Raw genomic sequence first — 56394 nt, 5'->3', positions numbered from 1 at the left:
TGCCGCCCGTGGACTCAAAGCGCATCATCAAGCCTTACCCGTATCTGCTGGTGATCGTTGACGAGCTCGCAGACCTCATGATGGTTGCACCGCGGGACGTCGAAGACTCGATCGTCCGCATCACCCAGCTCGCACGTGCCGCCGGCATCCACTTGGTGCTGGCAACCCAGCGTCCATCCGTGGACGTTGTGACGGGCCTGATCAAGGCGAACGTGCCATCCCGTATGGCGTTCGCCACATCGTCGGTCACTGACTCCCGTGTTGTGTTGGACCAGCCGGGCGCTGAGAAGCTGATCGGACAAGGTGACGCGCTGTTCCTCCCGATGGGCGCTTCCAAGGCCATGCGTGTCCAGGGTGCCTGGGTGACCGAATCAGAGATCCATAAAGTTGTGGAGCACGTCAAGGGGCAGTTGCAGGCCGTTTACCGCGACGACGTCGCTGCAGAGGCGCCCAAGAAGCAGATCGATGACGACATCGGAGACGACCTCGAGGTCCTTCTTCAGGCAACGGAACTCGTGGTGACCACCCAGTTCGGTTCAACGTCCATGCTTCAGCGAAAGCTTCGCGTGGGCTTTGCCAAGGCCGGCCGGCTCATGGACCTCCTGGAATCCCGCGGGGTTGTGGGACCATCCGAGGGGTCCAAAGCCCGTGACGTCCTTGTCAAGCCTGATGACCTCGCCGCTGTTCTTGCCGCGATGAAGGGCCAGGAGTCACCTGCGGCGCCGGACGCCCACACGGCGGCACTGAGCGAGAACGCAAACTCGAACATCGCCGTCGGCGGTTATGCCGAGGACCTCGTTCAGGCGGACCTGGACAATAGGACGCAAGCGATCGAATATTACGACGGCGCCGACGCACCGAATGATGACGACGACAGCGGCGAGGACGCTTGGTCGCTCACGGGAAGGTAGCCCAGAGAGGGTAGCCTTGTGGGGTGACTACAGCCGAGGGTGATAACGCGACTTCCAGCAGCTCCGACGTCTGGAACCTGCCCAACATCCTCACCATGCTCCGCATCGCCTTGGTTCCGTTCTTTGTATGGTTCCTTGTGGCCGATGACGGCGAGTACGGTATCTGGCGCTGGGCGGCCGTTGTAGCCTTCGCCGTAGCGATCTATACGGACAAGCTCGACGGCGACATCGCCAGGGCCAGGGGCCTGATCACCAATTTCGGCAAGATCGCCGATCCCATTGCCGACAAACTGCTGATCGGTTCCGCGCTGGTTCTCCTATCCATCGTGGGAGAGTTGCCCTGGTGGGTGACCATCCTTATCCTCGTCCGTGAATGGGGGATTACCGCGCTCAGGTTCGTCGTCATCAAGTACGGCGTCATGCCCGCCTCACGGGGCGGCAAACTGAAAACGGTCATCCAAACGGTGGCCATCTTCCTCTACATCCTTCCTCTGAAGGCGATCGCTCCATGGCTGGGGGACCTCGCCTTCTGGGTCATGATGCTGGCTCTTGCCATCACGCTGTGGACCGGAGTGGAATATGTGGTCCAGGCGCTGAAGCTGCGTGCGGCAGGACGGCGTGCATGACGGACCACGAAGGTCCATCCGCGGCCGCACTTACCTCCACCGCTGCGGTCGCCATGGCAATCGGAAACAAACTCACCGTCGCTACGGCGGAGTCATTGACAGCAGGAATGGTTGCTTCAAGGCTGGCCAACACTCCGGGAGCATCCGGGATGCTTCAGGGCGGCGTGGTCGCCTACCAGAACTCGGTGAAGGCCGGCGTCCTGGGGGTTTCGCAGGAGCTGTTGGACGCAGTAGGTTCCGTTGACGGGCAAGTGGCTGAGGCAATGGCCGACGGCGCCCGGCGGGTCTGCGGGGCGGACCTCGGGATTTCCACCACGGGAGTTGCGGGACCTGAGCCACACGACGGCAAGGCAGTAGGAACGGTGTTCATCGGAATTGCCCGTGAATCCGGGGCAGAGTCGTTTGAATACAGCTTTTCGGGGGACAGGCATGCCATCAGGGAACAAGCTTGCGAAGCCGCCATGGCGCGTCTGCTTGCTGCGCTGAGTGACGTTGGTTACCGTTCGTAAAGTAGTCGGGAACAAAAACTGATTGCCAATAGTTGTGTCATTGTGTCGCTTCGGAAGAGCCGGGGCGCCTAGGATGTAAAAACCAACCCGGTCCGCCAGCCAGCGAACCGGATGAATGAGGGAGCAAGGCGATACAGATGGTAAAGCAGCCCGTATCCGTAAACGGCGTTGTCCGCTGGAAGGATGTGGGCTTGGCTGATCAGACACAGAGCGAGCAGAAGGAGCGCAAAATGGTTGTACTACGCCACGAGATCGGTGATGTACTGCGCGATGTCCGCCAGCGTCAGGGCCGTACCCTCCGCGAGGTTTCGCACAGCGCCCGCGTGTCACTCGGTTACTTGAGTGAAGTTGAACGCGGCCAAAAGGAGGCTTCTTCCGAGCTCCTGTCTTCTATCTGCACAGCCCTGGATGTTCCGTTGTCCCACATGCTTCGTGAAGTCAGCGATCGCGTGGCCGTCGCAGAAGGTGTTGCAGTTCCGGACACCGTTCCGCAGGAATTCTCCCAGCGTTATGGTCGCGATCTGGACCTCACGGACGATTTCCCGCAGGGCATGCTCTCCGGGGCCCGGTAGCCGTTCCACCATAGTCATGAGAATGGCCCCCAGCCTGAGGCTGGGGGCCTTTTCGTTGTGTGCGCAAGGTGCCTTGGAGGGGGCGCCGCTTAGACGGTGTCGGGTTTGTCCTCGAGGTCGGCTTCCGGTTCCTTCACGCTGAGGACGCCATCGCCGTAAATGGCATTGAGGCGCCCCATATAGTCAGCAAGAGTCTGGACGTCCTCAAGAGGCCATTCGCCCAGCCGTTCACGGAATACTTGCCTCCGCGCGTCCTGAACCTGGTGCATCTTCTCTTCGCCCTTGTCCGTCAACCGAATGGATTGGGCCCTGCCGTCCTGGGGATCCGCTTCCTTGTAGACAAGGCCGATGCCCTCCAGGAAGGCGATCTGACGGCTTACCGAAGGCTTGCCCACCCCAATGCAGGTGGCAAGGTCCGTAAGCCGGATGGGACCTTCCCTGCGGATGACGGTAAGGAGCCCGTAGGCGGCGGGTTCCATGTCCGGATGGACCTGGCGTGACAATTGGTGGGAGATCGAACGGGCGCGGCGCCAGAGCAGGCTCAGCTGGTGTTCCACCTGCTGGAGGGCGTCGTCCACGGCGTCGCCTGGCACGGCCGTGGCGGGCGTGCTCTGGAGAGGATTGCTCATGGCAACCATTCTAGAGTCCGGTGCCATGAGAGACTCTATCCGTGAGGGCAAGTGACTTTTGGCGATTGATGGACGACGAATTCGGGGCAGGCTACTCCCGTGTCCTGGCCAACTCCCTGGTACTCGCAGGCGTGGGCGGACGGACTGCGGTGGAGGCATTGGCTTCCGGCTACCAGCCCCGCGAGGTGTGGTTGGCCGTGTGCGAGGTTCAGGATGTTCCGGCCGAGCGAAGGCTGGGCAAGGACATCAGACCCGCCTCAAACTGACCACTTGTGTCTCGCTGGGGTAAAGGGCCCTGGAAGACACACCGTGCCCTTCATTCGAATATCTGTTCGGATGGGGATATGCTCCTGAAAGAGGAAAATTGATCCTGAACGACGCGTCCGGGGCATGCCGACAGTCCTGTTTATCCACATAGCAGGGGTTGGCTTGTAAAAATGTCAGGGCGCCGTAATAGCGTCTGACATGACAGGAAAGCGGCCTTTCAGGCCACTCCACAGCGAGAAAGCATCAGAGGTGTGAACCATGGCGGCAGCCCCGGATCGTGAGAAGGCGCTCGAAGCAGCGCTTGCCCAGATCGACAAGCAGTTCGGTAAAGGCTCTATCATGCGTCTGGGTGATGACACCCGGGCACCGATTGAGGTCATTCCCACCGGCTCCATTGCACTGGATGTCGCCCTTGGCATTGGTGGCCTGCCCCGTGGCCGCGTCGTGGAAATCTACGGTCCGGAATCCTCGGGTAAAACCACCGTGGCACTTCACGCCGTAGCCAATGCACAGCGCGCCGGCGGCATCGCGGCCTTCATCGACGCCGAACACGCGCTTGATCCGGACTACGCCGCCAAGCTTGGCGTGGATACGGACGCGCTCCTGGTCTCCCAGCCGGACACCGGCGAGCAAGCCCTCGAAATCATGGACATGCTGGTGGGCTCCGGTTCGCTGGACATCGTGGTCATCGACTCCGTGGCAGCCCTGGTACCCCGCGCTGAAATCGAAGGCGAAATGGGCGACTCCCACGTTGGCCTCCAAGCCAGGCTCATGAGCCAGGCATTGCGAAAGATCACCGGTCGCTTGAGCCAGACCAAGACCACTGCCATCTTCATCAACCAGCTGCGTGAAAAGATCGGCGTGTTCTTCGGATCCCCGGAAACCACCACGGGTGGTAAGGCGCTGAAGTTCTATGCGTCAGTGCGAATCGACGTTCGCCGCATTCAGACCCTGAAGGAAGGCGCGGACTCCGTCGGGAACCGCACCAAGGCAAAGATCGTCAAGAACAAGATGGCACCGCCCTTCAAGATCGCCGAGTTCGACATCATCTATGGTCAGGGCATCTCCCGCGAGGGCGGCATCATTGACATGGGTGTGGAGCACGGCATCATCAAGAAATCGGGTTCGTGGTTCACCTATGATGGCGATCAATTGGGCCAGGGCATGGAGAACTCGCGTCGCTTCCTGCGCGACAACCCTGAGCTCGCCCAGGAGCTGGAGCGCCTGATCAAGGAAAAGCTCGGCGTGGGCGTCGCCAAGGCTGAAGAAGATTCCCCGAAGCTGAAGGCCGTTGACGGCTAGAAGACGGCCGGATCCGGATTCTTCCGTATCGGCCGATCCTGAGCCTGATCCCGAATCCGTGGCGCGTGCCATCGTCTTGAGGCAGTTGACGATGGCGCCGCGGAGCCGGCTGCAGTTGTCCCGTAAGCTCGCGGAGCGGAATGTTCCCGAGGACGTGGCTGAGGCAGTCTTGGATCGCTTCGAAGAAGTTCAGCTGATCGATGATGCCGAGTTTGCCAGGATGTGGGTGCGTAGCCGCTCCCAAAGCAAAAAGCTTGCGAAGGGCGCCATCCGTCGCGAACTGGCAGACAAAGGCATCGAGCTGGATGCGGCTGAAGAAGCACTATCGCAGCTCAGCGACCAAGACGAGGAATTGGCTGCCCGGGAGCTGGTTCAGCGCAAGCTGCGGCCCAGTATGGATCTAAGCGATCGGGCAGAGCGGGAAAAGTACACCCGCCGGCTGGCCTCGATGCTTGCACGCAAAGGCTACGCCCCCTCCATGGCATTCAGGATCGTCGGTGAGGTGCTTGCGGAAGCCGGTACCCTTGAGTAGTGAGTTTGACCATTCCTTCCCCATCAGCTGCCACCTCTCCTTCTGTTGACCCCGGGACTGCTGCAGAGCCACGTGCCACTGCAGTACCGGGAAATACTGCAGAGCCTCGGACCTACCAGGTTCGGACGTTCGGCTGCCAGATGAACGTCCATGATTCAGAACGCATGGCGGGACTTCTCGAAGAAGCCGGGTACGTGCCAGCTGATGGTGAGGTGGCGGACGTCGTGGTGTTCAACACCTGTGCTGTCCGTGAAAATGCAGACAACAAACTCTATGGAAACCTTGGCCAGCTGCGGCAGGTCAAAGAGGCCAACCCCTCCATGCAGATTGCCGTTGGCGGTTGCCTGGCTCAGAAGGATCGCGAAACCATCGTCAAGAAGGCGCCGTGGGTGGACGCCGTGTTCGGTACACACAACGTGGGGGCGCTGCCGGCCCTGCTGAACCGTGCACGGCACAACAACGAGGCACAGCTGGAGATTCTCGAATCCCTGGACGTTTTTCCATCGACGCTCCCCACCAAGCGTGATTCTGTGTACGCGGGTTGGGTTTCGATTTCGGTGGGGTGCAACAACACGTGCACGTTCTGCATTGTTCCTTCACTGCGTGGCAAGGAGAAGGACCGGCGCCCGGGAGAAATTCTGGCGGAAATCCAAGCGCTAGTGGATGACGGAGCTGTTGAAGTTACGCTCCTGGGCCAGAACGTAAATTCCTATGGTGTGGAATTCGGTGACCGCCAGGCATTCTCCAAACTCCTGCGGGCATGCGGAGAAATTGAAGGGCTGGAGCGCGTTCGTTTCACCAGCCCGCATCCCGCGGCTTTCACCGACGACGTCATTGATGCCATGGCAGAGACACACAACGCCATGCCCCAGCTGCACATGCCTCTGCAGTCCGGCTCAGACAAGGTGCTCAAGGACATGCGCCGTTCCTACCGATCAAGCAAGTTCCTGGGAATTCTGGACAAGGTACGCGAACGAATCCCGCACGCCGCTATCACCACAGACATCATTGTTGGCTTCCCGGGCGAAACCGAAGAAGATTTCCAAGCCACCCTGGATGTAGTGGAGAAGTCGCGGTTTGCCTCCGCCTTCACGTTCCAGTACTCCAAGCGTCCCGGCACACCGGCTGCCGACCTTCCCGGGCAACTGCCCAAGTCTGTGGTGCAGGAGCGCTACGAACGCCTTACCGCGCTGCAGGATCGTATTGCTGCAGAAGAGAACGTCAAGCAGCTTGGACGCAAAGTAGAGGTACTGGTCACTGCGCAGTCAGGACGAAAAGCCGGCGAAACACATCGGTTGTCCGGTCGATCCAAGGACCAAAGGTTGGTTCACTTCTCCGTTCCGGACGGTGCTGAGACTCCGCGGCCCGGTGACTTCGTCACGGTGACCATTACCGAGGCCGCTGCGTTCCACCTCGTAGCGGATCCGGCAGCACCGGAGGACTACATTTTGCGCCGCTCGCGTGCAGGCGATGCTTGGGATCGCTCACAGGCTGATTCCTGTGGGGTTCCGGCTGCAGGAGCTGCATCGGGCAAGGCCGGGGTGTCCTTGGGTATGCCGTCGCTGCCTGTTCGCCGCGCTTAGGGGCGGACCACAGGATCACATGTCGCGCTCCAACCAGGAACTAACACAACCCGCCGAACTTACCCAGCCTGTCATTGCCGTAGTTGGTCCCACGGGCTCAGGTAAGTCGGATCTGGGAGTTAACCTGGCCCTGGCCTTGAACGGCGAAGTCATCAACGCCGACGCCTTGCAGTTCTACCGTGGCATGGATATCGGGACCGCCAAGATCACCAAGGATGAGCGCAGGGGAGTCCCGCACCACCTGCTGGACATCATGGACGTCACCCAGGAAGCCAGCGTTGCGGACTTCCAAAGTGAATGCCGCACAGCCATTGCTGACATCCACTCCCGCGGAAAGCGCGCCATTCTTGTGGGTGGTTCAGGCCTGTATGTTCGAGCCGCCGTGGACGTCCTGGAGTTCCCGGGCACTGATCCCGAACTCCGTAGACGCTTGGAAGAAGAGTGCGAAACGCAGGGGCTGGCGCCCCTGCGGGCTCGCCTTGAGGAGGTGGATCCCGTTTCGGCCGCCCGCCTTGGCGATGCCCGGCGCGTGATCCGTGCCTTGGAGGTACACGGCCTCACTGGCCGTCCCTTCAGTTCGTTCATGCCGCAGCGTGAGTATTTCCAGCCAGCCCTGCAGATCGGGCTGGACGTCGATCGGGAACAACTGAGGGAACGCCTGGCACTAAGGGTGCACCGGATGGTTGAGGATGGGCTCCTGCAGGAAGTTGAACGGCTGGATGCCATGGGGTTGCGGACAGGCAAGACAGCTTCGCGGGCCTTGGGTTATGCCCAGTTTCTGAAGGTTTTGGACGGGGAGATGGCAGCCGACGCTGCAGCAGAGGAAACCATTGTGGCAACACGGCAGTTTGCACGGCGGCAGCTGACGTGGTTCAGGGCAGATCCCCGGATCACGTGGCTCGACTGGAAGGATCCCGAGCTGACCGCCAAGGCCGTTGAAGCGGTTCTGACCGTCGGACAGTAGCCCACGCAATTTCTGACCGAACACGCGTGGCGGGTAGCCTTGGTCCATGGATCAAACCGCCGCAGTTCCCGCCCGTCAGCCCGCACATGCGGATGCTCCGGTGACACCCTCCAGTCTTGCTGGCCTGGCGTTCTCAAAGGGCCACGGAACGGGCAACGACTTTGTCCTGATTGCTGATCCCGGCGATGCCCATGAGATCACTGCGGAGCATGTGGTTCAGCTATGCGACCGCCACGTTGGCATCGGTGGCGACGGGCTCATCCGTGCGGTCCCTTCCCGCTTCCTTCCTGAAGGCCGCGTTGCCTTGGAACAGGATCCCGAAGCAGAGTGGTTCATGGACTACCGCAACGGTGACGGTTCGCTCTCGGAAATGTGCGGCAACGGAGTGCGTGTCTTCGTCCATTTCCTGATCGCCGAAGGGCTGGTGGACCTTGGCCCCGGGCAGACACTTGCTATCGGAACCCGCGGCGGCGTGAAGAAGGTTGTGCGGACGGCCAACGGCTATGCCGTGGATATGGGCCCGTGGGAGTTCATCTTCCCGGACGAAGCCAAGAGCAAAGCCATGGATGCGCTGGTCAGTGCCGATGGCTTGGAAGTAGCAAGGCCCGGCCTCTCAGTCAGCATGGGCAACCCTCACACGGTAGTTGCACTCGCCGAACTCAAGGAGCTCGCGGCTACACAACTGTTCAAAGTTCCTGTGGTGGATCCCAAACCGGCCAACGGGACCAACGTCGAGTTCGTTGTTCCCGCCGAGCCACTGGTTGAGGACGGCGTAGGTACCATCACCATGCGCGTTCATGAGCGCGGTGTGGGGGAGACCCAGTCCTGTGGCACCGGTGCGTGCGCCGCCGCCGTCGCCATTCGTCACTGGGCCGGCGACGCGGCCCCGAACGACTGGCACGTCAACGTACCGGGCGGCGTCGTATCCGTGAAGTTCTTCCCCGGCGCAGGCGGACGCGAGCATGTAGAACTCAGCGGCCCCGCCGTCATTGTGGCTACCGGGACGCTTTCCTGACCCTTATGATCCTGAACGTCTTGGACGTGCTTTCGCGTGAGACCGTGTACGAGCTGTCCAGCTCGGCGGCCAGCCACCGCTGGAGTGAATCCGAGCCCAGGTTCTTCTGAACAACCAACCAGGCGCTGCCTCCTGGCGCCAGCCGGGGCAGCCAGGTCAGCAGCAGCGAGTGAAGTTCGTCCTTGCCGATCCGGATGGGCGGGTTGGACCAGATGGTGTCGAATTCGACGGCGGGATCTACCTCGTGCGGGAGGCTGGCGGTGACATTACTGAGACCGAGCGCCGCAGCGTTCTCGTTAGTCAACGTGATGCAACGCTCATTGACGTCCACGGCGTAAACACGGGCATGCGGTGCCATGAGGCCCAAAGTAAGGGCAATCGGGCCCCAGCCGCAGCCGATGTCCAGCAAATTCCCCGTCGGTGACGGCGCGGGAACCTCGGCGAACAGTACTGCCGTACCTTTGTCCACGCCGTCCGGGCTGAAGATACCTGACGAGGTCTGCAGCCGGCGCGTGGCTCCAGCAAGTTCCACTGTCAGTGGCTTGCGCGTAAATGGTCCGGCCGGTTGGGCGCTGAAATAGTGAGCAGACTCCATAATTTGCCAGATTAGTTGGCTATCGTCTGCTTGGGAAACCGCCTCCTTCCTCAGCACGTTTGACAGCGGCTGCTAAAGTGGAATGCATGTTCTTGATCTTTGAGTAATCAGCCCTAACGCCTGAGCCATCGGGCGTTATTGGCACCGCCCGCGACGCAGGCCGGTTTTGGCATTTCGCCTATTCCGGCCATTCCGCCCGGCGGTCCCTCAGGCTAAGTCCGTTGGCTCCGCTTCATGGAGCCGGACACTCTGAAGATCCCGTCAGTTCATTTGCAGTGAACCGCCGCGTTGACCACGGCCCCTGCAGTACCACTGGCAAAGCATCCTCACCTCGGCCCAAGGACCTCCCGCGGATTCCATCACGCCACATTTACAGCAGCCGCCTCCTTGGTACGGGGCGGCCGTTCAGGACAGAGGAGGCCCTTTTGGCCGATGCCCGTCAGCCCAGCGCGAAGAGCGCCCCATCGAGCAGCAAACAGCACTATTCTGGAATTGCCAAACAGTCTAAGGAGACCATGACCACCCAGAAGCACTCCGGATCCGATTCCGACGCCCAGGACATGAGTCCTGAACAAATCCAGGCCGTGATCGACCGGATTCTTTCCAAGGATGTACCTGCGCAGGCATCCGAGGACAACGACGCCGGCGTGTTCGGCAAGGCGCAGGCAATTTCCACGCTGGACCAGGAACACAGCATCTACGACGGCGACCAGGAAGATTTGGCCGAACGCCGCGCCCTTCGCCGCACCGCGGGCATGTCCACCGAACTTGAGGACGTCACAGAGGTTGAATACCGGCAGCTGCGCCTCGAACGCGTAGTACTGGCTGGACTGTGGACCGAGGGGACTCTTGCCGATGCGGAGAACTCCCTCCGCGAGCTCGCTGCGCTGGCCGAGACTGCCGGATCAGAAGTACTGGACGGCCTGGTTCAGCGCCGGCAGAAGCCGGACCCCGGGACGTTCCTCGGGTCGGGTAAGGCCCAGGAGCTCAAGGACATCGTTGCCGCCACCGGCGCGGACACTGTGGTGGTGGACACCGAGCTGGCACCCTCGCAACGACGTGGCCTTGAAGACATCGTGAAGGTCAAGGTTGTTGACCGCACCACGCTGATCCTGGACATCTTTGCCCAGCACGCCAAGAGCCGCGAAGGCAAGGCCCAGGTTGAGCTGGCACAGCTCGAATACCTGCTCCCGAGGCTTCGTGGTTGGGGTGACTCCATGTCCCGCCAAGCTGGTGGCCAGGTGGGTGGAGCAGGTGCCGGAATGGGCTCACGTGGTCCAGGTGAAACCAAGATCGAGCTCGATCGGCGTCGGATCCGCACCCGCATGGCCAAGCTGCGTCGCGAGATCGCCGCTATGAAGCCTGCGCGCGAGACCAAGCGGGCCAACCGCCGTCGTAACGCAGTTCCTTCGGTGGCAATCGCCGGTTACACGAACGCCGGTAAGTCCTCGCTGCTCAACCGGCTCACTGACGCCGGCGTCCTGGTGGAGAACGCCCTGTTCGCCACTCTCGATCCCACGGTCCGTAAGGCTCAGACACCGGACGGCATCGGCTACACCCTTGCGGACACTGTGGGCTTCGTTCGTTCCTTGCCTACCCAACTGATTGAGGCTTTCCGCTCTACGTTGGAGGAAGTTGCGGATGCGGACCTGATTCTCCACGTTGTGGATGCATCGCACCCGGATCCTGAGGGCCAGATTGCAGCGGTCCGGTCCGTTTTCACTGAAGTGGATGCCCGCAAGGTTCCTGAAATCATCGTCCTCAACAAGGTTGATGTAGCGGATCCATTCGTGGTGGAGCGTCTCAAGCAGAAAGAACCCCGCCACGCGGTGGTGTCCACCCGTACGGGCCAGGGCATCGCGGAACTGCTGGAAGAGATCAGCCGGTCCATTCCGCGGCCCGGTGTGCGCCTTGAACTGCTCATTCCCTACGAGCGCGGGGAAATGATCAACAAGCTGCACAATTCCGACTCGGAAATCCTGAGCCTTGAACACGAGGAAAACGGGACCCGCGTAGTTGTCATGGTGCGCGAAGGTCTGGCCGCCGAGTTGGAGTCATTCGTCAGTAATGGTTGAGAAAGTGGCGGCGGACGTCGTCGAGTCGGTGGGGGAGAAGGTCACCCTCGAGTTGTTGGATCGGGCTGTTGCCGGCATGGGCGGACAAAGCCGTGCCGGCCAGCATGAAATGGCCAAGCATGTCACCCGGGCCATAGAAACCGGGGAACATCTGCTGGTCCAGGCGGGAACCGGAACCGGTAAGTCCTTGGCATACCTGATTCCGTTGATTGCCCATTCCATGGACAGCGACAAACCGACGCTGGTGTCCACCGCCACTTTGGCCCTCCAGACCCAGATCGTGGGACGGGACCTGCCACGCCTGCTGGAGAACATCAACCCTGCACTTGAGCGCCCCGTTAACGTGGCGTTGGTCAAGGGCAGGGCCAATTACGTGTGCCTGCAGAAACTCGAAGGCGGGTTCCCCAGCGAAGAGCCCTCCGAAGGCCAGCTGTTCTCCCTGGGGGAGGACACCAGCGTCCCCCACTTCGCCGCCTCCATGGGTGGACCGCAATCTCAACTCGGCAAAGAAGTGGTCCGCCTGCGGGAATGGGCGGAAAAGACCACTACCGGGGACCGCGACGAACTCATGCCCGGCGTCACTGACCGAGCTTGGCGGCAGGTATCCGTGACGTCCATGGAGTGCTTGGGCGCCCAAAAGTGCCCCATGGCAGAAGAGTGCTTCAGCGAGTTGGCCCGCTCCCGGGCAGCTGAGGCAGATGTGGTAGTCACCAACCATGCCATGCTGGCCGTCAGCGCCTTTGAGGGCTTGGCTGTTCTGCCTGAGTACGACGTCGTGGTGGTTGACGAGGCCCACGAGCTTCAGGACCGCGTTACGGGAGCCGTTTCAGGGCAGTTGTCCGTGGCTATGGTCCATGCGGCGGCCTCAAGCGCCCGCAAGCACACGGCCATCACCGTGGATGCCCTGAACGCCGCTGCCGACCGTCTGGACATGGCCATAGCCGGCGTGCCCAATGGCTTGTTGCCCAACGGCCTCAATGACGAACAGCTTGATTGCCTGGATCAACTGCGGGAGGCCACACGCGCCGCACTCTCGGATTCGAAAACGGATTCCTCAAACGCAGTGGACGGCGGACGGCAGCTGGCCCGTTCACGCCTGATGCTCATCCTGGAACTGTGCGAGCGGATGCTGGCCGCCAAGGAGAACCGCGAAGTGGTCTGGTTCTCCCGGAACAGCACGTTCGATCCCCAGCAAGGCTATTCGCCACCCGATGAGACTGCTCCTGCTTTGATCAACATCGCACCGCTGAGCGTGGCCGGACGGCTTCGTGAGGGCCTCTTCGCCGGACACACCGTGGTGCTGACCTCCGCAACACTGGCCATCGGCTCGGCCTTCGAGCCGGCGGCAGGTGGCCTGGGCCTCATCGGAGACGGTGCACCGAGCTGGACCGGTATCGACGTCGGATCACCCTTCGACTACCCCAGGCAGGGCGTCCTGTACGTGGCGAAGCACCTGCCCAAACCCGGCCGTGGTACCTCCCCTGAGGCGCTGGATGAGCTCGAAGACCTGATCCGTGCATCCGGAGGCGGAGCCCTGTGCCTGTTCTCCTCACGGCGCGCCGCAGAAGAGGCCGCCGATGCCATGCGGCTTCGACTGGACGTAGACATCCTCTGCCAGGGGGAATCCACCATGGCAGCCTTGGTGAAGCAATTCGCGGATGAGCCTGACACCTGCCTCTTCGGAACCATGTCCCTATGGCAGGGCGTAGATGTTCCGGGTGGCTCGTGCCGTTTGGTGGTGATTGACCGCATACCCTTCCCGCGCCCCGATGATCCCCTGATGACTGCCCGTTCCCGGGCAGTGGCTCAATCGGGTGGGAACGGCTTCATGGCAGTGTCAGCAACCCACGCCGCAATTCGGCTGGCACAAGGTGCAGGCCGTCTCATTCGTTCCACCGGAGACAAGGGCGTTGTTGCGGTGCTCGACTCCAGGCTTTCGACAGAACGCTACGGGGCCTTCCTGCGGGCCGCCCTGCCACCGTTCTGGGCTACGACGGACCGAGCAGTGGTTCGTGGCGTTTTGGAGCGTCTGGGGTCAAGCAAAGCCCCGTAACGAGCGCTGAAACGTACGAGCCCCAAAACGGGCGGGAAGGTTTGTAAAGCCCCTAGAGGGACCGCAGTACCGAAACGACCTTGCCCATGATGGTGGCTTGATCACCGAGGATGGGCTCGTACTGGGTGTTTTGCGGCAACAGCCACGTGTGACCGTCCCGCTGCCGGAATGTCTTCACGGTTGCTTCGTCATCCAGCAATGCAGCAACGATGTCGCCGTTGATGGCATCGTTCTGTCGCCGGACCACTACCCAGTCGCCGTCACAAATGGCGGCGTCAATCATCGAATCGCCGGCAACTTTGAGCATGAACAGTTCACCATGCCCCACGAGTTGCCGGGGGAGTGCAACGACGTCTTCCACCGTTTGGTCAGCCAGGATCGGACCGCCGGCTGCAATGCGGCCCACCAGCGGCACCATGGCGGTGTCACTGGAGCTGGCCAGCTCGGTAACGGCAAGGCCACCAGCGCTGCGAAGAGTGGCAGGGGCTTCCACTCCGGGAATGGAACCGCCATCCAGGGTCAAAGGCATCAGGACTTCCATGGCGCGGGGGCGCTTGGGATCCCTTCGGAGGTAGCCCAGCTTCTCCAGTTGGGACAATTGATGCGTGACACTGGACAAACTGGCCAGGCCCACGGTGTCGCCGATTTCACGCATGCTGGGCGGGTAGCCATTGTCATTAACCGACCGCTGGATGGTCTCCAGGATTTTTTTCTGCCGGACAGTCAGGCTTTTGGGACTCTTCTGAGGCTGTTGGCTCCGCAGGGGTGCCCCGCCGCCTGTGGCTTTCGCTGCCATGTTCGCCAACGCCTTTCCGTTCCGCCCGATGAATGCCGGGGCTGCGAGGGTCTGCAAAAAATGTCAGACCCTCCTGTTCCACTGAAACAGTGCTGTTTCTTCACTCAAACGTAGGGCAGGCACAGGCGTTTATCAAACATTTGTTCTAGCGAGTCTCGACACCGTTCGTTGATAAGTGCTAAAAATGTCATAGCAAGGTTCGAATATGTGTTCTATAAACCTGATGCTGTAGCCGGATGTTCGAACATAGCGTTCGAACATCTCCGGGGCCGGCGAGGGGAACACTAAGAATTGGCAGCCAAGCACCGGGTATCCCGGAGCGTGGCAATAGCTCAGAAGGGCTCAGCTCATGTCCGCAGTCACCACGTTCGCTGATTTTCGCACTACTCAGGCACCAGCTCGCCTGCGTCTGACCCGCCGGGGACGAATCGTCTTCTTTGGCATTCCCGCCATGTTGTTGGTAGCGGCGTTGCTGAGTCTTGCCGGTTTCATCAACTCCCCGGCCAAGGCGGCCGACTCACAATCGCAGCTGCGGCCGCCTGTGGCCGTCACGGTCACGGTCCAACCCGGCCAGTCCCTGTGGGGCATCGCCGGTGCGGCTGCTCCGGAGCGGGACCCTCGCGATGTAATCGCCGAGATCATCCAGCTCAACGACCTCCGAGGTGGCCGCATCCTGCCTGGCCAGCAGCTGTTCGTCCCTGCAAACTGAGTCCCTTTCAGGCCTGCCGGGACCTGGGGCGGGGCGTCACAGTTAGTCGGCAGTCGCTGCGGCCCCTTAAACTGGGATGGTGAGTGACCAGCTTGAGCGACTTGACCGACTTCCCCTCCGGACCAACCTGCGTGGACTGAGCCCCTATGGCGCACCGCAGCTTGATGTCCCCATTTTGCTCAATGTCAACGAGAACACCCATGGCGTCCCCGCGGATGTTCAAGCCGCCATCACCGAGGCCGTTGCCGCTGCAGCTACAGGGCTGAATCGCTACCCGGACCGCGAGTTCACCGAACTCCGTGAAGCTTTGGCCGAATACCTGGGTCACGGACTTTCGCCTGACAACATCTGGGCCGCCAACGGTTCCAATGAAGTCCTGCAGCAGATTCTCCAAGCTTTCGGTGGACCCGGACGCAAGGCCCTCGGCTTCCCTCCCACGTACTCCATGTACCCCCTTCTCGCCAGTGGTACTGACACTGAGTATGTCCGGGGAGTCCGCGCTGATGACTACGGGCTGGACGCCGAATCGGCGGCTTCCCAGGTCCGGGAAACGGGAGCCAACATTGTGTTCCTGTGCTCACCGAACAATCCGACTGGTACAGGGCTGAGCCTGGACGTCGTCGAGGCGGTCTACGAGGCGGGCGAAGCCAGCCAGGCCATCGTGATCGTGGATGAGGCTTATCACGAGTTTGCGCACGACAATACTCCGAGTGCTTTGACCCTGCTGCCCGGCCGTCAGCGGTTGATCGTCTCACGGACCATGAGCAAGGCGTTTGCCCTCGCCGGTGCCAGGCTCGGTTACATGGCTGCCGCACCTGAGGTCACAGACGCTATCCGGCTGGTTCGCCTGCCCTACCACCTCTCCGCTGTTACCCAGGCGACTGCCCTTGCTGCGCTGACCCACCGCGAAGCGCTCATGGCCGACGTCGAGGACATCAAGGTCCAACGCGACCGCATTGTTACTGAGCTGCTGCGTATGGGCCTCAAGCCCGCTGCTTCCGACTCCAATTACGTCTTCTTTGGCGGCCTTGAGGAACCACACGCAATCTGGCAGGGCCTGCTGGACGCCGGCGTGCTGATTCGCGACGTCGGCATTCCCGGGCATTTGCGTGTCACCGCTGGAACCGAGCCGGAAACAACAGCCTTCCTGGAGGCCTTGGAAGCCTTGCTGAACGGCACAGAGTCACACCGCGCCTAAACTTGTTAGTAGACCCAACCCACCCTCCCTGTATAAGGACGTCCCAATGAGCGAATCCGGCGCCAAGCTGACCGCTGCCCGCACTGCGCGCATGGAGCGCACCACCAGCGAATCTTCGGTGCTTGTGGAGATTAACCTGGACGGCTCTGGTGTATCGGACATCAGCACCTCGGTTCCGTTCTATGACCACATGCTCACGGCCCTGTGCAAGCACTCCTTGATAGACATGACCGTCAAGGCCACTGGCGACACCCACATTGACGCGCACCACACGGTGGAGGACGTCGCCATCACGTTCGGCGAAGTTCTCCGCACGGCCTTGGGCAACAAGGCGGGTATTCGTCGTTTCGGTGAAGCGACGGTTCCGTTGGACGAAGCCTTGGCGCACGCCGTCGTGGATGTCTCCGGGCGTCCCTATTTGGTACACGGGGGCGAGCCCGCCGGACAGGAGTACCACTTGATCGGTGGGCACTTCACGGGCTCGCTGACACGTCACGTCTTTGAAGCCATCACGCTGCATGCTGGAATTTGCCTGCACATGAATGTCTTGGCCGGGCGCGACCCCCACCACATCGTGGAGGCGCAGTTCAAGGCCTTTGCCCGCGCGCTGCGTGCAGCTGTTGAATCCGATCCCCGTGTTGAGGGCATCCCGTCCACCAAGGGGGCGCTATGAGTGGCCAGTTCTTGAAGGATGGGGCAGTGGTTGACGCTGCTGCATCCGTGAAGCCGGAGTCGCCCGAAGGCAAGCCTACGGTCACCGTTCTTGACTATGGATCGGGCAATGTTCGCTCCGCTGTTCGTGCCCTTGAACGCGCGGGTGCGCACGTGTTGCTCAGTTCCAAGCCTGAGGACGTCCTCAACGCTGACGGTCTGGTGGTGCCCGGTGTTGGTGCCTACGAGACCGTGATGAAGGAACTAAAGTCTGTTGATGCCATCCGCATGATCGGGCGCCGGGTTGCCGGAGGCCGTCCTGTGCTGGCTATCTGCGTAGGCTTGCAGGTCCTCTTCGAGGCCGGCGTTGAGCATGGCACAGAATCCGAGGGTATGGCCGAGTGGCCAGGCAAGGTTGAGCTCCTTCCCGCTCCCGTGGTTCCCCACATGGGTTGGAACACCGTGGACGTCCCGGAAGGTTCCAAGCTGTTCGAGGGCGTTGAAGAGGAACGTTTCTACTTTGTGCACTCTTATGGTGTTCAAGAGTGGAACTTCGACGTCGTCCAGCCCCGCATGGCTCCTCCCATGGTCACCTGGTCCGAGCATGGTGCACGCTTCATTGCCGCGGTGGAGAACGGCCCGCTCTGCGCTACGCAGTTCCACCCTGAGAAGTCGGGCGATGCCGGAGCCAGGCTCCTGCGGAACTGGGTGGACAGTCTCCGCAAGCCGGCTCCGGATGCCTCCGGAAGCGGTGCCGCCTAGATGTTGTGGTCGGTACTACTGATGGGCCTTGCCGGCCTGCTGGTGGGTGGGGGCATCTCCTTCCACCAGCAGAAGAAGCCGCGGTGGGTGTCCATCTCTTTCTACGTGCTGGCCGGGATGTCCCTGCTGGCCGCCTATCTCCTGACGCTGGGTAACTGAACCAGTCGCTCCATAAGCCGCGTTACTTCTCGAACTCCTAGGACACACATGACCTCCTCCGCCCAGTCCGTTCTGGAACTCCTGCCCGCCGTTGACATTGTTGACGGCCAAGCGGTCCGCCTCCTGCAGGGAGAAGCCGGCTCGGAAACCAGCTACGGAACACCGCTGGAAGCAGCACTGAACTGGCAGGATGCCGGTGCCGAATGGGTGCATATGGTGGACCTCGATGCCGCCTTCGGCCGTGGGGACAATGCGGCGCTGATCAGTGAAGTTGTCTCCCAGCTCAACGTGAAAGTAGAACTTTCGGGCGGATTGCGCGACGACGAGTCCCTGGAGCGTGCACTGGAACTGGGTGTTGCGCGCGTGAACCTTGGAACGGCAGCGTTGGAAAACCCTGAGTGGACGCGCAGTGCGATCAGCCGCTTTGGCGACAAGATCGCCGTCGGCCTCGATGTCCGCGGCACAACGCTCGCCGGACGCGGTTGGACCAAGGAAGGCGGCGACCTCTGGGAGGTTCTGGCACGCCTTGAGGATGCCGGCTGTGCCCGCTACGTTGTCACCGACGTCACCAAAGACGGAACGCTTCAGGGCCCTAACGTTGAACTTCTCCGCCAGATGGTGGAAAAGACCGGCAAGCCTGTGGTGGCCTCCGGCGGTATCTCAAGCCTGGAAGACCTCCGCGTTCTGCGTGAACTGGTACCGCTGGGCGTTGAGGGCGCGATTGTGGGCAAGGCACTCTACGCCGGTGCCTTTACGCTGCCCGAAGCGCTGGACGTTGCCGGCCGCCGCTGATGCCGCACAGCGCAGATCACCAGCACGGCGGACACGGCCACGCAGGGCGCCAGCTTCCGGGCCACATCGCGGCCGCATTGGCTGGCGCCGGGGGAGCCGCCGACTCTGCCGGCCAGCCATGGTCCGGTAGGAGTCTTAGCGGTGACGACGCCAAAATTCACAATTTTGAAGACGACGACGGCTCGGCGGATGCGGGCTACGTTGCCGCCATCGCAAAACTCATCAATGGGACGGGCAGTGAGGCTGACGTTGTAGCTTCACTGGCCACGGCACGGGTTTTCGTTCCCGTTATTGCTCAGTTGGCTGAGGAAGCAGAAGGCGTAGACGGCCTGCACGCTGACAAGCAAGCCGATATGGCGTTGGTCACACTCAAGGCTCCGGATGGTCGGACGGCCATGCCGGTCTTTACCTCCGCTGCTGCCCTTGAGGCGTGGCATTCGGAGGCGCGCCCAGTGGCCGTTTATGCCGCCCGTGCAGCGCTTTCTGCTGTGTCTGAGGGCGCGCAGCTTCTGGTTATCGACCCCGGCTCCGATTTCGCATTTGTGGTGCGCCGGCCTGCTATGTGGGCGCTGGCCCAGCAGAAAAACTGGACCCCGTCCTACCTTGATGATCAACTGGAGACAGCTCTCGCTTCAACGGTTTCAGAATTTCGTACGGTCCGTCGCCTTGAGACGCAGCCCGGTGGTGGCGTTGTGTCGTTGACGGCGGATGGCCGTCAGGTATCCGGGGGCGGTGCAGGGCCGGAACTGCGTGTGGTCCTCTTCCTCGAAGACGGACTCGACGCCGTGGCTGTGCAGACACTCGTTGCCCAGCTGAATGATGCTTGGGCGCGGATGGATTCCTTTGCCGAGGGCGTAGATTCCATGGAAGTAAAACTGCAGCGCGCAGCACAGGAGCCCGCGCGGCATTAATGGCAGTGCCGGTTTCCCGGGGCTGCCCTGGGGAACAAGAGGAATTAGCCAGTGAACTTTGCTCTCTACAAAGAGATGCTGTCCATCCGTCCTGTCCGGCGCTTGCTGGTAGTAGGCATGATTGCCCGCATCCCGCACTCGGCAGCGGGTGTCCTCCTCACCCTGCACATCGTGCTGACCCTCGGCCAAGGGTACGCCGCGGCCGGTGCGGCAGCCGCCGTCATGACCATTGGCATTGCGCTGGGCGCCCCGTGGCGTGGCCGCCGGGTGGACATGGTGGGCCTCAGAAAGGCGCTGATCCCCTCAGTCGTCTCGGAGACTGTCATTTGGTCGATCGTTCCCCACGTGTCGTATGAGTGGCTGCTGCCGCTGGTATTTATCGGCGGCCTTTTCACGCTGCCCATCTTCAGCGTCGTCCGGCAGTCACTGGGCGTCATGGTGGACGGCGAGCAGCGGCGTTCGGCGTTCGCCCTCGATTCCATTGCCACCGAGTTGGTCTTCATGATCGGGCCGGCTGTTGGCGCAATCGTTGCCACCAGCGGATTCTCGGCCGTTGGGCTGACAGCCGTGGGTATTTCCGTCTCCGTGGCAGGGCTGTTCCTGATGTGGTTCAACCCGCCCACCCGCAGCGAGGTCATCTGCACCCCGCAGGAATCCGCGGACCGGGCAGCAGCTGACCTTGCAGCTGCCGAGGCTGCCATGGTGGCGTCAGCACCTGCCCATGTCCAGGAAGCGGCGTCGGAAATGGCGTCGTCTACTTCCCGAACTGCGGCTCTGCGGAATCGCGTCGCCAGGAACTTCACCTGGTTCACGGTTTCTGTCGCGGCTCTTTTCACGGTGGCCGCCGGATCCGGCATGGTACTGAGCGGTTCCGACGTCAGCATTGTGGGGCTATTGGAGCGTGGCGGGCACCAGAACCAAATCGGCATCGTGTTCTTTTTCTGGTGCGCAGCGTCGGTAGTTGGCGGCCTCATCTACGGGTCAATGAAGCGCTCCATCTCGCCCATGCTCCTGCTGCTGGGCATGGCGGCACTTACCATTCCCATGGGCTTTGCCCAGGACACCTGGACACTGGCGTTCCTGTCACTGCTGCCGGGCCTGCTGTGCGCCCCGGTCCTGTCTGCTTCCTCGGAAAAAGTGGCTGACCTCGTTGAGGAGGAGCGCCGTGGTGAAGCCATGGGCTGGTATGGCTCTGCGCTGACAGCAGGAGTCGCGCTCGGCGCACCCCTGGCCGGAGTCTTCATTGACACCGTGGGTCCTTCGGGCGGCTTCGCGGCAGTTGGAATTGCCGGAGTGGTCCTCTGCGCTGCGGGACTCATTCTCACATCCATGCGCCGCCGTGCAGCGCGCGTCTAAAGAAACCTGAACAGACGACGACGGCGGGGGGCCACATGTGGTCCACCCGCCGTCGTTGATTCTTGCCTCAGTTGGAAGTTAGTTCACCGGGCCGGTGAACTTCTCACCCGGGCCTTTGCCCGGGGCATCCGGGATCAGTGAAGCTTCGCGGAAAGCCAGCTGCAGGGAGCGCAGGCCGTCGCGCAACGGTCCGGCGTGCTGTGAGCCAATCTCCGGGGCCGCTGCGGACACCAAGCCGGCGAGGGCGGTGATGAGCTTGCGGGCCTCGTCCAAATCCTTAAGGTCCTCGGCATTGGGGTCATCGGCCAGGCCAACCTTCACGGCGGCCGCGCTCATAAGGTGAACGGCTCCGGTGGTGATGACTTCCACGGCCGGAACTTCAGCGATGTCACGGATCTGTTGGGAGACCCCGGAGTCGGCGGCAGGTGCGGCGTCTTCGCTGTAGGAGTTGCGGGAATTGCTGTCTTCAGTGCTCATACTGGTAAGCTTGTCACAGACCGACTGGAAGTCGTTATTCACGGAATACATCAGCAGTAATGCTCCCCGCCGCGTGCAATGTGCACTTGGCGGGATGTTTCTGTAGAATTGACTTTCAGTTTGCAAGCGGAGTTCTCTCCCACCCGCGTCAGCCGTTCCCCTCGGGGACATGATCCCTTTTGGGACAAGAGGTTGCCGGGTACCTGGTCGGACATTTTTGGAGGCATGGCCTCCGGAAGTGCGTGCTTCCTACAAGGAAGTGCAGCCGATCTTCGAGGCCTTCGATTGCACCAGCAATTGGGGGCCTTCTCTATTTGCCGGTGACATCACCACAACCACAGGAGCTTTAACATTAGCGAGCCAAGAATCAATGAGCGTATCCGCGTCCCCGAGGTGCGGTTGGTCGGTCCTGCCGGCGAACAGGTAGGAATTGTCCGCATCGAGGACGCGCTGCGTCTTGCTGCCGAGTCCGATCTCGATCTCGTTGAAGTTGCCCCGCAGGCTAAGCCTCCTGTTTGCAAGTTGATGGACTTCGGTAAGTACAAGTACGAAGCAGCAGTGAAGGCCCGTGAAGCCCGCAAGAACCAGACCAACACGGTTCTGAAGGAAATTCGCTTCCGCCTGAAGATCGACAAGCACGACTACGAAACCAAGCGCGGACACGCACTTCGGTTCCTGGGTGCCGGCGACAAAGTCAAGGCCATGATCCAGTTCCGTGGCCGTGAGCAGCAGCGTCCCGAGATGGGTATCCGCCTTCTGCAGCGCTTCGCTGAAGACGTTGCCGAGGTTGGCATCATCGAGTCCAGCCCGCGCATCGATGGCCGCAACATGGTCATGGTAATCGGCCCGTTGAAGAACAAGGCTGAAGCCAAGGCTGAAGCCCGCCGCGCTACTCAGCGTGCCGAGGCCAAGGCGCAGAATGAAGCCAAGGCATCCGGACGAGTTGACACCACGGGCGAGCAGGCTCCGTTGACTCAGAGCCTCGCTGACCTTCTTCCCGAAGGCTTCAACGTCACCGACGAGGAGACCACGCAGGAAACTGCTGAAGCCCCCGAGGCTCAGGCGTCCGTTGCTGCTGAGGCATCGGTCGCTGACGAGGCTCCCGCTGCTGAGGAAGCTCCGGTTGTGGAAGAGGCTCCGGCTGCTGAGGAAGCTGCCGTCGCCGAAGAAGCTCCGGTTGTTGAAGAAGCCCCTGCTCCGGTTGCTGAAAAGGCACCCGTCGTTGAGGCTCCTGCAGCCAAGGCAGCGCCGGCTCCCGCCAAGGCGGCACCTGCCGCCAAGGCCGCGCCAGCGCAAGCTGCTCCCAGGCCAGCGGTTCCGGCAGCAGCTCCGAAGCCTGCCGTTCCCTCGGCTCCGAAGCCCGTCGCCAAGCCGGCAGCTCCGAAGCCGGCAGCTCGGCCAGCGGCCCCCAAAGCTGCACCTAAGCCTGCATCACGCAAGACCAACTAGTTCAACGCCGCGGAGGCCCCGCCTCCATCGGCAAGCAACCAGCACGCCGGCCCTCGTAGGCCGGCTGCGCGAAAGAATCGCGGACTTGTCCGTGGATACGTAAGGAGATCGGTTCCCATGCCGAAGATGAAGACCCACAGCGGTGCTAAGAAGCGCTTCAAGTTGACCGGTACCGGCAAGCTGAAGCGTCAGCAGGCCAACCGCCGTCACTACCTGGAGCACAAGTCCTCCAGGCTGACCCGTCGCCTCGCCGGTGACAAGCTCGTCTTCAAGGGCGATGCCAAGGTCATCAAGAAGATGCTCGGCGTCTAAGTTCCAAGTTCTTTGGTTACTGCCATCCGGCAGGGACCGACTACACCAAAAGCCTTCTCAGGCCGGCCGGGTTTCCGGCAGTAGCAGCTTGGGATAAAGATTTCTGAAGGAGTACGCACGTGGCACGTGTGAAGCGGGCGGTAAACGCCCACAAGAAGCGCCGGGTTGTCCTTGAACGCGCAAAGGGTTACCGCGGACAGCGTTCGCGCCTGTACCGCAAGGCCAAAGAGCAGCTGCTGCACTCGTTTGTGTACAGCTACGGTGACCGCCGCAAGAAGAAGGGTGACTTCCGTCGCCTCTGGATCCAGCGCATCAACGCTGCATCCCGCGCCAACGGCCTCACCTACAACCGTCTGATCCAGGGCCTGAAGGCCGCTGAGGTTGAGGTTGACCGCCGCATGCTGGCCGAGCTGGCCGTCTCCGACGCCAACGCTTTCGCCGCTCTGGTGAACATCGCCAAGGCTGCACTTCCGGCTGACACGTCAGCTCCGGCTGCCGCTGCTGCTCCCAAGGCTGCAAAGGTTGCTCCGGCTGCTGCCACCGCAACGGCTGTCAAGGCTACCGTTTCCGAGAAGCCGGCCATCGACGGCGCAGTTGCTGCTGACGGCGACGAAGCTCCGGAAGGCTACGCCATCAAGGGCAACGCAGAGTCCAAGAAGTACCACGTTCCGGGTTCCACCTGGTACAACACCACTGCTGCTGAGTACTGGTTCTCCACTGTTGAGGCTGCAAAGGCTGCCGGCTTTGAGCCTGCAGGTGGCGAAGCCCGCCAGCAGATCAAGAACTAGTCGCAACTGCCACTAAAGTTCTTTATATGAACGAAACCGGGCGCCCGCAAGACTTTCCGATGACCAACCCCCGAGCTGATCGGGTGAGGGACGTCGCCAAGCTTGCCGGGCGCCCGGCCCGTTTAAAGCGCGGACGCTTCCTTGCAGAGGGTCCGCAAGCGGTGCGTGAGGCGTTGACCCTGCACCGTGAGCGCACAGCGGCGGGAGGGTCCGACGTCGTGCATGAAGTTTTTGCCAGTGAAGCGTGCCTGGAGCGCCTTCCTGAGCTTGCTGACCTCGCCCAGGGGACATTGCTGCGGTTTGCCAGTGACGAAGTCCTGGCAGCCATGGCGGACACAGTGAACCCCCAGGGGATTGTGGCCGTGTGCAGTTTCGTGGACGTCAGCCTTGAATCGGTTCTCGACGCCGGTCCCCGCCTGATTGCCGTGATGTGCCAGGTTCGGGACCCCGGCAACGCAGGGACTGTGCTTCGCGCGGCAGATGCTGCCGGTGCCGATGCCGTGGTCCTCACCGGCTCGAGTGTGGACATCTACAACCCAAAAGCTGTCCGTTCCACAGCTGGCTCACTCTTCCACCTTCCGGTGGTGTTGGGTGCCGATGTTGAGGAGTTGGTGGCGCTCTGTCGCGATCGTGGCATAGGTGTCCTGGCTGCGGACGGTTATGGAACGGTCAACCTGGACACTCTGCAGGATGAGAATGCTGCGCGGAGGCTGGGAAACGAATCTGTGGCCTCGGCCTACGCCCTTGAGTCAGCTACGGCGTGGCTGTTCGGCAACGAAGCGCAAGGCTTGTCTGATGCTGAGCTTGCGCTGGCTGATCACCGGGTGGCGGTGCCGGTCTATGGGGCAGCTGAGAGCCTGAACCTGGGCACGGCAGCCACCGTGTGCCTCTACGCCAGTGCACGTTCCCAACAGGGCGCCAGAGTGGGGAATGTGTAAAAAGCACGTCCGCGGGTACGGTATTGCTTGCAAGATCAGACGATGACGACTCTTCTTCGCCAATTCCAAAATTTCCCGAACCCGAAGAGGTGAAGCTTTCGTGGCTGCAGGTGGCGGTACCAAAGCGATTGTGGCGGCCCTCGCCGCCAACTTGACCATAGCTGTCTTAAAGTTCGTTGCGTTCTTCCTGACCGCGTCGTCGTCCATGCTGGCCGAAGCGATCCACTCTGTGGCTGACTCCGGCAACCAGATTCTGCTGCTTGTGGGTGGTAAGCGTGCCAAGAAGGCCGCCAGCCCGGAGCATCCCTTTGGTTATGGGCGGGAGCGGTACATCTATGCGTTCATCGTCTCGATCGTGCTGTTCAGTGTTGGCGGCCTGTTTGCCTTGTACGAGGCGTGGGAGAAGTTCCAGCACCCGCATGGCATTGAAGGGATCTTCTGGTGGGTTCCGCTGGCCGTCCTGGTGGGTGCCATCATCGCTGAGTCGTTCTCGTTCCGCACCGCCATCATCGAGTCGAACCACACCCGCGGCAAGCAATCATGGGTCAAGTTTGTCCGGAACGCCAAGCAGCCTGAGCTGCCCGTAATTCTCCTGGAAGACTTTGGCGCCTTGCTGGGTCTGTTATTTGCACTCTTTGGTGTCAGCATGACCCTGGTGACGGGCAACGGTGTTTGGGACGCGTTCGGGACCGCCATGATCGGCCTGCTGTTGGTGGCTATCGCGGTGATCCTGGCCATGGAAACCAAATCATTGCTGCTGGGTGAGTCAGCCACCAGGGAAGATGTGCAGAAGATCACAGAGGCGCTGATGGCGGACGGAACGCGCATCATCCACCTCAAGACAATGCACCTGGGCCCCGAAGAGTTGCTGGTTGCCGCGAAAATCTCCATGGGAGCCTCGGAGACAGGCCAAGAGATCGCTAGAGGGATCGACGACGCGGAGCAGCGGATCCGCGAGGCTGTCCCCATTGCCCGGGTCATCTACCTTGAACCCGACATTGAGCGGGTCCAGGCACCACAGAATTAGTTCATTAGTGCTGGGGATGATCAGGTGGCCAGTGGCTTCTTCCGCTCCAGCAGGCCGCTGAGCAGTGCTACTCCGAGGCCCAGGATGGCCAGGACGGCGCCCACCAAGGCAGGAGCCACGTAGCCCCAACCCCAGGCAATCACGGTGCCGCCCAGGAAGGCGCCGAGCGCGTTGGCAATGTTGAGGGCTGAGTGGTTCAGCGAGGATGCCAGCGATGCGGCGCCGGGCGCAGCGTCCAGGAGCCGTGTTTGAAGGGCGGGAGTCAACATTGAGCCGACACCGCCCACCACGAACGCCATGATGAAAGCAGCCCACGCCCAGTGCGCTGCAATGGCGTAGACCACCAGGGCCACGGCGATTCCGGGCATGACCCAGTAGATGGTTCCCATCACGGACTTATCGGCGAGGCGTCCACCGAGAATGTTTCCAGCCACCATGCCCAGTCCGTAGAGGGCCACAACGGCAGGGATCAGGGTTTCCGGTATTCCCGCCACGGATGTCATGGTGTGGGCGATGTAGGTGTACACGGCAAAGAAGCCGCCGAATCCAATGATGCCGATCAGCAGCGCGAGCCAAACCTGGAGCCGTTTGAGGGCGCCCAGTTCGCGCCGAATGCTTGCCTCGGGGTGGGCTGCCTCGAAGGGCACGAACTTCCACACCATGGCAACAGTCAGCAACCCGATTGCTCCCACGATCACAAAGAGTAGGCGCCACCCGAACGTCTGGCCTACCCACGTGGCCACTGGTACCCCGATGACGTTGGAGACGGTGAGGCCCGCCATCACCATGGAGATCGCCCAGCCCCTCTTGGTGGGGGCCACGAGGCCGGCTGCAATAACGGCTGCCACTCCGAAAAATGCCCCGTGAGGCAGGCCGGAAGCGAAGCGGGAGAGCAGCATAAGACCGTAGTCGGGCGCGATGAAGGACGTCAGGTTCGCCAAGGACAAGAACAACATGAGGACCAGGGCCAGGTGTTTACGTGGAAGCTTCGCCCCGAAAGCGGCGAAGACCGGGGCACCTATGACGACACCCAAGGCATAGGCGGAGATAAGGTTCCCGGCTTCCGGGGTACTGATGCCCAGGCCCTCTTCAATCTCCTTCAGCAAGCCCATCATGGCGAACTCGGTTGTACCGATTGCGAACCCGCCCATGGCCAAGGCCAGAATGGCCAGGCCAAGGTGGTTCTTTGCCGCTTTGGCGGTGGCGGATGGGGACACGGTGGTAGTCATAAGCCTGCTTCTTGAAGGTGCCTTGAGGGCCGGGGGAATGCGGAGAAAATCCGATAACAAGCTTAGTCCCGGGCCAGCGACTTGACGCCGCTTTGTGACGATGCCCATTGCCCGGGCCGCCCTAGACTATTGGAGTGACTGCACTGATCAACGTCGTGGGCGCCGCCATTGTCGACTCCTTGGAAGCTCCCACCCGGCTTCTGGCCGCACGCCGAACAGCGCCACCCCAATTTGCCGGAATGTGGGAGTTTCCCGGCGGCAAGGTGGAAGCCGGAGAAACTGCGGAGGCGGCCCTGCATCGTGAACTCGCTGAAGAACTGGGAGTTCACGTGCAGCTGGGTTCGGAGCTTGACTCCGGCGAGTCCACTGGCTGGACGCTCAATAATCGCGCTGCCATGCGGGTGTGGTTTGTGGAACTGACAACGGGGGAGCCGCAACCCTTGGAAGATCACGATGAGCTGATGTGGGTGCCGTTGGATGACGAAGACCAGGTTCTCAGCCTTCCGTGGATCCCGGCAGACCTGCCCATAGTCCGGGCCTTGCTGCAGAGGGTTGCCGCTCCGGCGTGAACACGGCACTTAGAAGAGAGGCTGTTGTCCTGGCAGGGGAGCGGAGGCTGCTACGGGGGCCTCTGCGGAACCACCGGTAGCTCGCGCATTGCGGTGACTGAATCCGGACGTCCCTGTGAAGCCGTACTTCGCCTTGAAGAAAGTGATCCGACCGGTGAGCCAGGAACGGTATTCCTTGGAGGCATAAGCCCCTTGGCCATAGAGCCGCCGGTACTTACCCACCAGTTCGGGGTGTTGGGCAGCCAGCCAGTTCATGTACCACTCCCTGGTTCCCGGCTTGAGGTAGAGGGCGCCGGCCGTAACTCCTGTGGCCCCGGCCTTGGTCAGTTCGGAGAACAGGGAATCGAGGGCCTCATCTGAGTCCGTGAGCCACGGCAGGATGGGCATGGCCATGACGCCGCAACCCAGCCCGGCATCGCGAAGCCGGGCTATGAGCTTGAGCCTGGCCCTGGGTGAAGGCGTGCCCGGTTCTATGAGTTCTGCGAGGTCCTGGTTTGTCATGGCCAGCGAGATGCCCAGATCCACAGGCACCTGCGTAGCAGCGTGCTTGAGCAGGGGAATATCCCGGGCCAGCAATGTGCCCTTGGTCAGGATGGAGAAGGGGGTGCCGGAATCGGCCAAGGCCCGGATGATTCCAGGCATGAGGGCATAGCGGCCCTCTGCGCGCTGATAAGGATCGGTGTTGGTGCCGAGGGCCACCTGATGCCGCTTCCAGGAGGGCTTTGCCAGTTCTTTGCGAAGAACATCAGCGGCGTTGATCTTAACCACCACCTGCGAATCGAAGTCCCGTCCGGCGTCGAATTCCAGGTACGTGTGGCTTTTGCGGGCGAAACAGTACACGCAGGCATGGCTGCATCCGCGATACGGATTAACCGTCCACTCAAAGGGCATATTGGAACCGGAAGGCACCTTGTTGAGCACTGACTTTGCGGTGACCTCATGGAAGGTGACTCCGGAGAATTCGGGTGTGGAGATGGAACGCACAAGTCCGGCAAGTGGCAGCAAGGCGTCCAAAGCCGGGGCAGGGCCCGGAGCCTCGATTTCACTGACATCTGACGCCGATCCATGCGTTGGCGAAAGTGCTTGTGCGTCCCATCTCATGGACTCCATTCGAAGGTATGTTCGAACGAATGTCAAGGCCCGCTGATCCAAAGAGGCCAATGAAGCCCCCGGCGTTGCTAGGGTTGGGCCATGATTCTCCTGACTGGCTTTGAACCCTTTGGCGAGGACACCGTGAATCCATCATGGCTGGCGGTGCGGCAGGCAGTGGAGTTCCTCGCGGTGGACGGTCTCGCCGTCGAAGCGGTCGAGCTGCCCTGCGTCTTTGGTGAAGCCCCAACCGCGCTCACGGATGCCATAACCCGCCTTAACCCGGACATCGTTGTTTCTACGGGGCTGGCTGGAGGCCGCGGGCGCCTATCCCTGGAACGCGTTGCCATCAATTGCGATGATGCACGAATACCGGACAACAAGGGCCAGCGCCCCATCGACGAAGAGGTGGTTCCCGGCGGACCTGCGGCGTACTTCTCAAGCCTGCCCATCAAGGCTGCGCTCAGAGACCTTCAGATCGCGGGAATCAGGGGAGAAGTATCGCAGTCTGCGGGCACTTACGTGTGCAACCACCTTTTCTATGCCCTGATGCACTCCCTGGCATCAAAACCCGGTGTCCGGGGTGGATTTGTCCACGTCCCCTACCTGCCGGAACAACTTCCGGAGGGCAGTGCGACACCTTCCATGCCCCTGAAAACCATGGCAGAAGGAATCGCCATTATTGTCAGGTCCGCCCTGCGCACAGCTTCGGACGTGAAACTTTCAGCCGGGGCTATCCGCTAAACAAGTTCCCATTCCACCTTGATGCTCGCTGAAACTGAGGACTCCCCGGCTTCCATGGGCATGGCCTCCGCCGTGAAGGAAGCCCGCACCATTCCGCCCATGGGAATCGGCCCGCTGTGCAGCGGCTCCTGGGTGATGGACACCACCTTCCCAAGCCGGGCCGAAGCCAGGGCTGAGTATTGTTCGGCTCGCGCTACAGCGTCCTGCCATGCAGCCTCCTGTGCCTGGGCGATAACCGGTGACGAATCCGCGAAGCCCTGTTCGACCCCGTTGATTCGAATGTCGTCTCCGCCGGCAGCAACCGCGGCAGCAATGGCCGCCGGGGCATCCGCCTGTGAACGGATTCCCACTTGCAGGCTGGTGGATGCCACATAGGCTGTCACTTTCTGACCTTGCCCCTCCACCCACAACAGTTCCGCCCGAAGGTTCAACCCGCTCGTCCGAAGGTCTACGGCGGAAACCCCGACTTCCCGCAGACTGGCCGCAACAGCGCCGGCCGCTTTGCCGGCGTCGTCATAAGCCTCAGCGGCTGTGCCGCGGCGCGTTTCCACACCCAGCGTCAGCGTGACCATGTCCGGAACGGCCTTTGCGCTCGCGGTCCCGGTGACGGTTATGGTTCGGTTCATGCTCAGGCCTCGATTCGCTGGCCTGCAGGGCTTTCCTGCCGGCGCTGGTCAGTGTCAACGTAGCCGCCGGCAGCGAGGCCGGCTTGCCTTTCAAAGAAATTCCTTGACCCCGGATTACCGCTTCGAATCATGGACCAACCCGCCGCGACGCCGTAGAGGGCGAGAAAAGGAAGGCCGAGACAGTATGCATACTGGGTGCTGTGCCGTTCTTCATGCCCTAAAAGCACGGGGTTCATTCCTGCCATGTCGCGCGGGGCCCGGTAAAGGATGACATTTCCCAAGGTGAAAGCGCCGGCATGGGGAAGCTTCCAGTCATAAGCGGCCGCAATCAGGAGACCACGCGGCCCGATGGAGACGGGGCAGCGGGCTGCGGCTGCCACTGCCAGTCCCAGCGGTGTGGACAGGTTGAGGACGTTTGCGATCTGCCGTAAGCGTTGCGCCGGAGTCATGAAGCCATGCTAAGCCCGATCCGTCCACGCACTTCCGGAGCTTTCGTACAAATGCTGCCCTTTTGCAGCTCCAATGAGGTCACGAGCTGTACAAAAACACCGCGGTTAAATCCGGCCTGTGAGGTTCAACTAGACTGAAGGGTAGTGCCCGCCCTCCGCGGTGAGCACTACCCTTTCGTTTTGCAGGTCTGCCTTGCCGGGCCGCTCCCTACTCGTAGCTAAGAACAGTAGATGACTGACACTTTGCCAGGCGCTGCCATCCCGAATCCGCTGGATGAAGCCGCCATCACCGCCGCCGTCGAAGACGCTATTGCCGCCATTTCGGCAGCCTCCTCCCTCGAGGAACTCAAGGCTGTCCGCCTCGCCCACACCGGTGAGAAGTCGCCGCTGAGCCTGGCCAACCGTGAAATCGGTGGCCTGGCCAAGGAACACAAGGCTGCCGCCGGCAAGCTTATGGGCTCATCCCGTGGCCGGGTTAACAAGGCGCTCGCAGCCCGGACCGAAGTTCTCGAAGCAGAGAATGACGCCCGCATCCTGGTGGAGGAAACCGTTGACGTGACGGCCGCTCCGCGTCGCCGTCAAGCCGGTGCCCGCCACCCGCTGTCCACGTTGCAGGACCGCGTCTCTGACATCTTTGTTGGCATGGGCTGGGAAATTGCCGAAGGCCCTGAGGTGGAGTCCGAGTGGTTCAACTTCGATGCCTTGAACTTCAAGCCGGATCACCCTGCACGCGAAATGCAGGACACATTCTTCGTGGAGCCTCCCGAGGCGCACCTGCTCATGCGCACCCACACGTCCCCGGTGCAGGTCCGTTCCATGCTGGAACGTGAAGTGCCCATTTATGTCCTGTGCCCCGGCAAAGTCTTCCGGACGGATGAACTGGACGCTACGCATACCCCTGTCTTCCACCAGTTCGAGGGACTGGCGATCGACAAGGACCTGAGCATGGCGGACCTGCGCGGCACGTTGGAGCACTTCGCCCGCCAGATGTTCGGCGATGAAGCCTCCATTCGCCTCCGCCCCAACTACTTCCCGTTCACGGAGCCCTCCGCTGAGCTGGACATCTGGCACCCGGGTGCCAAGGGCGGACCCCGCTGGATCGAATGGGGCGGCTGCGGCATGGTCAATCCCAACGTCCTGCGGGCGGCCGGGATCGACCCAGACATCTATTCAGGTTTTGCCTTCGGGATGGGCATTGAGCGCACGCTCATGTTCCGCAACGAGGTTCGCGACATGCGCGACATGATCGAAGGCGACGTACGTTTCAGCGAGCACTTCGGGATGGAGATCTAACAGTGCGTATCCCACTTTCCTGGCTGCGTGAATTCGCGCAGGTACCGGCCGATGCTACGGCCGAAGACGTTATGGCTGACTTGGTCAAGGTCGGCTTTGAAGAAGAAGACGTCCACCGTCCCACGGACGAGCTCACCGGCCCCGTTGTGGTGGGCCAGGTCCTGAGCCTGGTCAAGGAACCGCAGACCAATGGCAAGACCATCAACTGGTGCCAGGTCCGCGTGGTTCCCGAGGGGCAGGAGCAGACACTCAGCGGCAAGGGCATAGATCCTTCCGGAGTGCAGGGCATCATCTGCGGTGCACACAACTTCGTGGAAGGCGACAAAGTTGTTGTCACCCTTCCCGGGGCAGTGCTGCCCGGAAACTTCCAGATCTCTGCCCGGAAGACCTACGGCCACCTGTCTGCCGGCATGATCGCTTCCGTCCGTGAGCTGGGCATCGGCGATGACCACGACGGCATCCTGGTGCTCTCGAGCATCGGCCTGGATCCGGAAATCGGCACCGACGCGATGGAACTCCTTGGTCTCTACGATCAAGCGGCGGAAATCAACGTCACGCCGGACCGCGGCTATGCCTTCTCCATCCGTGGCGTGGCACGTGAGTACGCCCACGCCACCGGAACTACCTTCGTGGATCCGGCGTCGAAAGTCATGGCTCCGGCCACCCTGCAGGGCGGCTACGGCGTCAAGCTCAACGACGACGCTCCCATCTACGGCAAGCCCGGCTGCGACCGCTTCGTGGCCCGCACGGTTCGTGGCGTGGATGCTTCGCGACCCACCCCGCCGTGGATGTCCGCGCGTCTTCGTCTGGCCGGCGTTCGTTCCATCTCGCTGCCGGTTGATATCTCCAACTACGTCATGCTTGAGCTCGGGCAGCCAAACCACTGCTACGACCTCGACAAGCTCTCGGGCGACATCGTGGTGCGTCGTGCCGTGGCGGGGGAGAAGATCACCACCCTGGACGCCAAGGAGCGCAAGCTCGACGCCGAGGATTTGCTGATCACCGATGACTCCGGCGCCATTGGCATCGCCGGCGTGATGGGCGGTGCCCACACTGAGGTGTCCGATTCCACCACGAACATTCTTGTGGAGGCAGCACACTTCGACGAAGTCTCGATCGCCCGTTCCCGTCGCCGCCACAAGCTGCCGTCCGAAGCTTCCAAGCGCTTTGAGCGTGGCGTGGACTGGCACGTTGCCAACATTGCCGCCCAGCGCGTCGTGGACCTCCTTGTGGAACTCGCCGGTGGCATCGCGGATGAGTCCGGGACCGACGTCGGAACCGCGCCTGAGCCCGTGACCATCGACCTTCCTGCAGAGTTCGCCTCTGCCCGGATTGGTATCGACTTCACTGAAGAGCAGATCACGACGTCCCTTGAGGACCTTGGCGCCGTGGTTGAAAAGACCGCCACTGGTTACAGGGTTACTGCTCCAAGCTGGCGCAATGACCTCGAAACCAAGGAAGACCTCTCCGAGGAAATCGCCCGCCTGGTTGGCTATGACAACATCCCCGCTACGCTTCCCGTGGCCCCTCCGGGCCGTGGCCTGAGCCGCAGCCAGCAGCAGAAGCGCCGGGTTGTCCAGGCGCTGGCGGATGCTGGGCTCACCGAGGTGCTGTCCTACCCGTTCGTCTCCAAGGCAGCAAACGATACTTTCGGTGTTGCCACTGAGGGTGAAGCGCGTCCTGCCCTGAAGCTGGCGAATCCCATCAGCGAGGAAAACGGCTTCCTTCGCACGTCTATCCTGCCGGGCTTGATCGAGGTTGCCCGCCGCAATCACTCCCGCGGCTTCCGCGATCTTGCTCTTTATGAAGCCGGTTCGGTCTTCCTTCCAGGCGAGAAGTTGGGCACGGAATCCATCCCGCCGCTGGGCGTCAAGCCTGCCGATGAGGTGCTTGATGCCCTGTACGACGGCGTCCCGTACCAGCCGCTGCACGTCGGCGCAGTTCTTACTGGCCATGATTCTCCGGCTGCTGCCACTCACACGCCGCGTGCGTGGGATTGGGCGGATGGCTTGGACGTTGCGCGTCTTATTGCAGACGTCCTGGGCGTTGAGCTGGTTGTCAGCCAGGGGAGCCACCAGGCGTTCCACCCTGGCCGTGCCGCGCAGCTTGCGCTGCGCAACGGCGATGTGGTCGGCTACGCCGGAGAGCTTCACCCGAAGCTGCTGGCCGCGCACGACATGCCGGCCCGCTCCGTTGCGCTCGAGATCAACGTGGAAGCGTTGTTCGAAGCTGCTGCTGACGTGATTGTGGCCAAGCACATTTCCGGCTTTCCCGTAGCGACGCAGGACGTTGCCTTGGTTGTCCCGCAGGACGTGCCGGCGGACCAGGTCCTCTCGGCACTGCGTGAAGGTGCTGGCGAGCTCCTTGAAGACGTCGCGTTGTTCGATGTCTATGCGGGAGCAGGCATCGAGGAAGGCAAGAAGTCACTGGCCTTCGGCTTGCGTTTCCGCGCCGACGACCGGACGCTGACTGCGGACGAGGCTTCTGAAGCCCGTGCTGCAGCGGTTGCTGTTGCGGCCGAGCGGTTTGGCGCCGTCCAGCGCTAAACGCCAATACCAAGTGAATCCCCGGGACCTGATGGTTCCGGGGATTTTCTTTTCCTATTGAGATTGAACTCCCAGCATCTTGACAGCATAGTCACATATGCATGACAGTTCTGTCATGCACATATGAAACCTGTGTATCACATCCCTCGCACGGTTCGCTGAGAGCCGTCCCTTGAAAGGTACCCATGAAAAGGCAGAACGTTGCTTTGCTTGTCGGGGCTGCAGTAATGGCTTTGACGTCCTCGCTTGGTGGAGCCGCAGTAGCGTCAGAGTCGACGCCGCAAGCAACCACCGCCGAGGTCCAGCCTGTATCCCACACAGTAGACAGGTCGCAGGTTTCCGGTTCTGCGGCCTCACCACTGGCTGACAAATACACCATCTCTGCGCCCGCCAAGAGCGGCGGCGCCTCCACGGACTCCGTCATCGGCGCTGATGGCCGCGTTCGGATCACCAACACCACGGCGTCGCCGAACAAGTCCATCGTTCAGATCGAATTTAACGGCGGATACATTTGCTCCGGCGCGCTGATCTCCGACGACACTGTGTTGACCGCAGGTCACTGCGTCCATGAAGGCGGCACAGGTTCAACGGCGGATTACTCCTGGGGCGTGAAAGTGGCGCCGGGCCGCAATGGAGCCACGGACCCTTACGGTACCTGTGGCGCCACGCAACTCCTGACGGACCAGCGTTGGATCGACTCGGCCAACACCAATGCCGACTGGGGCATCATCAAGCTCGACTGCACTATTGGCAACACGACGGGCTGGCTTAACTACACGGGAACCACTGCAAGCCTGACCGGGACCAGCGCCACTGTCCGCGGTTATCCGGGGGACAAGGCATTCGGCACCATGTGGTCCATGACCGGCGCTATTGAGAGCACTCAAACCGAGAAGGTCTTCTACAAGATGGACACCTACGGCGGCCAGAGCGGCGCCCCCGTCTACAACAGCTCCAGCACTATCGTGGCCATCCACACCAACGGAGGCAGCTTCAACTCCGGCACCCGCATCACCCCGACGCTGGCGAACTACTTGACGTCGGTAAAGTAGCCCGGATGGGTTAACCCAGCCGACAGTGTTCCCCGCAGCAGATTCATGGCTGCGGGGAACACTTGCTTTCCGGGTAGGAGCCCGCAAGACACAAGCTACAGTTTGCAGGGGACAAAGCTGTGAAAGGGGTCGTGATGGATAACCCGGTGCTTGAGCTGCGCGAGCTCCATGACCCCCGCATTCCTGACGCCAGCCTTCAGGTGCTGGGTGAACCCGCCCAGGGGCGCGCCCTCCGCTACGCCAACCCTGCAGACCGTGAAGAGTTCGTGGCCGGTCGGTTGGCCGCAATGCACTTCGCGGCGACGCTCCTGGGAGTGGAGTCCCGCCGCCTCATGCCGGATTATCATTGCCCGCAGTGCGGCCCCCGCCAGGACCACGGCCGCCCCGGTTTCATGCTCGACGGCGGCCCTGCGCCTTTGGTGCTGAGCGCCTCCCGGGCGTCCGGCTGGGTGTTGCTGGCCGCCGTCGTAAATCCAGCGGAGGGCCTGAGGCTGGGCGTGGACCTTGAAGTGATAAGCGGGGTTGTCTTTGAGGGCTTTGACGACGTCGCATTAACCACCAACGAGAAAAACTATCTGGCGTCCGTCCCGGCGCAGGATCAAGCCAGCCAGAGGGCCCGCCTGTGGGCACGCAAAGAGGCGTGGCTGAAGATGACAGGGGAAGGCCTGAGGCGGAACCCCGCAGAGCTGGACGTGCTGGAACTGCCCGGACTGAGGGATGTCACCGAAAGGGAACTGCCTGAAGGATTGGTTGCCGCCCTGGCCCTCGATTAACGTGCCGAGGGAAGCGGAGGCAGCGAAACTTCATACAGCCACGGCCGGATAGTCGAGGCACAATCAAAACCCGGAATGAACGAATCCGCGGCCTCAATGAACGTCTCCGTTGACACTGAGCCATGCCGGTTGGTGGTAGTCCAGTGCTGCAGGAAGCCAAAGAACGCTTCATCGCCGGCCGCCATCCGCACGGCGTGGACAGCAAGGGCTCCCCGCTTGTAGACGCGGTCGTCAAACATCAGCTCCGGACCGGGATCTCCCACCAGCAAGTCCTGCGGCTCGGCGTCGAGCCTTTTCCACGCGGCTGTCGCCCTGGCAGTAACCGTCATAGTGCGGGATTCTTCGGACCACAACCACTCGGCATAGCAGGCAAAGCCTTCGTGCAGCCAGATATCTTTCCAGCTGGTAACCGTTAGGGAGTTACCGAACCACTGGTGGGAAAGTTCGTGGGCTATCAGTCGCTGCGAATCCCAGGCATCACGCATATGGTTTCGGCCGAAAATAGAGACCGTCTGGGCTTCGAGGGGAATTTCCAGCTCGTCCTCGGTTACCACTGAGGTGTAATCCGCGAACGGATACGGGCCGAAGCAATCCTCGAAGGTCCGCATCATATCCGGCTGCCGGCGCAGGCCCTGGAGCGCGTCAACTGCCATTTCGGGCGTGACTGCCACGAACTGGGGGACCCTGAGATGGGTATCGTCCACGTGCAAGGGAACCTTGACGTAGCGGCCGATCTGAACCGTGGCAAGGTAGGTGGCCATGGGTTCAGTTTGTTCGTAAACCCAGGTCTCCCTGCTGGACTTGCGCGAGTGGGAGATCAAGGTGCCGTTGCACACCGGACGGTAGTTGTCGTCCGTGGTCACGGAGATGAGAAAACTCGACTTGTAGCGGGGGTGGTCGTTGCAGGGGAACCAGGACGCTGCACCGTTGGGCTGTCCGGCCACCAGGACGCCGTCGTTCAGTTCTTCCCATCCAACATCGCCCCACAGGCCACGGCGCGGCTGGGGGTTGCCGTCGTAGCGGATCTCCAAGGAAAACTGCTGGCCGGCCTTGAGCGCGGAAGCGGGCGTCAGCACCAGGTGCTCGGCCCGGTGACTGAACTTCTGGACCTTCTTGCCGTCCAGCTGAACTTTGCCGGCCTTCAGGCCAACCAAGTCAAGGACGATCTGAGCCATGGGCTCCAAGGCCGTGCATCGCAGGACAGCCTTGCCGATCAGCTTGTTGCTGCCCAGCCTGACGTCGAGGTCCAACTCGTACCGGTCCACGCGGTAACTGCTGCTGCCGTGGTTCAAGGCGTAGGGGTCGGCTTCGGTCACGGGAGTGGGGATTGGTGCGGCCATATCCGTCCAATCTACTTCAGGCGCGGCGCTTGTGCCGACGGACCCACCCACGGGCTCACTGGGTTGCCCATCCAGTATGTCCCGGCCGGGACGGTTTCGCCGCGCATAACCAACGACGCCGGACCAACAGTACCGCCGTCGCCGATGCTCGCTGCGGGGAGGATGACCCCGTGAGGTCCCATGGTGGCTCCGTTGCCGAGCGTCACGGTATCCAGGCTCATCACACGGTCGTGGAAGAGATGCGTTTGGATCACGCAGCCACGGTTGACGGTGGAGTTCTCGCCCAGAGTTACGAGGTCTGCTTCGGGCAACCAATAGCTTTCGCACCACGTTCCGCGGCCGATCTTGGCTCCGAGTCCGCGCAACCACCACACCAGGGCAGGAGTTCCGGCGGCGGACCGGGCAAACCACGGTGCACTCACCATCTCTATGAAAGTATCCACCACCTCGTTGCGCCAAATGAACGAGCTCCAGAGCGGATGTTCGCCTGAGCGAATGGTCCCCACCAGAACCCACTTGGCCAGGATGGAGCTCAGGGCTGCAACACCTCCAGCCACCAGCATCACCACGCCACCAAGGACAGCAGCGATCCAGTAACCCCATCCGCGGGCGATCCAGTCCAGGACCAGCATCACGCTGACGGCGATGGCCACGGTGAGGATGACCGGAACCAGGCGGCCCAGTTCCCACAATGCCCGTGCGATCTTCAGCTTGAAAGCCGGGCGGAAGGTTCGGGTCTGGTCAGCATCGACGGCGGTGCGGCGCAACCTGACGGGCGGGCTGCCCAGCCAGGAGGTGCCTGACTTTGCTTTGGCAGGTGTGGCAGAGAGCACCGCGACGAGGGAGTTCTTGGGAACGTTCCGTCCTGCGGCGGTCATCCCTGAGTTTCCCAGGAAGGAACGCTTCCCGATCTTGGCTGGAGCGATCTTCATCCATCCGCCGCCAAGCTCGTACGAGGCCACCATGGTGTCGTCGGCAAGGAAGGCGCCGTCGCCGATGGTGGTCATTTTAGGAACAAGAAGCACGGTTGAGGCTTCCACGTTTTTGCCTACCTTGGCGCCGAGGAGTCGCAGCCAAAGGGGTGTGAAGAGGCTCGCGTAGACGGGGAAGAGGAGGTCCCGGGCCATGTCCAGGAGGCGTTCCGTGGCCCAGACCTGCCAACCGATGCGGCTGCGCACCCGGTAGTACCCCTCTTTGAGCCCCAAGCCCAGGAGCCTGGCAACAATCAGGATGAGAACCAGGTTGCCAAAGAACCACACCAGGGCGGCCAGCGGGACGGACAGGGCAATCTGTGGGAGGGCTGTTTGCAGCGACTCGTGGCCCTGGATGAAAGCCAGGACCACCAGCGCGCCGGCGAACGCAGAGACATAGGGGATAAGTGCCAGCAGAGCCGAAGCGCTGGTGAAGGCTGAGAACCAGAGCCGGTCAGCCAAGGGCCGCCGGCTGACGGTTTCCGGCCATTCGTGTTTGGCCTTACCGCGGCGCTCCGCGGGAGAGCCGGCCACCAGGTGTCCGGCTTTCACCTTGCCCAACACAGCGGATCCCGCCTCTACGTGCGCGCCCGCGCCGATGGTGGCTCCGGGCATGAGGGTGCTGCGTGCGCCTACAACGGCGCCGGCACCCACATGAATTTGCCCGATGTGGACTGAATCTCCGTCAACCCACCAGCCGGAAAGGTCCACTTCGGGCTCGATATTCGCTCCGCTGCCCAGGGACAGCAGACCCGTGACCGGAGGCAAGGAGTGCAGGTGGACGTCCTTGCCGATCTTCGCACCCAATGCGCGTGCGTAATAGGGAACAAAGGGCGCGCTGGCCAGGCCGATGGCGCCCGACAGGTCTTGAATCTGTTCGGCCAGCCACAACCGCAGGTGGGTTTTGCCGGAACGCGGGTAGGTCCCGGGTTGGATTCTGCCAAGCAGGAGTTTGGCAGCAACTACGGAGATCGCCATTCGGCCCAAGGGGCTGACAAAGACGAGCCATGATGCTGCTATCCACCACCATGAGACCACGGGCGCCGCAGCGAAGCCCGCAAAGTCGGCAAGCAGCCTGTTGGCTGCCATGAGGTAAGTCAGCCAGCGCATCCCCACCAAGATGTGCAATGGGACGCCCATCAGAACCTGGAAAATTTGGGACTTCAACGCGGTAGGGCGGACGGTGCGCTCAGCAGCGGGCCCAGGCAAGCCGCCGTCGGGGAGTGATTGGCGGGCCGTGTCGATCAGCGCGCCGACCCGCGGCGTGGCATAGATTTCAGCAACGGTGATGGTGGGGTAGCGGACCCGGAGCGCCGAGACGAGTTGGGCTGCAGCCAGGGACCCGCCACCGTAGGCGAAGAAATCAGCGTCCAGCGAACTGACGGGACTGCCCAGTACAGACTCCCACTGCTCCACCACCCAGCGGGAGTCGTCGGGCAGGTTCAGCGGGGCGTTGCCTGCCTCGGTGGCGCCGGCTCCTGCCAGTGGCCACGGGAGCGCATGGCGATCCACTTTGCCGCTGGTTTTGGTGGGAAGCGAATCCACCACGGTCAGCAAGGGGATCAAAGCAGCCGGGAGGCTCTCGCCCAGAAGACGGCGGGCCTCATCCATTGACAGTTCATAACCGTCAACCGGGGCCAGATATCCAACCAGGATCTGGTTGCCGGCTGCCGTCGTCTGCACTGCCGCAGCCGCGCCGGCAACACCCGGCAAGGACTGAAGCGCCGCGTCCACTTCGCCAAGTTCGATCCGGCGTCCGCCGAGTTTGACCTGTTCATCGGCCCTGCCCATGAAGATCAGGCCCTCAGCTTCGAATCGCACCAAGTCGCCCGAACGGTAGGCGCGATCCCATCCAAGGGTGGTCATGGGGGCGTACTTCTCGGCGTCCTTGGCAGGATCCAGGTAGCGGGCCAACCCTACCCCGCCAATAATCAGTTCTCCGATCTCACCTTCAGCGACCGGGACTCCCTGCGAATCGACGACGGCGAGGTCCCAACCGTCCAGCGGAAGTCCAATCCGCACGGGGCCGGGTCCGCCCAGCGGAGCGGCGCAGGCAACGACTGTGGCCTCGGTGGGACCGTAGGTGTTCCAGACTTCACGGCCGTCCACTGCAAGGCGTTCGGCCAGTTCAGGCGGGCATGCTTCACCGCCGAAGATGAGCAGGCGAACGTTTTCCAGCGCCTCCGCAGGCCAGAGGGCGGCAAGGGTAGGCACGGTGGAAACTACGGTGATGCCGTGGTTGATGAGCCATGGCCCCAGGTCCATGCCGGTGCGAACAAGGGCCCGTGGCGCGGGTACCAAACAAGCTCCGTGACGCCAAGCCAGCCACATCTCCTCGCAGGAAGCGTCGAAGGCTACGGACAGGCCGGCCAGCACACGGTCCTGGGGTCCGATGGGATCCGCTTGGAGGAAGATGCGGGCTTCAGCATCGACGAATGCGGCCGAGGAACGGTGCTTGACCGCAACGCCCTTGGGAGTGCCGGTGGATCCGGACGTGAAAATGATCCATGAGTCGTCGTCCAACCCCGGCTGGGCGGGCATGGAAACAGCTTCCCGGGCTGGACCTGTTAGCTGGATGTCCAGGCCTGCAGCGATGATCGCACCAACCTTGGCTTCACCGAACACCAAACGCGCCCGCTCGTCGGGGTCGTCAGCATCCACGGGAACATACGCTGCACCCGCCACAAGAATACCCAGGATCGCGACGTAGAGCTCGTTGGTGCCGGACGGGATGCGGACGCCAATTTTGTCCCTTGGGCCGAGCCCTGCGCTGTTCAGCTGCGCGGCAAAGGCGCGGACCGCCTTGAGCAGCTCGGTGTAGCTCAATGACTTGTGACCATCATCCAGTGCCGAAGCCTCCGGGAAAGATGCCGCGGTCTCTTCCAGGATGTCCACGAGGGTGCGCTCGACCGGGGCCAAGGGGCCGCCCGGTAGCTGGGGACGGTACGTCATCAGGGCAGGCGTCGTGCCGGCCCCAGCGGGATGTTCTGTGCTCACGTTGGTCAGCTTTCCGCAGAAAGATGAACAGAAGGTGTCCGGCGTTTCCTGGCAGTCACGCCTTGTTGACCTGCAATTCGCTTTTTGCACATATGGCGTTCAATAAGCGATCAGGGAACCAGCAGTACTTTTCCGGTGGTCCGGCGGCCTTCAAGGTCCCTGTGCGCTTGGGCGGCTTCCGCGAGCGGATACGTGGCACCTACCCTGACAGCGAGAGTGCCGTTGGCGGCGGCGTCGAAAATTTCCGCGGAACGCCACCGGCGTTCCTGGGCATTCTGAACGAAGTGCGCCATGGTTGGCCTGGTCAGCGTCAGTGATCCCGCCGCGTTCAAACGCTGGGGATCGAAAGGCGGCACGGGGCCGGAAGCGGCACCGAAGAGCACCATGGCGCCACGGATTCGCAGGCTCTTCAGGGAATCGTCAAAGGTGTCCTTGCCGACGCCGTCGTACACCACGTTGACGCCCTCGCCGTCGGTCAGCTCCCGGACCCGGTCAGCGAAACCTTCGTAGCGCAGGACTTCATCGGCGCCGGCCAGGGTGGACAGATCCGCTTTTTCATCCGAGGACACGGTAGTGATCACACGGGCTCCGCGGGCCTTCAGCAGTTGCGTCAGCAGCAGACCAACGCCACCTGCACCTGCGTGGAGCAGAACAGTGTGGCCCGGCTCTACCCGGAACGATGAGTTCATCAAATAGTGAGCGGTGATGCCCTGCAGTGGCAAAGCTGCGGCAGTGTGGTCGTCGACGCCGTCAGGAACCGGAAGTGCCTTGCCCGCCTCCACGAGGGCGTACTCCGCGTACGTGCGGGAACCCTCGGCCGTGGCAATGCGTTGGCCGATCCGGAATTCCTCGACGCCTTCGCCCACCGCCTCCACTGTGCCGGCAGCTTCGGCGCCCGGGGTGAAAGGGTATTCCACTTTGTACGTGCCGTTGCGTTGGTAGGTCTCAATGAAGTTGACCCCGGCAGCTGCGACCTTGATCAACAGCTGGCCGGGGCCAGGCTTCGGTATTTCCACAGAGGCGTACTCGAGGACCTCAGGTCCTCCGGGCTGCTGTGCAACGATGGCGTGCGTCATGGTGGCTCCTCACTCCGGGGCGGTCCTTCCGGTGCCCGGTTTCAGAATCCATCCTAGGGAGGTTGGGGCCTCTGGTGGTGAACGCCTAGAAGCGTCCGTGCGTCGAAGCGACGGGGCAGTCGAAGCCGCGGCCTGCTGCCAGGCCTACGTCATTGAGGTATCTGACTACGATCCCGTAGGACTGCATCAGCGTGGTTTCCGTATAGGTGATGGAGTGCTTGGCGCAGAACTCGCGCACGATTTTTGTGGCCTTGTACAAGTGGGGACGAGCCATGTCCGGGAACAAGTGGTGCTCCACCTGACGGTTCAGTCCACCCAGGAGGAAGTCCATGAAGATGCCACCGGAGATATTCCGCGAGGTGAGGATCTGGCGGTTGAGGAAGTCCACCCGGCTGTCCTTGGGGAGGACAGGCATGCCCTTGTGGTTCGGGGCGAACGAGGCACCCATGTAGAAGCCGTAAACCATAATCTGTACACCCAGGAAGGCGAATGCCATTCCAATGGGCAGGAAGGTGAACGCCAGAACCGGGAGGGCGGCAAGCCTGGTGACCAGGATGGGCGTCTCTACCCAGCGGTGGCGTACTTTTTGCTTGCCGAAGACAAAGCGAAGGGAGTCGAACTGCAGGCTCAAGCCCAGGAGGGTCAGGAGCGGGAAGAAGAACCAGCCCTGCTTCTTGGTGAGGAAAGCCAGGCGGCCTTTACGCTCGGCTGCAGCGTCTTCGTAGAACACCAAGGCATTGTTCCGGATGTCCGGATCCTTGGAGATGACGTTGGGGTGGTTGTGGTGGGCTCCGTGCTTCTGTTCCCACCAGGAGTAGCTGATGCCGGCAACTCCGGTGGCAAGAAGGCGGGCGGACCAGTCATTGGCCCGGCGCGAAGCAAAGATCTGCTTGTGGCCTGCCTCGTGGGCAAGGAAGCTGAGCTGCGTGCACAGAATGCCAACGGCTGCTGCGATCAGGAGCTGGTACCAGGACTCGCCGATCAGTGCGAAGCCCAGCCAGGTGCCTGCCATGAGAAGCACCAAAGCCACGAAGACCCAGATGTAGAAGCCGCTACGGCGTTCGAGGAGTCCTGCTGCTTTGACGCTCTTGAGGAGCTCCGAGTAGCTCTGGACGACGGGATTTGGTTGAATTGCGCGAGCTTTGGGGCGCTCAGCGGTGGACGTGGGTGACATAAATGTGCCCCGTATCGCTAACGGGCAACGCTGCAGCCGACGTTCGGACTGCACGGTCTGGATCACCCTCCACTAAGCATACGGCTAATCTCCAAAATAATGAGACTTCTCACAACCGCATGCATAAATATCGGACAGCGTGAATATTCTTGCTGTACAGTGGAGTCATGACTATTTCTGTTGCGGTCTCAGGTGCCAGCGGCTACGCCGGGGGAGAAGTGCTGCGTCTGCTGGCAGGCCACCCGGATGTCACCATCGGTGCCATCACAGCTCACAGCAACGCCGGTTCCAGACTAGGGGAGTTGCAGCCTCATCTCCACGGTTTGGCCAGCCGGATTCTGGAAGAGACCACGGTGGAGAACTTGTCCGGCCATGACGTCGTGTTCCTGGCGTTGCCGCACGGTGCTTCAGCTGAGATCGCTGCACAGTTGCCGGAGGGGACTGTAGTGATCGACGCCGGCGCCGACCACCGCTTGGAGGACTCCGCGGCGTGGGAAAAGTTCTACGGTTCTGCCCACGCGGGTACCTGGCCCTATGGTCTTCCGGAACTCCCGGGCCAACGTGAAGCGCTGAAGGGTGCAACGCGCATCGCCGTTCCCGGGTGCTACCCGACGTCGGCCCTGCTGGCGCTGACGCCCGGGTTCGCCAACAATCTGCTCCTGACTGACGACGTCGTGATTGTCGCCGCCTCCGGGACCTCCGGTGCCGGCAAGGCTGCCAAGGTCAATCTGATTGGCAGTGAGGTCATGGGTTCCATGAGCCCCTACGGCGTGGGTGGCGGTCATCGCCACACGCCGGAAATCGAACAGGGCCTGTCCAATGCTGCCGGGGAGCCCGTCACGGTGTCCTTCACTCCCACGCTGGCCCCGATGAGCCGGGGCATCCTCACCACGGCCACGGCCAAAGTGGGGCACGGTGTGACCGAAGCCGAACTTCGCCAGGCCTGGGCGGATGCCTACGACGACGAACCGTTCGTGCACCTTCTCCCGGAAGGCCAGTGGCCCACCACCAAGTCGGTTCAGGGCTCCAACCACGCTGTGATGCAGTTGGCCTTTGACTCCCACACCGGCCGCGTGATTGTCACGTGCGCCATCGACAACCTCACCAAGGGGACCGCCGGCGGAGCCGTGCAGTCCATGAACATTGCTCTCGGCCTGGACGAAACCGCCGGCCTGAACCTGCAGGGAGTTGCACCGTGACCATTACCGCCCCCAAGGGATTCCGCGCCGCCGGCATCAAAGCCGGCATCAAAGCCTCGGGCAACCCGGACCTGGCCCTGGTAGTCAATGACGGACCTCAGAAGTCCGCAGCTGCGGTCTTTACCTCCAATCGAGTGGCTGCTGCCCCGGTTCACTGGTCTCGCCAAGTAGTCAGCGACGGCCGTGTGGATGCCGTGGTCCTGAACTCCGGAGGGGCCAACGCCTGCACCGGTCCGCAGGGTTTCCAGAACACCCACGCCACCGCCGAGAAAGTGGCAGACGTGCTGGGAGTCTCAGCTTCGGACGTCGTGGTGTGCTCAACCGGGCTGATCGGTGAGCAGTTGCCCATGGACAAGATTCTGCCTGGCGTCGAGGCTGCTTTCCGCGAACTGTCCGAGGATGGTGGCTCTGCGGCTGCCACAGCGATCATGACCACGGACAGTGTTTCCAAGCAAGCCGTGTTCACCGGCACGGACGCCCAGGGCAAGCAGTTCACCGTGGGAGGCATCGCCAAGGGTGCCGGCATGTTGGCGCCCGGGCTGGCGACGATGCTGGTGGTTCTGACTACAGACGCCGAGGTTCCGGCCAACGAGCTCGACGTCGTCCTTCGCGACGCCACGCGGGTCACCTTTGACCGGGCGGACTCGGACGGCTGCATGTCCACCAACGACACCGTAGTGCTGCTGGCATCAGGGGCCTCCGAGGCTCTGCCTTCTGCCGAGCAGTTGAGCGAGGCGGTCACCAACGTTTGCGCGGAACTGGCACGCAAGCTCATCGGGGATGCCGAGGGCGCCAGCCACGACATCGCTATCCGTACCTTCAATGCCGCCAGTGAGCGCGACGCTGAAATCGTCAGCCGCAGTGTTGCTCGCTCCAACCTCTTCAAGGCCGCGATCTTCGGCAAGGACCCCAATTGGGGTCGCGTACTCTCCGCCGTGGGAACCACTGACGCCGTCTTCGAGGCGGACCAGCTCAACGTCGCCATGAACGGTGTGCAGATTTGCCGTAACGGCGCAATCGGCGATGACCGCAATCTGGTGGACTTGGAACCGCGCGAAGTTTTGGTCGAAATCGACCTGCAGGCCGGGGACGCCGAGGCCACCATTTGGACCAATGACCTCACGCACGATTACGTGCACGAGAACAGCGCATACTCGAGCTGAGCGGATGACAATGACTGCGCACACCCGCGAAACGAACTCGATGAGCGACGCCCAGGACAAAGCCGGCACCCTGATTGAAGCCCTGCCTTGGATCCAACGTTTTGCCGGCACCACCATGGTGATCAAGTACGGCGGAAACGCCATGGTCAACGAGGACCTCCGCCGTGCCTTCGCGGAGGACATCGTGTTCCTCCACCATGTAGGCATCCATCCCGTGGTGGTCCATGGCGGCGGACCCCAGATCAACGCGATGCTGGGGAGGCTTGGCATCGAATCCGAGTTCAAGGGCGGCCTCCGCGTCACTACGCCCGAGGCCATGGACGTGGTCCGTATGGTTCTCACCGGCCAGGTGGGCCGCGAACTGGTAGGCCTGATTAACTCGCATGGTCCCTACGCCGTGGGCATGTCCGGGGAAGACGGCGGCCTCCTGCGCGCCGTTCGCACCGGAACCGTGGTTGATGGCGAAGAGGTGGACCTCGGCCTGGTGGGTGAAGTAGTGGGCGTGGATCCCGACGGCATCACAGACATTCTCGACGCCGGCCGTATTCCGGTGATCTCAACGGTAGCCCCCGAAATTCTCGACGACGGAACCGGCTCCGGTCCTACGACGGGTCAAGTCCTCAACGTCAACGCCGATACCGCGGCCGCTGCCGTCGCTTCGGCCTTGGGTGCCAGCAAGCTCGTCATCCTGACCGACGTCGAGGGCCTGTACGCCAACTGGCCGGACAAATCATCGCTGATTTCCTCGTTGACGGCAACAGAACTTCGCGCAATGCTGCCCAAACTCGAATCCGGGATGATCCCCAAGATGGCCGCCTGCCTCAAGGCAATCGATGAAGGCGTGGAACGCGCACACATAGTGGACGGCCGCCTGGCCCACTCCATGTTGCTGGAAACCTTCACAACAGCGGGCATCGGCACCCAAGTAGTACCCGACGAGGAAGTGAACGCATGAGCGAAACTGTTGGCCTCAACCCGACCGGCGATGGACCCCCCGCCCGCTTCGCGGTGCCCGACCACACCCGGGGGTCCATCGCCGGATCGGAGGCCAAAGCTTCCGTCATGACTGGAGTGAGTAATGGCGCGGAGTGGCTTGCCCGTTACTCGTCCTCACTCATGGGTGTCTTTGGCACTCCGCAGCGGGTTCTGGTGCGTGGTGCGGGTTGCCTGGTGTGGGATGCTGACGGCAAGGAATACCTGGATCTCCTCGGCGGCATTGCAGTGAATGCCCTGGGCCACGCGCACCCCTTTGTCACGTCGGTGATTTCCAGCCAGCTGGCTACGCTGGGGCACGTCTCCAACTTCTTCACGAGCCCCACGCAGATCGCGCTCGCAGAAAAACTACTGGCCATCTCCAACGCACCTGCAGGTTCCAAGGTGTTCTTTGCCAACTCCGGTACTGAAGCCAACGAGGCTGCGTTCAAGCTGGCCCGCCGAAACAATGACGGCGGTAAGCGCACCAAGATCATCGCGCTGGAGGGTGCCTTCCACGGCCGGACCATGGGTGCTTTGGCGCTCACAGCCAAAGAGGCTTACCGTGCGCCGTTCGAACCACTGCCCGGTGGTGTGGTCCACCTTCCGTTCGGTGACATCGAGGCCTTGCGTGCCGCCGTCGACGATTCCACCGCAGCTGTTTTCCTGGAGCCCATTCAGGGCGAAGCGGGTGTACGGCCCCTGAGCGCCGAATACCTGCAGGCAGCCCGTGAAGCTACCACCGCGGCCGGCGCGCTGTTGATCCTGGACGAGGTACAGACCGGCATCGGCCGCACCGGCAAGTGGCTCGCCAGCGAAGACGCCGGAATTGTTCCCGACGCAGTGACGCTCGCCAAGGGTCTTGGCGGCGGATTCCCGGTGGGTGCCTTGGTCACCTTCGGAAGTGCGACGTCGGCCCTGCTCACCGCAGGGCAGCACGGCACCACTTTTGGTGGGAACCCGGTGGCAACGGCCGCCGCACTGGCCACGCTGCACGCCATCGAAAGCCAGGGTGTGCTTCACAACGTGCTGACGGTGGGCGCTCACCTTCGTGAGGGACTGGCTGCGATCGAGGCTGTTACAGAAGTCCGGGGTGAGGGTCTGCTGATTGGTTTCGATGTGAACGCCGACGTCGCCCCCGCCATGGTGTCCGCTGCTTTGGATGCCGGCTTCATCATCAACAGCCCGGGCCCGCGGACCATCCGCCTCGCCCCTCCGCTGATCCTGACCATCGATCAGGCGGACCGCTTCCTGGAAGCTCTCCCCGCCTTGATAGCCACGGCTACCGCCCAGACTGCTAAGGACGCACAGTGAGCACGTCAACCACCCGTCATTTCCTGAAGGATACGGACCTGAGCCCTGCCGAGCAGGCTGAGGTCCTGGAACTCGCAGTCCGGATGAAGGCCGCGCCCTACAGCGTGCAGCCCTTCGCAGCGGAGGGCAACGGCCGCAAAACGGTGGCCGTGATCTTTGACAAGACCTCCACCCGCACGCGTGTTTCTTTTGCCACCGGCATTGCGGATATGGGCGGCAATGCCCTGATCATCAACCCCGGTGAAGCGCAGATCGGCCACAAAGAATCCGTAGAGGACACCGCGAAGGTCCTTGAGCGCATGGTCTCCACCATTGTGTGGCGGACGGGTGCGCATTCGGGCCTGGTGGCCATGGCGGAAAACTCCAAGGTTCCCGTCATCAATGCCCTGTGCGATGACTACCACCCTTGCCAACTCCTGGCTGACCTCCTGGCCGTCAAAGAGCACAAGGGCGAGCTAGCCGGGTTGAGCATGGCGTACCTGGGTGATGCCGCGAACAATATGGCCAACTCCTACCTGCTGGCAGGTGTCACGGCCGGAATGCACGTGCGCATCTCGGGCCCCGAGGGCTACCTGCCGGCGCCGGAAATCGTGGCTGCAGCGGAAGAACGCGCTGCAGAGACCGGCGGTTCCGTGTTGATCACCAGCGACGCCGCTGAAGCCCTTAAAGGCGCAGACGTGGTGGCAACAGACACGTGGGTTTCCATGGGACAGGAAGCTGAGAAGGAAGCCCGGCTGCAGTTGTTCCGCGACTACTCAGTGGATGAGGCCGCCATGGCACAGGCGGCACCGGACGCCGTGGTGCTTCATTGCCTCCCTGCATACCGCGGCTATGAAATTTCTGCTGGTGTGATTGACGGGCCGCAATCGATCGTTTGGGACGAGGCGGAGAACCGCCTGCACGCCCAGAAGGCCCTGATGGCTTGGCTGATGCACCGCTCCGGTCTGGCCTTTGTAGACGGTCTCTCGCCGGTAGAGGGTACCGGAGAGAGCACGTTCTAGTGTCCACCAACCCGTCCGTCCCGGGCGCCAGCCCGGCCACCAAGACTGCCCGCCAGGCGCGCATCACGGCGATCCTGACTGGTGAGTCCGTGCGTTCCCAGGCAGAGCTTGCAGCTCTGTTGGCGGACGACGGCGTCATGGTCACCCAAGCCACGTTGTCCCGCGACCTCGTGGAACTGGGCGCAGTCCGGGTCCGGGGCAAAGAGGGAGCCCTCGTTTACGCTGTCCCAGGGGAAGGCGGCGACCGCAACGCCAAGAGCGGCGTGACTCAGGAAATCCTGGACGCGCGGCTGGCCCGGCTTTGTGGCGAACTCCTGGTCACCGCAGAAGCTTCGGGCAACATCGTGGTGCTCCGCACCCCGCCCGGAGCTGCCAACTTCCTGGCCCTGGCGGTGGACCACTCGGTGATGCCGTCAGTATTGGGTACGATCGCAGGCGACGACACTTTGCTGCTGGTCGCACGGGATCCTGATGGCGGGGCTGAACTGGCGGCGCGTTTCCTGCGCATGGCCGAAGAAGCCGGGCCTGGCAACTAATTGATCTTTTTCAGCATTGATTCACACAGCATTGATTCGAATGAACCAAGCAACAACAAAGGAGCACTCTCGTGACTGAGCGCATTGTTCTGGCCTACTCCGGTGGCCTTGATACTTCCGTAGCCATCGGCTGGATCGGTGAAGCCACCGGCGCCGAGGTCATCGCCGTGGCCGTGGACGTCGGACAGGGCGGCGAGTCCCTGGAGACCATCCGCCAGCGCGCCCTCGGTTGCGGCGCCGTCGAGGCTTACGTGGCCGACGCCCGTGATGAGTTCGCCAACGAGTACGCCATGCCCACCCTGAAGGCGAACGCCCTCTACCAGGGCCACTACCCGCTGGTCTCGGCCATCTCCCGCCCGGTGATCGTCAAGCACCTCGTGAAGGCTGCCCGTGAATTCGGCGCCACCACGGTTGCCCACGGCTGCACCGGCAAGGGCAACGACCAAGTCCGCTTTGAAGTCGGCATCCAGACCCTCGGCCCGGACTTGAAGTGCATCGCACCTGTTCGCGACCTCGCCCTGACCCGCGACAAGGCCATCGCCTTCGCCGAGGAAAAGGGACTGCCGATCGAAACCACAAAGAAGAACCCGTACTCGATCGACCAGAACGTCTGGGGACGCGCCGTCGAGACCGGTTACCTTGAGGACATCTGGAACGCGCCCACCAAGGACATCTACGACTACACCGCTACCCCGGAATTCCCCCCGGCACCGGATGAGGTCACCATTTCCTTCCAGGCCGGCGTGCCGGTAGCCATCGATGGCGTGAAGGTCACCCCGCTGCAGGCCATCCAGGAACTGAACCGCCGTGCAGGTGCCCAGGGCGTCGGCCGCATCGACGTCGTGGAGGACCGCCTTGTTGGCATCAAGTCCCGCGAAATCTACGAAGCTCCGGGTGCCATGGCGCTGATCACCGCGCACAAGCACCTCGAGGACATCACCATCGAGCGCGAGCAGGCCCGCTTCAAGGCCACTGTGGGCCAGCGCTGGTCCGAACTGGTGTACGACGGTCAGTGGTTCTCCCCGCTCAAGCGCTCCTTGGATGCCTTCATCGAAGACACCCAGCAGTATGTTTCCGGTGACATCCGCATGGTTCTCCACGGTGGCCAGGCAATCGTCAATGGTCGCCGCTCGGAGACCTCGCTGTATGACTTCGACCTCGCCACCTACGACACCGGTGACACCTTCGACCAGTCCATGGCACGCGGCTTCATCGAACTGTGGGGCATGTCCTCCAAGGTTGCCTCCGGCCGCGACCTGCGGGTTGCCGGCGAATGACAAGCGCCACAAACGAAGGTGCTCTGTGGGGCGGCCGGTTCGCCGGCGGCCCCGCGGATGCGCTGGCTGCTCTGAGCAAGTCCACCCACTTTGACTGGCGGCTTGCCCGCTACGACATCGCCGGTTCCAAAGCGCACGCCCGCGTGCTGGCAAAGGCCGGACTGTTGGACGACGCCGAACTGAAAGGCATGCTCGCCGCCCTCACCCAGCTGGACGAGGACGTCGCGAGCGGTGCCTACCTGCCGGCTGAGAGCGACGAGGACGTGCACGGTTCCTTGGAACGTGGCCTGATCGAGCGCGCCGGAACCCAGCTGGGTGGCAAGCTCCGTGCAGGCCGTTCCCGGAACGATCAGGTGGCCACCCTTGGCCGCATGTTCCTACGCGACCACGCCCGGATCATCGCCAGCGGTGTTCTTGCCACCATCGACGCCCTCGTCGAGCAGGCCAAGGCCCACCACGGAGTAGCCATGCCGGGACGGACGCACCTGCAGCACGCCCAGCCTGTGTTGCTGAGCCACCACTTGCTGGCCCATGCCTGGGCTTTACTGCGCGACGTTCAGCGTCTCCAGGACTGGGACAAGCGCGCAGGTGTTTCGCCGTATGGTTCGGGTGCGTTGGCTGGTTCGTCCCTCGGCTTGGACCCTGAGGCTGTTGCCGCTGATCTGGGCTTCTTCTCGGCCGTCCACAACTCGATCGACGGCACCGCCTCGCGCGATGTCTTTGCCGAGTTCGCCTGGGTATGTTCCATGATTGGCGTGGACCTGTCCAGGATCTCCGAGGAAGTCATCTTCTGGGCAACCAAGGAGTTCTCCTTCGTCACGCTGCATGACTCGTACTCCACGGGGTCTTCGATCATGCCGCAGAAGAAGAACCCGGACGTTGCCGAACTCGCCCGCGGCAAGGCAGGCCGCCTCATTGGTAACCTAACCGGGCTGCTCGCGACGCTCAAGGGACTGCCGCTGGCGTACAACCGCGATCTGCAGGAAGACAAGGAACCGGTTTTCGACGCCGCAGACACCCTGGAGCTGTTGCTTCCGGCCGTGTCCGGGATGATCGCCACGCTGAAGTTCAACACTGAGCGCATGGAGTCCCTTGCTCCGCAGGGCTTCGCGTTGGCCACGGACATTGCCGAATGGCTCGTCCGCCAAGGGGTTCCGTTCCGTGAGGCTCACGAGCTCTCCGGTGCTGCCGTCAAGCAGGCCGAGGGCCGTGGCGTGGAGCTGTGGGACCTGACGGACGAGGAATACGCAGCAATCTCGGAGCACCTGACTCCCGAGGTCCGCAGCGTCCTCAGCACCAAAGGTTCGCTCAACAGCCGCAACTCGCAGGGCGGAACGGCCCCGGCCGCCGTCGAACGCCAGTTGCTTGCCTTGGAAGCGGAACTGGACGCAGTACGGTCTTACGCAGGCTAAAACGCTCCTGTGGGACGGCACACCACGTGCTGTCCCACAGGCGTTTAAGCGTGCGTTAGCATGGCGCTATGACTCAGATCACCCCTGAGGCGTTGCCCGCAGAGCTTCACAAAGCCGCCGGCACCGTCACCCGCCTCCTTGCCAAACTGGACGACTCATCCGTTGCTGAACAGTCGAAGCTTCCAAGCTGGACTCGGGGCCACGTCCTGGCCCACCTGACGGGCATCTCCAACGCCATGACGCGGCAGCTCGAATTCGCCCGGCGCGGCGAAACCGTGGAACTGTACGACGGCGGCATGGACGGCCGTAACAAGGCTATAGAACTTGCCGCTGGACACAGCCTCGCCAAACATACTGAGGCTGTTACCGCTGCCGTGGATGCGGCGGTCGCTGCTTTTGACAGTTTGGGACCGGACGATTGGCAAGCGCGCATCGCCTACCGGGACGGGACCGTGTTCGACGGCGGGCTGGCGCTGTGGCGCGAACTGACCATCCATGCCTCTGATCTGGGTTTGGGCTTCGGACCGGAGACCTGGAGCCGGCCGTTCTGCGAACACCTGATCGGGTTCCTCGCCGCACGCGTTCCTGATTCCTACAAATTTGTCCTGCAACCCACGGGACTGCCGCAACTGAGCATCGGTAACGGCGGGACCTCCATTGCCATCACCGGCATGCTGACCGACATCGCCGCGTGGCTTGCCGGCCGCGAGCCCAACCTTGGAAGCCTGCGTGCCACCGCAGCCGCTGATGGAGTAGATCTGCCGGAGCTCCTGCCCTGGCCGGCACCCCAACCCGCGCCCCGCTGACATCGCACGCTCACGTCCCGCGTGTTTGAGCTGGTCGCTCGCTCACGTCCCGCGTGTTTGAGCTGGTCGCTCGCTCACGTCCCGCGTTATTTGCCCTTGCTCTTCGTCGCTGCTGCCCGCCACAGGTGCATGGTTGCGTATGAACGCCACGGGCCCACCTCGGTGAAGTCCGGGCTGAGCCCGGCGCCCGCCGGCAGGGCCTTCAAGCCGTTCCGGACCGCGGCGTCATTGGCCAGGAACACATCGGGGGCCCCGAGGACGCGCATTGCCACGTAGCCAACAGTCCACGGCCCCACGCCCGGTAGGGGAAGCAGCTTCCGCTCAAGGCCTGGCAGGTCGTCGCCGTAGCCGAAATCAAGTGTTCCGCAGGCCATGGCTTCGGCCGCGGCCACGATGGAGTCGATCCGCCGTTGTGGCCCACGGAGAAGGGCGCGGCCGTGTTCGGCGAGCTCAACCGCCGTCGGGAACAAGCGCTCCAAGCCCGGCCCCGGGCCATCCACGGGGGAGCCGGCTGCGGACAATTGGGTGAGGGCGGTCCGGGCAGCAGCCACGGTTATCTGTTGTCCGATCATGGCCCGGATGAGCAGTTCGTGGGGATCCACAGCCCCGGGAACCCGCATCCCCGGAGTCGCGGCGACGCTGTCCCTCAGCCGCGGATCCGTTGCCAGGGCCGCATCGATTGCCTGGGGATCGGCGTCCGAGTCGAACAACCTCCGGACCCTGCTCAACAGTGCCGGGAGGTCGTGAAGGTCCAAGGCGGTGGCCGTGAGTTGCAGCGGTTTCCCGGTAGCTGAGGGATCGTAGGAGACTGAGAAGGAGGCGCTGCCCCGCGGTAAGCGCAGGGTACGGGCATAGGTCCGGCGTCCGTAGGACTCGGTTCCATCGGTCGAGGTGCCGGTCGCTTCCATTCCCGCTGACTCGATGCCGGCCACCGCTCGAACTGCCAGGAAATCGAAGATGCCCGGATCGAAGGGTTCCCTGTAGGGCAGGTTCAGCGTCAGCGCCACCGGGGCCCGCCCGGAAGCGCCGGTAACCCGGCGAGTGCCGGCCTTCGCACCGCTGGCCCGCACCGCCGTCGGCGTCATCGCAAAAACCTCGCCGATGGTGTCGTTGAATTGCCGCACGCTGTTGAATCCGGATGCGAAGGCAACGTCGGCCAGCAACATGTCAGTGGAGACCAGCAGGGTCCTGGCTGTTTGTGCCCTGCTTGCCCGCGCCAGCGACAATGGACCGGCGCCGAGCTCGTTGCTCAGGATGCGGTTGAGTTGACGGGCGGAGTAGCCGAGGCGGTGTGCGAGGCCGTCGACGCCCTCGCGTGTGATCACGCCGTCGTTGATCAGCCTCATGGCGCGGCCGGCGATGTCGGAGCGAATATTCCATGCCGGCGTTCCCGGGACAGCCTCGGGCAGGCATCGCTTGCAGGCGCGGTAGCCGGCTTCGTGGGCAGCTGCGGACGTTTCATAGAAGGTGACGTTGGCAGCCTTGGGCGTGCGGGCCGGGCACGATGGCCGGCAGTAGATGCCGGTGGAGCTGACGGCTGTGAAGAATTGACCGTCGAACCGGGTATCCCGTGCGTCGATTGCCCGGTAGCGCTGCCAGAAGTCCATGCCTTCATCCTGCCAGCCGCGCGAAGCCCGTGCTAGCGGAAATCGGACATGGCCGTTAGTGGGTTTCTTGCTAGTGTCTGGTCATGAGTTCGTCCATTCCCAACGAAGTCAGCAAACCGGCCGAGGTACGCAGATTCCTCGAGGGCGATCCCCGGATCATCGCCCCGCAGTTACTTGGTGCGGTCCTGACTCATCACTCGGAGGCCGGTCCCGTTTCGGTGAGGCTTACCGAGGTTGAGGCGTATATGGGACCGCGCGATTCAGAACACCCGGACCCCGGCTCTCACACCTTTGGTGGACCCACCGCCCGGAACGCGCCCATGTTCGGACCGCCGGGATTCCTTTATGTCTACTTCACTTATGGCATGCACTACTGCGCCAACATAGTCTGCGGTCCCGATGGATCAGCGTCAGCATTGCTCCTCCGGGCCGGCGAAATTGTGGACGGGGAGGGGCTGGCCGCCCTTCGCAGGCCGGCATCCAAGGCCCACAAGGATCTGGCGAGCGGACCTGCCCGGCTCGCCTCCGCATTGGGACTCACGACGGCGGACACTGGACGTGACGCGCTCGCCCCACCCTTTGGCTTATGGTTGCCGGCGACCCCCGCAGCTGCCGTCGCCAGCGGACCACGGGTGGGCGTTGCCGGTCCGGGAGGAAGCACTGAATACCCGTGGCGCTTTTGGATTGAAGACGATCCCACGGTGTCCAAGTACAAGGCAGCCAGGCCCAGGACCCGTAACACTGCCGTGTGACGTTCACCGACCCCACACGTTTACCAAAATCGCTGTAGAATGGACGGTCTGTCTTTTGCGATAGGGGTTACGGTTCGATGCACGACGCTGATTTGGTCCACGAGCAGGAATATGTTGCCGGGCTGTACGCCCGGCTCGATGAGCTGCGCGCTGAAAAGCGCGCCCAGCTGGCGCAGGTGCGCAAGGCCGGCGCGGTGGGAACCATGCAGAACGTCTCAGAGCGGGACGCCTTCGCGGCGCTGTACGAAGACCGCCTGGCCCAGCTCGACGCCGTCGATGACCGCCTGGTCTTCGGCCGCCTCGACCTCGACTCCGGCGAGGCGCAGTACATCGGCCGCATCGGGCTCTCAACTGCCGATCTGCAGCGTCTTATGGTCGACTGGCGCGCCCCGGAAGCCGGGCACTTCTACCAAGCCACCGCGTTCGACCGCCAAGGCGTGCGCCGTCGTCGCCACCTGATCCTGCAGGG

The 56394-nt window shown here is 62.4% G+C and carries 55 protein-coding genes (2 of these 55 only partly in view); 42 read left to right on the top strand and 13 right to left on the bottom strand.

Annotation, left to right across the window (positions count from 1 at the left end; translation table 11 throughout):
* From BACI9J_RS13970 to BACI9J_RS13955, 4 genes are all read left to right on the top strand, one after another.
* Window positions 1-911, top strand: partial view of an FtsK/SpoIIIE family DNA translocase gene (locus tag BACI9J_RS13970; RefSeq protein ID WP_159734907.1) — the 3' portion only. 1957 nt of this gene lie to the left of the window's left edge; only the last 911 of its 2868 coding nucleotides appear in the window; the start codon falls outside the window, past its left edge; its stop codon occupies window positions 909-911.
* Between the two features lie 23 nt (window positions 912-934).
* Window positions 935-1537, top strand: coding sequence for a CDP-diacylglycerol--glycerol-3-phosphate 3-phosphatidyltransferase (pgsA, locus tag BACI9J_RS13965; RefSeq protein ID WP_159734906.1), 603 nt, complete (start codon window positions 935-937; stop codon window positions 1535-1537).
* Window positions 1534-2046 (top strand): CinA family protein, encoded by a 513-nt coding sequence (locus BACI9J_RS13960; protein WP_159734905.1) that lies wholly within the window; start codon window positions 1534-1536, stop codon window positions 2044-2046. Before pgsA ends, BACI9J_RS13960 begins: the two co-directional genes overlap by 4 nt.
* Window positions 2047-2183: 137 nt before the next feature.
* Window positions 2184-2618, top strand: a complete 435-nt coding sequence (locus BACI9J_RS13955) for a helix-turn-helix domain-containing protein (RefSeq protein WP_024820363.1) — start codon at window positions 2184-2186, stop codon at window positions 2616-2618.
* A gap of 89 nt (window positions 2619-2707) precedes the next feature.
* Here the strand turns inward: BACI9J_RS13955 and BACI9J_RS13950 are convergent, their stop codons facing one another.
* The gene (locus tag BACI9J_RS13950; RefSeq protein ID WP_442858641.1) at window positions 2708-3247 is read right to left on the bottom strand and encodes a MarR family winged helix-turn-helix transcriptional regulator; all 540 of its coding nucleotides are present in this window, start codon (window positions 3245-3247) and stop codon (window positions 2708-2710) included.
* A 41-nt stretch (window positions 3248-3288) separates the two neighbouring features.
* Here BACI9J_RS13950 and BACI9J_RS13945 point away from each other — a divergent pair, with 41 nt between their 5' ends.
* The 6 genes from BACI9J_RS13945 (at window position 3289) to dapF (ending at window position 8910) form a co-directional block, all read left to right on the top strand.
* Window positions 3289-3513 (top strand): DUF3046 domain-containing protein, encoded by a 225-nt coding sequence (locus tag BACI9J_RS13945; RefSeq protein ID WP_159734904.1) that lies wholly within the window; start codon window positions 3289-3291, stop codon window positions 3511-3513.
* Window positions 3514-3772: 259 nt separating this feature from the next.
* Window positions 3773-4816, top strand: a complete 1044-nt coding sequence (recA, locus tag BACI9J_RS13940; protein ID WP_024820366.1) for a recombinase RecA — start codon at window positions 3773-3775, stop codon at window positions 4814-4816.
* On the top strand, window positions 4806-5348 hold the full coding sequence (locus BACI9J_RS13935) for a regulatory protein RecX (RefSeq protein WP_159734903.1): 543 nt from the start codon (window positions 4806-4808) through the stop codon (window positions 5346-5348). Before recA ends, BACI9J_RS13935 begins: the two co-directional genes overlap by 11 nt.
* The gene (miaB, locus tag BACI9J_RS13930; protein WP_159734902.1) at window positions 5348-6931 is read left to right on the top strand and encodes a tRNA (N6-isopentenyl adenosine(37)-C2)-methylthiotransferase MiaB; all 1584 of its coding nucleotides are present in this window, start codon (window positions 5348-5350) and stop codon (window positions 6929-6931) included. The genes BACI9J_RS13935 and miaB overlap by 1 nt, the downstream gene beginning before the upstream one ends.
* 19 nt (window positions 6932-6950) lie before the next feature.
* The gene (miaA, locus tag BACI9J_RS13925; RefSeq protein ID WP_159734901.1) at window positions 6951-7895 is read left to right on the top strand and encodes a tRNA (adenosine(37)-N6)-dimethylallyltransferase MiaA; all 945 of its coding nucleotides are present in this window, start codon (window positions 6951-6953) and stop codon (window positions 7893-7895) included.
* Between the two features lie 46 nt (window positions 7896-7941).
* Entirely contained in the window at window positions 7942-8910 is a 969-nt protein-coding gene (gene dapF, locus BACI9J_RS13920) for a diaminopimelate epimerase (RefSeq protein ID WP_159734900.1), read from the top strand.
* Here dapF and BACI9J_RS13915 read toward each other — a convergent pair.
* Window positions 8891-9505: a class I SAM-dependent methyltransferase gene (locus BACI9J_RS13915; RefSeq protein WP_159734899.1), complete on the bottom strand. Its 615-nt coding sequence runs from the start codon at window positions 9503-9505 to the stop codon at window positions 8891-8893. The genes dapF and BACI9J_RS13915 overlap by 20 nt on opposite strands.
* Window positions 9506-10020: 515 nt before the next feature.
* On the opposite strand from BACI9J_RS13915, the gene hflX reads away from it, so the two are divergent.
* Both hflX and BACI9J_RS13905 read left to right on the top strand, forming a co-directional pair.
* Complete coding sequence (hflX, locus tag BACI9J_RS13910; RefSeq protein WP_159734898.1) at window positions 10021-11580, top strand: GTPase HflX; 1560 nt, start codon at window positions 10021-10023, stop codon at window positions 11578-11580.
* Complete coding sequence (locus tag BACI9J_RS13905) at window positions 11573-13633, top strand: ATP-dependent DNA helicase (protein WP_159734897.1); 2061 nt, start codon at window positions 11573-11575, stop codon at window positions 13631-13633. Before hflX ends, BACI9J_RS13905 begins: the two co-directional genes overlap by 8 nt.
* 52 nt (window positions 13634-13685) lie before the next feature.
* On the opposite strand, the gene lexA is transcribed toward BACI9J_RS13905, so the two are convergent.
* Entirely contained in the window at window positions 13686-14429 is a 744-nt protein-coding gene (gene lexA / locus BACI9J_RS13900; RefSeq protein ID WP_159734896.1) for a transcriptional repressor LexA, read from the bottom strand.
* A 349-nt stretch (window positions 14430-14778) separates the two neighbouring features.
* On the opposite strand from lexA, the gene BACI9J_RS13895 reads away from it, so the two are divergent.
* From BACI9J_RS13895 to BACI9J_RS13860, 8 genes are all read left to right on the top strand, one after another.
* On the top strand, window positions 14779-15138 hold the full coding sequence (locus tag BACI9J_RS13895; protein ID WP_024820374.1) for a LysM peptidoglycan-binding domain-containing protein: 360 nt from the start codon (window positions 14779-14781) through the stop codon (window positions 15136-15138).
* 79 nt (window positions 15139-15217) lie between these two features.
* The gene (locus BACI9J_RS13890; protein WP_159734895.1) at window positions 15218-16336 is read left to right on the top strand and encodes a histidinol-phosphate transaminase; all 1119 of its coding nucleotides are present in this window, start codon (window positions 15218-15220) and stop codon (window positions 16334-16336) included.
* A gap of 46 nt (window positions 16337-16382) precedes the next feature.
* Window positions 16383-17009: an imidazoleglycerol-phosphate dehydratase HisB gene (gene hisB / locus BACI9J_RS13885; RefSeq protein ID WP_159734894.1), complete on the top strand. Its 627-nt coding sequence runs from the start codon at window positions 16383-16385 to the stop codon at window positions 17007-17009.
* Entirely contained in the window at window positions 17006-17749 is a 744-nt protein-coding gene (gene hisH / locus BACI9J_RS13880; RefSeq protein WP_159734893.1) for an imidazole glycerol phosphate synthase subunit HisH, read from the top strand. Before hisB ends, hisH begins: the two co-directional genes overlap by 4 nt.
* 21 nt (window positions 17750-17770) lie before the next feature.
* On the top strand, window positions 17771-17908 hold the full coding sequence (locus tag BACI9J_RS13875; RefSeq protein ID WP_162486097.1) for a hypothetical protein: 138 nt from the start codon (window positions 17771-17773) through the stop codon (window positions 17906-17908).
* Between the two features lie 48 nt (window positions 17909-17956).
* Window positions 17957-18700 (top strand): bifunctional 1-(5-phosphoribosyl)-5-((5-phosphoribosylamino)methylideneamino)imidazole-4-carboxamide isomerase/phosphoribosylanthranilate isomerase PriA, encoded by a 744-nt coding sequence (gene priA, locus BACI9J_RS13870; protein WP_159734892.1) that lies wholly within the window; start codon window positions 17957-17959, stop codon window positions 18698-18700.
* The gene (locus BACI9J_RS13865; protein ID WP_159734891.1) at window positions 18700-19611 is read left to right on the top strand and encodes an SseB family protein; all 912 of its coding nucleotides are present in this window, start codon (window positions 18700-18702) and stop codon (window positions 19609-19611) included. The genes priA and BACI9J_RS13865 overlap by 1 nt, the downstream gene beginning before the upstream one ends.
* A 51-nt stretch (window positions 19612-19662) precedes the next feature.
* Window positions 19663-20967, top strand: a complete 1305-nt coding sequence (locus BACI9J_RS13860) for an MFS transporter (protein ID WP_159734890.1) — start codon at window positions 19663-19665, stop codon at window positions 20965-20967.
* Between the two features lie 78 nt (window positions 20968-21045).
* Here the strand turns inward: BACI9J_RS13860 and BACI9J_RS13855 are convergent, their stop codons facing one another.
* The gene (locus tag BACI9J_RS13855) at window positions 21046-21444 is read right to left on the bottom strand and encodes a DUF1844 domain-containing protein (RefSeq protein ID WP_159734889.1); all 399 of its coding nucleotides are present in this window, start codon (window positions 21442-21444) and stop codon (window positions 21046-21048) included.
* Between the two features lie 393 nt (window positions 21445-21837).
* Here BACI9J_RS13855 and infC point away from each other — a divergent pair, with 393 nt between their 5' ends.
* The 5 genes from infC to BACI9J_RS13830 all read left to right on the top strand — a co-directional run bounded on the left by infC (window position 21838) and on the right by BACI9J_RS13830 (window position 25958).
* A complete protein-coding gene (gene infC / locus BACI9J_RS13850) occupies window positions 21838-22893 on the top strand; it encodes a translation initiation factor IF-3 (protein ID WP_236558692.1) in 1056 nt (351 codons plus the stop codon).
* A gap of 117 nt (window positions 22894-23010) precedes the next feature.
* Window positions 23011-23205, top strand: coding sequence for a 50S ribosomal protein L35 (gene rpmI / locus BACI9J_RS13845; protein ID WP_011774324.1), 195 nt, complete (start codon window positions 23011-23013; stop codon window positions 23203-23205).
* 119 nt (window positions 23206-23324) lie between these two features.
* Window positions 23325-23993, top strand: a complete 669-nt coding sequence (gene rplT, locus BACI9J_RS13840) for a 50S ribosomal protein L20, sunset domain variant (protein WP_159734888.1) — start codon at window positions 23325-23327, stop codon at window positions 23991-23993.
* Window positions 23994-24019: 26 nt separating this feature from the next.
* Window positions 24020-24931 (top strand): TrmH family RNA methyltransferase, encoded by a 912-nt coding sequence (locus tag BACI9J_RS13835; protein ID WP_159734887.1) that lies wholly within the window; start codon window positions 24020-24022, stop codon window positions 24929-24931.
* Between the two features lie 100 nt (window positions 24932-25031).
* The gene (locus tag BACI9J_RS13830) at window positions 25032-25958 is read left to right on the top strand and encodes a cation diffusion facilitator family transporter (protein ID WP_159734886.1); all 927 of its coding nucleotides are present in this window, start codon (window positions 25032-25034) and stop codon (window positions 25956-25958) included.
* Window positions 25959-25978: 20 nt separating this feature from the next.
* On the opposite strand, the gene BACI9J_RS13825 is transcribed toward BACI9J_RS13830, so the two are convergent.
* Window positions 25979-27187: an MFS transporter gene (locus BACI9J_RS13825; protein ID WP_159734885.1), complete on the bottom strand. Its 1209-nt coding sequence runs from the start codon at window positions 27185-27187 to the stop codon at window positions 25979-25981.
* A gap of 134 nt (window positions 27188-27321) precedes the next feature.
* Between BACI9J_RS13825 and BACI9J_RS13820 the strand changes: the two genes are divergently transcribed.
* Window positions 27322-27756, top strand: coding sequence for a (deoxy)nucleoside triphosphate pyrophosphohydrolase (locus tag BACI9J_RS13820; protein ID WP_159734884.1), 435 nt, complete (start codon window positions 27322-27324; stop codon window positions 27754-27756).
* Between the two features lie 9 nt (window positions 27757-27765).
* Here BACI9J_RS13820 and BACI9J_RS13815 read toward each other — a convergent pair whose 3' ends face one another.
* Complete coding sequence (locus BACI9J_RS13815; RefSeq protein WP_159734883.1) at window positions 27766-28857, bottom strand: Rv2578c family radical SAM protein; 1092 nt, start codon at window positions 28855-28857, stop codon at window positions 27766-27768.
* A 90-nt stretch (window positions 28858-28947) separates the two neighbouring features.
* Here BACI9J_RS13815 and pcp point away from each other — a divergent pair, with 90 nt between their 5' ends.
* Entirely contained in the window at window positions 28948-29589 is a 642-nt protein-coding gene (gene pcp, locus BACI9J_RS13810; protein ID WP_159734882.1) for a pyroglutamyl-peptidase I, read from the top strand.
* Here the strand turns inward: pcp and BACI9J_RS13805 are convergent.
* Both BACI9J_RS13805 and BACI9J_RS13800 read right to left on the bottom strand, forming a co-directional pair.
* The gene (locus BACI9J_RS13805) at window positions 29586-30215 is read right to left on the bottom strand and encodes an SIMPL domain-containing protein (RefSeq protein WP_159734881.1); all 630 of its coding nucleotides are present in this window, start codon (window positions 30213-30215) and stop codon (window positions 29586-29588) included. The two genes, pcp and BACI9J_RS13805, sit on opposite strands and share 4 nt — an antisense overlap.
* Window positions 30216-30217: 2 nt before the next feature.
* A complete protein-coding gene (locus BACI9J_RS13800) occupies window positions 30218-30664 on the bottom strand; it encodes a hypothetical protein (protein ID WP_159734880.1) in 447 nt (148 codons plus the stop codon).
* Between the two features lie 231 nt (window positions 30665-30895).
* Between BACI9J_RS13800 and pheS the strand changes: the two genes are divergently transcribed.
* The 4 genes from pheS (at window position 30896) to BACI9J_RS13780 (ending at window position 36328) form a co-directional block, all read left to right on the top strand.
* Window positions 30896-31957: a phenylalanine--tRNA ligase subunit alpha gene (pheS, locus tag BACI9J_RS13795; protein ID WP_159734879.1), complete on the top strand. Its 1062-nt coding sequence runs from the start codon at window positions 30896-30898 to the stop codon at window positions 31955-31957.
* Window positions 31958-31959: 2 nt separating this feature from the next.
* On the top strand, window positions 31960-34503 hold the full coding sequence (gene pheT, locus BACI9J_RS13790) for a phenylalanine--tRNA ligase subunit beta (protein ID WP_159734878.1): 2544 nt from the start codon (window positions 31960-31962) through the stop codon (window positions 34501-34503).
* Window positions 34504-34688: 185 nt separating this feature from the next.
* Complete coding sequence (locus BACI9J_RS13785; RefSeq protein WP_159734877.1) at window positions 34689-35555, top strand: trypsin-like serine peptidase; 867 nt, start codon at window positions 34689-34691, stop codon at window positions 35553-35555.
* Window positions 35556-35689: 134 nt separating this feature from the next.
* The gene (locus tag BACI9J_RS13780) at window positions 35690-36328 is read left to right on the top strand and encodes a 4'-phosphopantetheinyl transferase family protein (protein ID WP_159734876.1); all 639 of its coding nucleotides are present in this window, start codon (window positions 35690-35692) and stop codon (window positions 36326-36328) included.
* Here BACI9J_RS13780 and BACI9J_RS13775 read toward each other — a convergent pair.
* The 4 genes from BACI9J_RS13775 to BACI9J_RS13760 all read right to left on the bottom strand — a co-directional run bounded on the left by BACI9J_RS13775 (window position 36325) and on the right by BACI9J_RS13760 (window position 43886).
* Window positions 36325-37668, bottom strand: coding sequence for a M1 family metallopeptidase (locus tag BACI9J_RS13775; protein WP_159734875.1), 1344 nt, complete (start codon window positions 37666-37668; stop codon window positions 36325-36327). The two genes, BACI9J_RS13780 and BACI9J_RS13775, sit on opposite strands and share 4 nt — an antisense overlap.
* Before the next feature lie 11 nt (window positions 37669-37679).
* Complete coding sequence (locus BACI9J_RS13770; protein ID WP_159736477.1) at window positions 37680-41591, bottom strand: Pls/PosA family non-ribosomal peptide synthetase; 3912 nt, start codon at window positions 41589-41591, stop codon at window positions 37680-37682.
* A gap of 155 nt (window positions 41592-41746) precedes the next feature.
* Window positions 41747-42712, bottom strand: coding sequence for a quinone oxidoreductase family protein (locus tag BACI9J_RS13765; protein WP_159734874.1), 966 nt, complete (start codon window positions 42710-42712; stop codon window positions 41747-41749).
* A gap of 85 nt (window positions 42713-42797) precedes the next feature.
* Window positions 42798-43886 carry a fatty acid desaturase family protein gene (locus tag BACI9J_RS13760; protein WP_159734873.1) on the bottom strand — a complete coding sequence of 363 codons (1089 nt, stop codon included), beginning with the start codon at window positions 43884-43886 and terminating at the stop codon, window positions 42798-42800.
* A gap of 167 nt (window positions 43887-44053) precedes the next feature.
* Between BACI9J_RS13760 and argC the strand changes: the two genes are divergently transcribed.
* The 9 genes from argC to BACI9J_RS13715 all read left to right on the top strand — a co-directional run bounded on the left by argC (window position 44054) and on the right by BACI9J_RS13715 (window position 53566).
* The gene (gene argC / locus BACI9J_RS13755) at window positions 44054-45085 is read left to right on the top strand and encodes an N-acetyl-gamma-glutamyl-phosphate reductase (protein WP_159734872.1); all 1032 of its coding nucleotides are present in this window, start codon (window positions 44054-44056) and stop codon (window positions 45083-45085) included.
* On the top strand, window positions 45082-46248 hold the full coding sequence (gene argJ / locus BACI9J_RS13750) for a bifunctional glutamate N-acetyltransferase/amino-acid acetyltransferase ArgJ (protein WP_159734871.1): 1167 nt from the start codon (window positions 45082-45084) through the stop codon (window positions 46246-46248). The genes argC and argJ overlap by 4 nt, the downstream gene beginning before the upstream one ends.
* A 10-nt stretch (window positions 46249-46258) precedes the next feature.
* On the top strand, window positions 46259-47203 hold the full coding sequence (gene argB / locus BACI9J_RS13745) for an acetylglutamate kinase (RefSeq protein WP_159734870.1): 945 nt from the start codon (window positions 46259-46261) through the stop codon (window positions 47201-47203).
* A 107-nt stretch (window positions 47204-47310) separates the two neighbouring features.
* Window positions 47311-48534 (top strand): acetylornithine transaminase, encoded by a 1224-nt coding sequence (locus tag BACI9J_RS13740; RefSeq protein ID WP_159736476.1) that lies wholly within the window; start codon window positions 47311-47313, stop codon window positions 48532-48534.
* Complete coding sequence (argF, locus tag BACI9J_RS13735; protein ID WP_159734869.1) at window positions 48531-49535, top strand: ornithine carbamoyltransferase; 1005 nt, start codon at window positions 48531-48533, stop codon at window positions 49533-49535. Before BACI9J_RS13740 ends, argF begins: the two co-directional genes overlap by 4 nt.
* Window positions 49535-50071, top strand: a complete 537-nt coding sequence (locus BACI9J_RS13730; protein WP_159734868.1) for an arginine repressor — start codon at window positions 49535-49537, stop codon at window positions 50069-50071. Before argF ends, BACI9J_RS13730 begins: the two co-directional genes overlap by 1 nt.
* Before the next feature lie 71 nt (window positions 50072-50142).
* Entirely contained in the window at window positions 50143-51348 is a 1206-nt protein-coding gene (locus BACI9J_RS13725) for an argininosuccinate synthase (protein ID WP_159734867.1), read from the top strand.
* Window positions 51345-52760: an argininosuccinate lyase gene (argH, locus tag BACI9J_RS13720; protein ID WP_159734866.1), complete on the top strand. Its 1416-nt coding sequence runs from the start codon at window positions 51345-51347 to the stop codon at window positions 52758-52760. The genes BACI9J_RS13725 and argH overlap by 4 nt, the downstream gene beginning before the upstream one ends.
* 68 nt (window positions 52761-52828) lie before the next feature.
* On the top strand, window positions 52829-53566 hold the full coding sequence (locus tag BACI9J_RS13715) for a maleylpyruvate isomerase family mycothiol-dependent enzyme (protein WP_159734865.1): 738 nt from the start codon (window positions 52829-52831) through the stop codon (window positions 53564-53566).
* 86 nt (window positions 53567-53652) lie between these two features.
* Here BACI9J_RS13715 and BACI9J_RS13710 read toward each other — a convergent pair whose 3' ends face one another.
* On the bottom strand, window positions 53653-55173 hold the full coding sequence (locus BACI9J_RS13710) for an AlkA N-terminal domain-containing protein (RefSeq protein WP_159734864.1): 1521 nt from the start codon (window positions 55171-55173) through the stop codon (window positions 53653-53655).
* 83 nt (window positions 55174-55256) lie between these two features.
* Between BACI9J_RS13710 and BACI9J_RS13705 the strand changes: the two genes are divergently transcribed.
* Together BACI9J_RS13705 and BACI9J_RS13700 are read left to right on the top strand one after the other, a co-directional pair.
* Window positions 55257-55925 (top strand): DNA-3-methyladenine glycosylase, encoded by a 669-nt coding sequence (locus BACI9J_RS13705; RefSeq protein WP_159734863.1) that lies wholly within the window; start codon window positions 55257-55259, stop codon window positions 55923-55925.
* Between the two features lie 77 nt (window positions 55926-56002).
* Window positions 56003-56394: the 5' end (the start) of an ATP-binding domain-containing protein gene (locus tag BACI9J_RS13700; RefSeq protein WP_159734862.1), read on the top strand. It continues 1837 nt past the right edge of the window; only the first 392 of its 2229 coding nucleotides appear in the window; its start codon is at window positions 56003-56005; its stop codon lies off the right edge, out of view.

The organism is Arthrobacter sp. 9V, assembly GCF_902506065.1.
In the GTDB taxonomy this organism is placed as follows: Bacteria; Actinomycetota; Actinomycetes; order Actinomycetales; family Micrococcaceae; genus Arthrobacter.
Note: the sequence above shows the minus strand (reverse complement) of the source record. Positions and strands in the feature narration are given on the sequence as shown.

What these genes read in the sequence shown, in the direction of transcription:
- pheS (WP_159734879.1), top strand. Translation starts at nt 30,896, where the DNA reads ATGACTGACACTTTGCCAGGCGCTGCCATCCCGAATCCGCTGGATGAA.
- BACI9J_RS13740 (WP_159736476.1), top strand. Translation starts at nt 47,311, where the DNA reads ATGACTGGAGTGAGTAATGGCGCGGAGTGGCTTGCCCGTTACTCGTCC.
- lexA (WP_159734896.1), bottom strand. Translation starts at nt 14,429, where the DNA reads ATGGCAGCGAAAGCCACAGGCGGCGGGGCACCCCTGCGGAGCCAACAG.
- BACI9J_RS13805 (WP_159734881.1), bottom strand. Translation starts at nt 30,215, where the DNA reads ATGAACCGAACCATAACCGTCACCGGGACCGCGAGCGCAAAGGCCGTT.
- BACI9J_RS13950 (WP_442858641.1), bottom strand. Translation starts at nt 3,247, where the DNA reads ATGAGCAATCCTCTCCAGAGCACGCCCGCCACGGCCGTGCCAGGCGAC.
- pcp (WP_159734882.1), top strand. Translation starts at nt 28,948, where the DNA reads ATGATTCTCCTGACTGGCTTTGAACCCTTTGGCGAGGACACCGTGAAT.
- BACI9J_RS13835 (WP_159734887.1), top strand. Translation starts at nt 24,020, where the DNA reads ATGAACGAAACCGGGCGCCCGCAAGACTTTCCGATGACCAACCCCCGA.
- hflX (WP_159734898.1), top strand. Translation starts at nt 10,021, where the DNA reads ATGACCACCCAGAAGCACTCCGGATCCGATTCCGACGCCCAGGACATG.
- BACI9J_RS13915 (WP_159734899.1), bottom strand. Translation starts at nt 9,505, where the DNA reads ATGGAGTCTGCTCACTATTTCAGCGCCCAACCGGCCGGACCATTTACG.
- BACI9J_RS13710 (WP_159734864.1), bottom strand. Translation starts at nt 55,173, where the DNA reads ATGGACTTCTGGCAGCGCTACCGGGCAATCGACGCACGGGATACCCGG.
- dapF (WP_159734900.1), top strand. Translation starts at nt 7,942, where the DNA reads ATGGATCAAACCGCCGCAGTTCCCGCCCGTCAGCCCGCACATGCGGAT.
- BACI9J_RS13825 (WP_159734885.1), bottom strand. Translation starts at nt 27,187, where the DNA reads ATGACTACCACCGTGTCCCCATCCGCCACCGCCAAAGCGGCAAAGAAC.
- BACI9J_RS13895 (WP_024820374.1), top strand. Translation starts at nt 14,779, where the DNA reads ATGTCCGCAGTCACCACGTTCGCTGATTTTCGCACTACTCAGGCACCA.
- BACI9J_RS13815 (WP_159734883.1), bottom strand. Translation starts at nt 28,857, where the DNA reads ATGAGATGGGACGCACAAGCACTTTCGCCAACGCATGGATCGGCGTCA.
- recA (WP_024820366.1), top strand. Translation starts at nt 3,773, where the DNA reads ATGGCGGCAGCCCCGGATCGTGAGAAGGCGCTCGAAGCAGCGCTTGCC.
- BACI9J_RS13875 (WP_162486097.1), top strand. Translation starts at nt 17,771, where the DNA reads ATGGGCCTTGCCGGCCTGCTGGTGGGTGGGGGCATCTCCTTCCACCAG.
- BACI9J_RS13770 (WP_159736477.1), bottom strand. Translation starts at nt 41,591, where the DNA reads ATGACGTACCGTCCCCAGCTACCGGGCGGCCCCTTGGCCCCGGTCGAG.
- argC (WP_159734872.1), top strand. Translation starts at nt 44,054, where the DNA reads ATGACTATTTCTGTTGCGGTCTCAGGTGCCAGCGGCTACGCCGGGGGA.
- hisB (WP_159734894.1), top strand. Translation starts at nt 16,383, where the DNA reads ATGAGCGAATCCGGCGCCAAGCTGACCGCTGCCCGCACTGCGCGCATG.
- BACI9J_RS13780 (WP_159734876.1), top strand. Translation starts at nt 35,690, where the DNA reads ATGGATAACCCGGTGCTTGAGCTGCGCGAGCTCCATGACCCCCGCATT.
- rpmI (WP_011774324.1), top strand. Translation starts at nt 23,011, where the DNA reads ATGCCGAAGATGAAGACCCACAGCGGTGCTAAGAAGCGCTTCAAGTTG.
- BACI9J_RS13705 (WP_159734863.1), top strand. Translation starts at nt 55,257, where the DNA reads ATGAGTTCGTCCATTCCCAACGAAGTCAGCAAACCGGCCGAGGTACGC.
- priA (WP_159734892.1), top strand. Translation starts at nt 17,957, where the DNA reads ATGACCTCCTCCGCCCAGTCCGTTCTGGAACTCCTGCCCGCCGTTGAC.
- BACI9J_RS13715 (WP_159734865.1), top strand. Translation starts at nt 52,829, where the DNA reads ATGACTCAGATCACCCCTGAGGCGTTGCCCGCAGAGCTTCACAAAGCC.
- BACI9J_RS13800 (WP_159734880.1), bottom strand. Translation starts at nt 30,664, where the DNA reads ATGACTCCGGCGCAACGCTTACGGCAGATCGCAAACGTCCTCAACCTG.
- BACI9J_RS13760 (WP_159734873.1), bottom strand. Translation starts at nt 43,886, where the DNA reads ATGTCACCCACGTCCACCGCTGAGCGCCCCAAAGCTCGCGCAATTCAA.
- argH (WP_159734866.1), top strand. Translation starts at nt 51,345, where the DNA reads ATGACAAGCGCCACAAACGAAGGTGCTCTGTGGGGCGGCCGGTTCGCC.
- BACI9J_RS13785 (WP_159734877.1), top strand. Translation starts at nt 34,689, where the DNA reads ATGAAAAGGCAGAACGTTGCTTTGCTTGTCGGGGCTGCAGTAATGGCT.
- BACI9J_RS13905 (WP_159734897.1), top strand. Translation starts at nt 11,573, where the DNA reads ATGGTTGAGAAAGTGGCGGCGGACGTCGTCGAGTCGGTGGGGGAGAAG.
- BACI9J_RS13765 (WP_159734874.1), bottom strand. Translation starts at nt 42,712, where the DNA reads ATGACGCACGCCATCGTTGCACAGCAGCCCGGAGGACCTGAGGTCCTC.
- miaA (WP_159734901.1), top strand. Translation starts at nt 6,951, where the DNA reads ATGTCGCGCTCCAACCAGGAACTAACACAACCCGCCGAACTTACCCAG.
- BACI9J_RS13865 (WP_159734891.1), top strand. Translation starts at nt 18,700, where the DNA reads ATGCCGCACAGCGCAGATCACCAGCACGGCGGACACGGCCACGCAGGG.
- BACI9J_RS13855 (WP_159734889.1), bottom strand. Translation starts at nt 21,444, where the DNA reads ATGAGCACTGAAGACAGCAATTCCCGCAACTCCTACAGCGAAGACGCC.
- BACI9J_RS13955 (WP_024820363.1), top strand. Translation starts at nt 2,184, where the DNA reads ATGGTAAAGCAGCCCGTATCCGTAAACGGCGTTGTCCGCTGGAAGGAT.
- hisH (WP_159734893.1), top strand. Translation starts at nt 17,006, where the DNA reads ATGAGTGGCCAGTTCTTGAAGGATGGGGCAGTGGTTGACGCTGCTGCA.
- BACI9J_RS13960 (WP_159734905.1), top strand. Translation starts at nt 1,534, where the DNA reads ATGACGGACCACGAAGGTCCATCCGCGGCCGCACTTACCTCCACCGCT.
- argB (WP_159734870.1), top strand. Translation starts at nt 46,259, where the DNA reads ATGACTGCGCACACCCGCGAAACGAACTCGATGAGCGACGCCCAGGAC.
- BACI9J_RS13775 (WP_159734875.1), bottom strand. Translation starts at nt 37,668, where the DNA reads ATGGCCGCACCAATCCCCACTCCCGTGACCGAAGCCGACCCCTACGCC.